Source organism: Flavobacterium plantiphilum (genome assembly GCF_046000495.1).
Classification (GTDB): domain Bacteria; phylum Bacteroidota; class Bacteroidia; order Flavobacteriales; family Flavobacteriaceae; genus Flavobacterium; species Flavobacterium plantiphilum.
Map to the genome: position 1 here is coordinate 230,686 of NZ_JBELQA010000003.1, position 43,844 is coordinate 274,529.

36 protein-coding genes and 2 tRNA genes (1 of these 38 running past the window's edge) are annotated in these 43,844 nt (G+C 35.6%); 17 read left to right on the top strand and 21 right to left on the bottom strand.

What is annotated here, in order from left to right:
- The 4 genes from ABS764_RS06405 to ABS764_RS06420 all read left to right on the top strand — a co-directional run.
- On the top strand, window positions 1-66 hold the 3' end of the coding sequence (locus tag ABS764_RS06405) for an RNA polymerase sigma-70 factor (protein WP_408080971.1). It extends 534 nt beyond the left edge of the window; only the last 66 of its 600 coding nucleotides appear in the window; its start codon lies beyond the left edge, outside the window; its stop codon occupies window positions 64-66.
- A 168-nt stretch (window positions 67-234) separates the two neighbouring features.
- Window positions 235-1,416 (top strand): FecR family protein, encoded by a 1,182-nt coding sequence (locus tag ABS764_RS06410; RefSeq protein ID WP_408080972.1) that lies wholly within the window; start codon window positions 235-237, stop codon window positions 1,414-1,416.
- A gap of 89 nt (window positions 1,417-1,505) precedes the next feature.
- A complete protein-coding gene (locus tag ABS764_RS06415; RefSeq protein WP_408080973.1) occupies window positions 1,506-4,985 on the top strand; it encodes a SusC/RagA family TonB-linked outer membrane protein in 3,480 nt (1,159 codons plus the stop codon).
- 34 nt (window positions 4,986-5,019) lie between these two features.
- Window positions 5,020-6,432 carry a RagB/SusD family nutrient uptake outer membrane protein gene (locus ABS764_RS06420; protein ID WP_408080974.1) on the top strand — a complete coding sequence of 471 codons (1,413 nt, stop codon included), beginning with the start codon at window positions 5,020-5,022 and terminating at the stop codon, window positions 6,430-6,432.
- 115 nt (window positions 6,433-6,547) lie between these two features.
- Here ABS764_RS06420 and ABS764_RS06425 read toward each other — a convergent pair whose 3' ends face one another.
- Window positions 6,548-6,910: a DUF983 domain-containing protein gene (locus ABS764_RS06425; protein ID WP_408080975.1), complete on the bottom strand. Its 363-nt coding sequence runs from the start codon at window positions 6,908-6,910 to the stop codon at window positions 6,548-6,550.
- 91 nt (window positions 6,911-7,001) lie between these two features.
- On the opposite strand from ABS764_RS06425, the gene ABS764_RS06430 reads away from it, so the two are divergent.
- On the top strand, window positions 7,002-7,868 hold the full coding sequence (locus ABS764_RS06430; RefSeq protein ID WP_408080976.1) for a helix-turn-helix domain-containing protein: 867 nt from the start codon (window positions 7,002-7,004) through the stop codon (window positions 7,866-7,868).
- 367 nt (window positions 7,869-8,235) lie between these two features.
- On the opposite strand, the gene purT is transcribed toward ABS764_RS06430, so the two are convergent.
- The 4 genes from purT to ABS764_RS06450 form a co-directional block, all read right to left on the bottom strand.
- The gene (gene purT, locus ABS764_RS06435) at window positions 8,236-9,396 is read right to left on the bottom strand and encodes a formate-dependent phosphoribosylglycinamide formyltransferase (protein ID WP_408080977.1); all 1,161 of its coding nucleotides are present in this window, start codon (window positions 9,394-9,396) and stop codon (window positions 8,236-8,238) included.
- Window positions 9,397-9,556: 160 nt separating this feature from the next.
- Window positions 9,557-9,910: a HepT-like ribonuclease domain-containing protein gene (locus ABS764_RS06440; protein ID WP_408080978.1), complete on the bottom strand. Its 354-nt coding sequence runs from the start codon at window positions 9,908-9,910 to the stop codon at window positions 9,557-9,559.
- On the bottom strand, window positions 9,903-10,202 hold the full coding sequence (locus ABS764_RS06445; RefSeq protein WP_408080979.1) for a nucleotidyltransferase family protein: 300 nt from the start codon (window positions 10,200-10,202) through the stop codon (window positions 9,903-9,905). Before ABS764_RS06445 ends, ABS764_RS06440 begins: the two co-directional genes overlap by 8 nt.
- A gap of 587 nt (window positions 10,203-10,789) precedes the next feature.
- Window positions 10,790-11,878, bottom strand: coding sequence for a mandelate racemase/muconate lactonizing enzyme family protein (locus tag ABS764_RS06450; RefSeq protein ID WP_408080980.1), 1,089 nt, complete (start codon window positions 11,876-11,878; stop codon window positions 10,790-10,792).
- 131 nt (window positions 11,879-12,009) lie between these two features.
- Between ABS764_RS06450 and ABS764_RS06455 the strand changes: the two genes are divergently transcribed.
- Entirely contained in the window at window positions 12,010-12,858 is an 849-nt protein-coding gene (locus ABS764_RS06455) for an AraC family transcriptional regulator (protein WP_408080981.1), read from the top strand.
- A gap of 15 nt (window positions 12,859-12,873) precedes the next feature.
- Here the strand turns inward: ABS764_RS06455 and ABS764_RS06460 are convergent, their stop codons facing one another.
- Window positions 12,874-13,299 (bottom strand): DoxX family protein, encoded by a 426-nt coding sequence (locus tag ABS764_RS06460; RefSeq protein ID WP_408080982.1) that lies wholly within the window; start codon window positions 13,297-13,299, stop codon window positions 12,874-12,876.
- Between the two features lie 88 nt (window positions 13,300-13,387).
- Window positions 13,388-13,840, bottom strand: coding sequence for a ferritin-like domain-containing protein (locus ABS764_RS06465; RefSeq protein ID WP_408080983.1), 453 nt, complete (start codon window positions 13,838-13,840; stop codon window positions 13,388-13,390).
- A gap of 207 nt (window positions 13,841-14,047) precedes the next feature.
- Between ABS764_RS06465 and ABS764_RS06470 the strand changes: the two genes are divergently transcribed.
- The gene (locus tag ABS764_RS06470) at window positions 14,048-14,809 is read left to right on the top strand and encodes a peptidase associated/transthyretin-like domain-containing protein (RefSeq protein WP_408080984.1); all 762 of its coding nucleotides are present in this window, start codon (window positions 14,048-14,050) and stop codon (window positions 14,807-14,809) included.
- A gap of 171 nt (window positions 14,810-14,980) precedes the next feature.
- Here the strand turns inward: ABS764_RS06470 and ABS764_RS06475 are convergent, their stop codons facing one another.
- The 3 genes from ABS764_RS06475 to ABS764_RS06485 form a co-directional block, all read right to left on the bottom strand.
- Window positions 14,981-16,843 carry a rhamnogalacturonan lyase gene (locus ABS764_RS06475; protein WP_408080985.1) on the bottom strand — a complete coding sequence of 621 codons (1,863 nt, stop codon included), beginning with the start codon at window positions 16,841-16,843 and terminating at the stop codon, window positions 14,981-14,983.
- 106 nt (window positions 16,844-16,949) lie between these two features.
- Complete coding sequence (locus ABS764_RS06480) at window positions 16,950-18,140, bottom strand: pyridoxal phosphate-dependent aminotransferase (RefSeq protein ID WP_408080986.1); 1,191 nt, start codon at window positions 18,138-18,140, stop codon at window positions 16,950-16,952.
- Window positions 18,141-18,244: 104 nt separating this feature from the next.
- Complete coding sequence (locus tag ABS764_RS06485) at window positions 18,245-19,339, bottom strand: fatty acid desaturase family protein (RefSeq protein WP_408080987.1); 1,095 nt, start codon at window positions 19,337-19,339, stop codon at window positions 18,245-18,247.
- Between the two features lie 110 nt (window positions 19,340-19,449).
- On the opposite strand from ABS764_RS06485, the gene rsmG reads away from it, so the two are divergent.
- Window positions 19,450-20,079 carry a 16S rRNA (guanine(527)-N(7))-methyltransferase RsmG gene (gene rsmG / locus ABS764_RS06490; protein ID WP_408080988.1) on the top strand — a complete coding sequence of 210 codons (630 nt, stop codon included), beginning with the start codon at window positions 19,450-19,452 and terminating at the stop codon, window positions 20,077-20,079.
- A gap of 47 nt (window positions 20,080-20,126) precedes the next feature.
- Window positions 20,127-20,801 carry a DUF2490 domain-containing protein gene (locus ABS764_RS06495; RefSeq protein WP_408080989.1) on the top strand — a complete coding sequence of 225 codons (675 nt, stop codon included), beginning with the start codon at window positions 20,127-20,129 and terminating at the stop codon, window positions 20,799-20,801.
- Between the two features lie 97 nt (window positions 20,802-20,898).
- Here ABS764_RS06495 and pruA read toward each other — a convergent pair whose 3' ends face one another.
- Window positions 20,899-22,527 (bottom strand): L-glutamate gamma-semialdehyde dehydrogenase, encoded by a 1,629-nt coding sequence (gene pruA / locus ABS764_RS06500; protein ID WP_408080990.1) that lies wholly within the window; start codon window positions 22,525-22,527, stop codon window positions 20,899-20,901.
- A gap of 191 nt (window positions 22,528-22,718) precedes the next feature.
- On the opposite strand from pruA, the gene ABS764_RS06505 reads away from it, so the two are divergent.
- From ABS764_RS06505 to pdeM, 4 genes are read left to right on the top strand one after another with little or no spacing between them, the layout of a single operon-like run.
- The gene (locus tag ABS764_RS06505; protein WP_408080991.1) at window positions 22,719-23,744 is read left to right on the top strand and encodes a ligase-associated DNA damage response exonuclease; all 1,026 of its coding nucleotides are present in this window, start codon (window positions 22,719-22,721) and stop codon (window positions 23,742-23,744) included.
- Window positions 23,745-25,346, top strand: a complete 1,602-nt coding sequence (locus ABS764_RS06510) for an ATP-dependent DNA ligase (protein ID WP_408080992.1) — start codon at window positions 23,745-23,747, stop codon at window positions 25,344-25,346.
- A gap of 15 nt (window positions 25,347-25,361) precedes the next feature.
- Complete coding sequence (locus tag ABS764_RS06515; RefSeq protein WP_408080993.1) at window positions 25,362-27,821, top strand: ligase-associated DNA damage response DEXH box helicase; 2,460 nt, start codon at window positions 25,362-25,364, stop codon at window positions 27,819-27,821.
- A gap of 6 nt (window positions 27,822-27,827) precedes the next feature.
- Window positions 27,828-28,463, top strand: a complete 636-nt coding sequence (pdeM, locus tag ABS764_RS06520; RefSeq protein ID WP_408080994.1) for a ligase-associated DNA damage response endonuclease PdeM — start codon at window positions 27,828-27,830, stop codon at window positions 28,461-28,463.
- On the opposite strand, the gene apaG is transcribed toward pdeM, so the two are convergent.
- From apaG to ABS764_RS06560, 8 genes are all read right to left on the bottom strand, one after another.
- Window positions 28,460-28,846 carry a Co2+/Mg2+ efflux protein ApaG gene (apaG, locus tag ABS764_RS06525; RefSeq protein WP_073241343.1) on the bottom strand — a complete coding sequence of 129 codons (387 nt, stop codon included), beginning with the start codon at window positions 28,844-28,846 and terminating at the stop codon, window positions 28,460-28,462. The genes pdeM and apaG overlap by 4 nt on opposite strands.
- A 79-nt stretch (window positions 28,847-28,925) precedes the next feature.
- Window positions 28,926-30,182, bottom strand: a complete 1,257-nt coding sequence (locus tag ABS764_RS06530) for a type IX secretion system plug protein (protein WP_408080995.1) — start codon at window positions 30,180-30,182, stop codon at window positions 28,926-28,928.
- A 76-nt stretch (window positions 30,183-30,258) separates the two neighbouring features.
- On the bottom strand, window positions 30,259-31,023 hold the full coding sequence (locus ABS764_RS06535; protein ID WP_408080996.1) for a class I SAM-dependent methyltransferase: 765 nt from the start codon (window positions 31,021-31,023) through the stop codon (window positions 30,259-30,261).
- Window positions 31,023-31,841 carry a type I methionyl aminopeptidase gene (gene map / locus ABS764_RS06540; protein WP_408080997.1) on the bottom strand — a complete coding sequence of 273 codons (819 nt, stop codon included), beginning with the start codon at window positions 31,839-31,841 and terminating at the stop codon, window positions 31,023-31,025. Before map ends, ABS764_RS06535 begins: the two co-directional genes overlap by 1 nt.
- A 44-nt stretch (window positions 31,842-31,885) precedes the next feature.
- Window positions 31,886-33,277: a TolC family protein gene (locus tag ABS764_RS06545; protein ID WP_408080998.1), complete on the bottom strand. Its 1,392-nt coding sequence runs from the start codon at window positions 33,275-33,277 to the stop codon at window positions 31,886-31,888.
- Complete coding sequence (locus ABS764_RS06550) at window positions 33,277-34,623, bottom strand: HlyD family secretion protein (protein WP_408080999.1); 1,347 nt, start codon at window positions 34,621-34,623, stop codon at window positions 33,277-33,279. Before ABS764_RS06550 ends, ABS764_RS06545 begins: the two co-directional genes overlap by 1 nt.
- A 4-nt stretch (window positions 34,624-34,627) precedes the next feature.
- Window positions 34,628-36,286 carry a peptidase domain-containing ABC transporter gene (locus tag ABS764_RS06555; RefSeq protein WP_408081000.1) on the bottom strand — a complete coding sequence of 553 codons (1,659 nt, stop codon included), beginning with the start codon at window positions 36,284-36,286 and terminating at the stop codon, window positions 34,628-34,630.
- 8 nt (window positions 36,287-36,294) lie between these two features.
- Window positions 36,295-36,975, bottom strand: coding sequence for a TetR/AcrR family transcriptional regulator (locus tag ABS764_RS06560; protein ID WP_408081001.1), 681 nt, complete (start codon window positions 36,973-36,975; stop codon window positions 36,295-36,297).
- Window positions 36,976-37,188: 213 nt separating this feature from the next.
- Here ABS764_RS06560 and ABS764_RS06565 point away from each other — a divergent pair, with 213 nt between their 5' ends.
- The gene (locus ABS764_RS06565) at window positions 37,189-38,415 is read left to right on the top strand and encodes a DUF445 domain-containing protein (RefSeq protein ID WP_408081002.1); all 1,227 of its coding nucleotides are present in this window, start codon (window positions 37,189-37,191) and stop codon (window positions 38,413-38,415) included.
- Between the two features lie 56 nt (window positions 38,416-38,471).
- On the opposite strand, the gene gpmI is transcribed toward ABS764_RS06565, so the two are convergent.
- Window positions 38,472-39,995 (bottom strand): 2,3-bisphosphoglycerate-independent phosphoglycerate mutase, encoded by a 1,524-nt coding sequence (gpmI, locus tag ABS764_RS06570; RefSeq protein ID WP_408081003.1) that lies wholly within the window; start codon window positions 39,993-39,995, stop codon window positions 38,472-38,474.
- Between the two features lie 141 nt (window positions 39,996-40,136).
- Window positions 40,137-42,533 (bottom strand): DUF5916 domain-containing protein, encoded by a 2,397-nt coding sequence (locus ABS764_RS06575; protein ID WP_408081004.1) that lies wholly within the window; start codon window positions 42,531-42,533, stop codon window positions 40,137-40,139.
- Window positions 42,534-42,831: 298 nt separating this feature from the next.
- On the opposite strand from ABS764_RS06575, the gene ABS764_RS06580 reads away from it, so the two are divergent.
- The 3 genes from ABS764_RS06580 to ABS764_RS06590 all read left to right on the top strand — a co-directional run bounded on the left by ABS764_RS06580 (window position 42,832) and on the right by ABS764_RS06590 (window position 43,841).
- Window positions 42,832-43,446, top strand: coding sequence for a murein L,D-transpeptidase catalytic domain family protein (locus ABS764_RS06580; RefSeq protein ID WP_408081005.1), 615 nt, complete (start codon window positions 42,832-42,834; stop codon window positions 43,444-43,446).
- A 163-nt stretch (window positions 43,447-43,609) separates the two neighbouring features.
- Window positions 43,610-43,682 (top strand) — tRNA-Gly (locus ABS764_RS06585).
- An 86-nt stretch (window positions 43,683-43,768) separates the two neighbouring features.
- Window positions 43,769-43,841, top strand: a tRNA-Gly gene (locus tag ABS764_RS06590).
- Window positions 43,842-43,844: the final 3 nt, after the last annotated feature.

Below are 43,844 nucleotides of genomic sequence, written 5' to 3' on the forward strand. Positions count from 1 at the left end.
TTTTTAGAAACTCACGGTGATGTTGCACTTCTTATAAGCCTTATTTCTGCCCGTTGGTTAGAATAAATTCGTAAAAAATCCCTTCAGATTTTCTTCTTTTTCACTTTCTTTTCACTTTCTTTTTGTTTGTATTTGTTTCTTTTTGGAGGTAAATTTATTATTTTTCAAAAAAAATAATAATACCCGATAGTACTTTTCGTTTTCTCATCTGTATTATATATAAGAACGTATATTATGCAACACGATACTCATATCCAAAAAATATTAAAAAAATTCATTCTGAATCAATGTTCTGAAAAAGAGGTTGATGAAGTAGTACAGTATGTACAGGATTTAACGGATTCAACCGGACTTCCAACTGTAGAAGAAGTACTCGCAATTTTAGACGAGAAACCCATGATGACTGAACAGGACGCTATTCGCATTCAGAACACCATATTAGCAACTCCGCAAAAACAGCCAAAGACATCAAAAAACAAGTTCTATTTTATCAAATATGCTGCAGCAGCAATTTTTGTGGGACTTTTAACGATGAGCTATTTCTTTAGGGATAATATTTTCAACAAGCCGGACTCTGCTATTCCGGTAGTGATAAAACAGCAGCAAAAAAGCCTGGAACCCGGTACGGATAAAGCAACACTTACACTGGCTAACGGTTCTCAGATTGCTTTAGTAAACGGAACATCACTTCAAACCCAGAATGCTAAAAGTAATGGTGCCGGAATCGTTTATGAAGCTGATGAAAAAAACACAGCTGAAGTAGTCTATAATTATGTGACTATTCCCAGAGGAGGAAAGTTCTTTATTAAATTATCCGACGGTACCCAGGTCTGGCTGAATTCGGAAACTAAATTAAAATTTCCGGTAGCATTTATTGAGGGACAAACAAGAGAAGTAGAATTAGTGTACGGGGAAGCTTATTTTGCCGTATCGCCTGCTGTAAAACATAAAGGAGCTCATTTTAAAGTATTAAGTAACAAACAGCAGGTTGATGTAATAGGTACCGAATTTAACATCAAAGCGTATAAAGACGATGCTCATAGTTATACCACTCTAGTCGAGGGGAAAGTAGCGGTAAATATTGGAAACAAAAAACTAAAATTAACGCCCAATCAACAATTAAGTTTAAATACGATAACAAACAATCCGGTTGTAAAAAACATAGAGGTCTACAGTGAAATATCATGGAAAGAAGGGGTTTTTACTTTCGAAAAAATAACTCTTAAAGATATGGTGAAGGTATTATCGCGCTGGTATGATGTCGATTTTATATTTAAAAATAAAGCAATTGAAAATGAAATTTTTGATGGTGTTTTAAGAAAAACCCAAACATTAGATGAAATTCTGAAGAGTATTAAATATTTTAAAATTATTAAAAACTATGAAATAAAAGACAAACAAGTAATTCTGGAATAAACCACAAAGTAAAGCTTTCACGTTAGGCTTTCTTTATTCCGCCCATTTAATCTGTTAATCCATTGTATAACCAAGCAAACCAGAAAATTATGAAAATTAAAGTATTGAATGTTTTTGATCTCGGCAGAGAAAAGCTGATTAAAACTGTTATGAGAGCATTTATTTTTTTATGGTGTACCAATGTTTTTTGTCTGAATGTACACAGCACATTTGCACAAGTAAATGTAACCATAGATAAAGACCAGTCTGTAACCATTTATGAGGTTTTTAAAATTATAAAACAACAGACGGATTTAAACTTTATCTATCCCAGAAAAGTTTTTAAAGACATGCCGGAGGTAGCACTGAAAAAAGGCAAAATTGCAGTATCTACATTATTAGGGCAATGTCTTTCAGTTAATAATCTCCATTTTGAACTTACTGATGATCATACCATTTTAATTAAAGAAAAGCCTGTAACTACAAATAATTATGTACAGCAACAAGTAATAAGCGGGAAGGTTACTGATAATTCAGGCCAGCCTGTACCCGGAGTAAATATCGTTGAAAAAGGAACTAAAAACGGAATTCAAACGGATTTTGATGGTAATTTTTCAATAAAAGTAAAAAGCAGTAAAGCCATATTGGTTGTTTCTTATATTGGTTTTAAAACAAAAGAAATTCAAACAAACGGAGAAACTAATCTGGTAATTAAATTAGAAGAAGATTCTGCAACCTTAGAAGAAGTAGTAGTGGTTGGTTACGGTTCCGTGAAGAAAAAAGATTTGACCGGATCAGTGGTTTCTGTTGGTTCCGATAAACTGGAAGGAAGGTCTAATAGTAATGTGCTGCAATCGCTGGCGGGACAGGCAACAGGAGTGCAAATTACACAATCTCAGGGTGCACCCGGTATGGCTCCTACGGTTAAAGTTCGTGGTGCTTCTTCAATCAACGCAGGAACTACACCGCTTTATGTAATTGATGGGATTCCGCTGGAAGATAATACCACAAATTCAACGGATACCGGAATTAGTTCAGGGAGTAATTTGAGTTTTAACCGAAATCCACTGAACTTTATTAATCCAAACGACATTGAATCAATTGATATCTTAAAAGATGCCTCTTCTGCGGCTATTTATGGTTCCAGAGGAGCTAATGGTGTGGTAATTATTACTACTAAACAGGGAAAAGCGGGAAAAACTAAAATTGATGCCACTTTTGAAACCGGTTTTTCACATGTAAACCGTAAAACCGACATGATGAATGCTTCAGAGTTTATTGCTTTTAATACTGCCGCCAGAAATAATTCATGGGCTACTATTGTTGCAGCAAACCCCACTGCGGTAAGAGGGAATAATACTCTTGTTCCAGTAGAATTCTCTGATCCGGAATGGATTGCCCGTATTGGCAACGGAACTGACTGGCAGGATGTGGCTTTCAGAACCGCACATAACAAAAACTTTCAACTCTCGGCATCCGGTGGTAGTGAGAAAACACAATTTATGGTGTCACTGGGTTATTTAGATTCAGAAGGGGTAGTGGACAGGAATACCTATGACCGAATCAATTTGAGATCTAATATTAAACATAAGTTCAATGATAAGGTGCGTATGGGAGTAAATATAGGACTGAGTCGCGCCAATGAAGCTCCTTACGGAACCGGAGGGAAAAGTGATGTAGTGAGTCTGGCTTTGCAAAGTAATCCTTTTTTTCCATTGTATGTTGAAACAGGAAGTCTTGGTTTTAAAGATCCAGCTTCTATTTGGAATACTTTTACAAAATATGGCTTCCAGCTCTGGCATCCGTATGCTTTGACAAGAGAAGCAACAGCTAAAAAAGTGACTAATATAGCAACCGTTACTTCTTATCTGGAGTGGGATATTATAAAAGATTTAACGATTAAAACTTCTGCAAGTTCTAATATTGAAAATACCGTTCATAATTTTTACTGGAATGCAGGACAAAACTGGGGATATTCCGGATGGGTTCCGGCGCAGGCTGATTTTAAAACCTTACAATCCAACAACTGGATTTCAGAAACTACATTAACGTATAATAAAACCTTCAATGAAGATCATAATTTAAATATACTGGCGGGTTATTCTGCTCAGGAACAGACTACTGATCTGAGTAGTATGACTGCCGGAAACTTTCCTAATGATTTAGTCCATACTTTAAATGCAGGAGTTGTCAATGCAGGTAACACTTTTTCTGAAGAATGGTCGCTGGTATCTTATCTGGCTCGTGCCAATTATTCTTACAAAGGAAAATATCTGGCTTCGGCAGCTATCAGAGCGGATGGTTCGTCCCGTTTTGGTAATAATAACAGATGGGGATATTTTCCATCAGGGTCGCTGGCATGGCGTGTTTCTGAAGAAGATTTCCTTAAAGAGGTTTCCTGGATTAGTAACCTGAAAGCCAGATTGAGTTATGGAGCTACCGGTAACAACCAGATTCCAAATTACGGATCAATCGGGGTGTTGGGGTACAGTCCGTATGTGAGCTCAGGTACTGTAAATCAGGGGATTTATACCACTAATTTTGCTGATAAAAATCTGAAATGGGAAAAAACAGGTCAGACTAATTTTGGAATTGATTTTAGTGTTTTTAATGGGCGTGTAAAATTTACCGGAGATATTTATTATTCGAAAACAAAAGATTTATTGCTGAATGTTCCTATTCCTATTCTTTCAGGATTCTCAACCACTTTAACAAACATCGGAGAACTGGAGAACAGAGGATTTGAATTAAATCTCAGTACACAAAATATTGACAGTGAGTTTAAATGGAGTACTGATCTTAATATTTTTGCAAATCGCAATAAAGTATTGAAACTGGGGGTTAATGACGCTCCAATAGATATTAATGTAAGTAGTATGACTTCGCGTACAGCTGTAGGAAAACCTATTGGAATGTATTATGGGTATGTTATTGATGGTGTTATCATGTCACAGGCTGAATTAGACAATAATGCTTATCCCGTATGGCCGGGAAGTGAAGCGGGTGATCCAAGAGTAAGAGATGTTAACAATGATGGTGAAATTGATTCTAATGACCGTACCTATCTTGGAAACAATCAGGCTGATTTTCAATGGGGTCTGACTAATAATTTTTCTTATGCAGGATTTGAGCTTTCCGTTTTATTAAGAGGTTCTCAGGGAGGTGAAATTCTTAATCATAATGCCCGTTATTTGAAATCAGGAGTAGGAGGCGGTAACCGAAATATGTATTCCGTTGTGAATAATTACTGGAAATCGGAAGCAGAACCGGGTAACGGAATGATTCCTAAACCACGTATGCTGCCAACAACTGTTCGTGATTTTGGATCCAGTTATTGGGTGGAAGACGGTTCCTTTGTTCGTATTCAGAATATTCGTCTAGGATATAATCTGCCTAAAACTTTTGTGGAAAAAATGAAACTGAGTAATGTAAAATTATATCTGAATATGGAAAATGTACATGTGTTCTCTGATTATTTAGGTTTTGATCCTGAAGGCAGTACGTATCAGTCCGGTGTCATGGTAGGTTTTGATTACGGAGCATATCCAAATCCGTTTACAGCTACTGCGGGAATAAATATTAGTTTCTAAAAAAAACGATACAAATCATTAAAACATAAGAAAAATGAAAAAGATACTATATATAACACTTTTTTGCAACCTATTCCTGTTAGGATGCAGTGGCGACTTTTTAGACAAAGCTCCTATTTCAAATGCTAATGAAGTAGAATTTTATAAATCTCAAGAGGATATTCAAACGGCATTATGGTCAGCTTATAATTCACTTTATACATTATACGGTCCTGAGAGTCTGCCATCTTTTTATGGGGAGCTAATGTCTGATAACGCCTATAGTGACAATGCCGCCGGAAGAATTCAGGATTATGAAGGCTTTGAATTGCATACCATGGCGATTGATAATGAATTGGTTTTTAATTTCTGGAACAATTACTACAAAGCTATTTATATTGTAAATAACATCATTGTCAGTGCCGAAAAGCTGGATTTTACTACTAAGGAGGCATTAATTGGTGAAGCTAAGTTTTTACGTGCCTTGTATTACTTTGATATGGTTCGTGCCTGGGGAGACGTGCCTCTGGTTACCACTCCTTTAAGTGTGGCTGATTCATATGCTCAGGGACGTACGCCTAAAGAGCAGGTTTATGCACAGATTATTGAAGATCTTGAATTTGCTGCCGCAAAATTACCGGTGAAAACCAGTCAGCGTTTTGTAGGTGCTGCCAGTCAGGAAGCAGCAAATACACTTTTGGGGAAAGTGTATTTAACTATGGGAAATAAACCCAAAGCGACTGAGGCGTTAATGAAAGTATATGGCAGGTTCAATCTGGTTCCTTATGCTGATTTATGGAATTTAACTAAAAAAAACGGGGCATCGTCTATTTTTGAAATTCAATACAAAGGCGGTATTTCTAATCCGTACAGTTTATACTGGGCAATGTTCACTCCGGTTGATAACCGTGTTGTTACGTCCTGGGGTGGCGGATTCAATCAGATTACCGATGATTTGTGGAATGCTTATGAAGCTGGAGATCCCAGACGTGATATTTCTATCCAAAATGGCTATCAGACAGCCAGCGGAGCAACTGTAGATGTAAAATTTCCAATCAAATGGAAAGATACTGCAGCCCCGGTGAGCGGTTTAAGAGAGGCTTCGGATAATAATTTTATGATTCTCAGATATGCTGATGTGCTGTTAATGCTTACAGAAGCAACTTCTGATCCTAAATATCTGAATGAAGTTCGTAACCGTGTAGGTTTAGCAGCTTATGGTACTGCGGGTTATCCGGCTCAGTACAATACAATCGAACTGGCATTAGAACATGAAAGACAGGTAGAATTTGCATCCGAATTTCATCGTTGGTTTGATTTAATCAGAACCGGAAGAGCGATTACAGTGATTGAAAACAGCAGTAAAAATATAACTATTGAAACAGCAGATGATTTGCTGTTACCGGTTCCGTTTTTAGTAATTAATCAGAATCCTGATGTAATTACTCAAAACGAGGCTTATAAATAAAAAGAAAACTTAATTGGTGGTTAGTTTAGTTTGTTTGGACCGCTTCCTTATCTCTCCGATAAGGAAGTGGTCTTTTTTATTCCAGAGTTTATAGGGACAATAGGTGTTGCTTTGCTTAATTCGAATAATTTTTAAACATATAAATCCATAACAAGCGGGATAGCCGAATGTTTAAAGGTGCTAAAGCGACTATAACTGCCATGATAACAGGAATAATTCTCAGGTCGAAGGTTTCTTTAAAAAAGAAACTGGCAATCACATAAGTCGTAATTCCCTGAGCTACCGTCAGCCCGTAACTCACATACATGGCACCAAAAAAATAACCTGGTTCTTTTTTGAATTTATAATGACAATGTGGGCAGTATTCATTCATTTTTGGAAAACCAAACCGGAAAAAAATACTTTTTTCTTTAAAAATTTTCCCCTGATGACAATGCGGACAATCATTTTTCAGAATATGGATAAGTGTATTTGACATAATTTCTGTTTTTTTACAAAGGTATTTATTAGCTATCTGCCGGCTATTTTCTATATTCGCTTATTGTAGCACAAAAAAGACATTTGTCAGAATGAAAAAATATCCCGTTTATAGTATCGAACAGTTCAACTGCAATTCAGTTAGCACTGATTTGTATATTAATACGTTTAAAAATCATTTGGTCAGCCATAGTTTTATAGAGAAACCGCACCGCCATAATTTTTATCTGTTGGTTTTTTTTACCAATGGTTCCGGAATGCACGAAGTCGATTTTGATCGCTTTGATATTCGTCCGGGTAGTGTTTTTGTGTTGCAGCCTGGGCAAATGCACCATTGGATTTTGTCTGAAGATATAGAAGGTTTTATTGTTTTCTATACGGCTGAAATGTATAATTTATATTTTGGTAATAAAAAAATCGAGGATTATCCTTTTTATTTTTCGGTACAAAATAGTCCTGAAATTGTTTTAGAGGAAGCAGAAATCAATCAGGTTTTGTCTTATTTTGAAAACTTAATTGCCGAAAGTCAAAGCAATCAGTTATTGAAGCGGGATAAGATTATGAATCTCTTGGACAGTATTCACATTGAGTTGGCACGGAAGTACAGTCAGATTCATGTTCATGAAGCGCATTCTTATAATGTGAAAATTAAAAATCTGGAACAACTTTTAGAGCAAAAATTCAAAGAAGAAAAATCGGCGGCTTATTACGCATCGGAGCTTCATATTACGCTGAAACATCTGAATCGAATTTGTAATGAAATCCTAAAAAAAACAACCACCGAAGTAATTGTGGACCGGGTGGTGCTGGAAGCCAAACGCATGCTGCTCGACAAAAACTGGACAGTCAATGAAATAGCAACCGAGTTGGGCTATGACGATTATTCTTATTTTAGTCGCTTGTTTAAAAAACACACGAGTGTAACACCCACCGCTTTCCGATTATTGAAAAAAGATTAGGAGTTATTTTTTTTAATATAGATTTTTAACCGCAAATTACTTTTATTTAACGAATTCATTGTCCTTAGCTTCCGCAGTCGAGCGTCAAATGTTTGAAGAATGCGTAAAAAGAAAAGTTGTTTGAGCGCAGCGAGTTCTTTTCTTTTAGCATTTGAAAACTAATTTGACCGACGAGGAAGTGTAAGACTTGATTTTTTTGTTTCTTTTTTGATCAAGCAAAAAAGAAAATTGGTAAACCATAATTTTACTTTTATTAAAAACGCCATTGGTAATGTTTTTTAGGTAATGCAATGAAATAAAAAATGTATCGAGAACCGTTATAGATGAGATATTGGATTAGTTAATTTTGATTAAGCAAAAAAGAAAATTACTTTACATTCACTAAACTCGCCGCTTTTACGGCCTTTTCTACAACTTCTTCAATTGGTGTTTCTAAAGTATCATTTACTAATGCAACTCCCATTCTTCTGTAAGTTCTTGTACTTGGTTTACCAAAAATCCTGAAATCAGTTTTAGGCAATGCAGCAATTTTTTCAATTCCGCTATAAGTTGGATTGGTATTGTTTTCAGAAGCTAAAATAACCGCACTCGCTCCGGATTTTTCTAAGCTAATTTCGAAAATAGGTAAACTTAAAATAGCACGTAAATGCAATTCAAATTCATTAAAATTTTGTGTTCCTGCTAATGTTACCATGCCGGTATCGTGTGGGCGGGGAGACAATTCAGAGAAATAAACGCCATCATCGGCAATGAAAAATTCGACTCCAAAAAGTCCTGCACCGCCTAAGGCTTCTGTAACTTTTTCGGCCATGTCCTGCGCTTCGTATAAGTCCTTATCGGAAATTCGGGCAGGTTGCCAGCTTTCCTGATAATCGCCACGTTCCTGACGGTGACCAATTGGCGCACAGAATAAAGTACGATTGTTGTTTTGGGTTACTGTCAATAAAGTAATCTCCGAATTGAATTTCACAAAAGCTTCCACAATTACTTCCACCACATCACCACGCGAACCTGCTACAGCATATTCCCATGCTTTTTCAATATCAGCTTCGGTTTTTATCGTAGATTGTCCTTTTCCTGACGAAGACATTAATGGTTTTACTACACAAGGAACGCCTACTTCAAGAACGCCTTTTCGTAATTCCTCGGCTGTTGTAGCGTAACGGTATTCGGCAGTTTTTAATCCTAATTCTTTAGAAGCTAAGTCACGAATGGCTTTGCGATTCATTGTAAAGTTGGCCGCCTTAGCCGATGGAACAACGGTAATGCCTTGTTTTTCGTAATCGTAAAAACGCTCGGTTCTGATGGCTTCGATTTCAGGAACAATGAAGTCAGGATTGTGTTTGGCTACAATCTTATCTAAAGCGTCGCCGTCTAACATGTTAATCACTTCAAAATCATGAGCCACTTGCATAGCAGGAGCATTTTCATAGCTGTCAACCGCAATAACGGTTTGCCCGATGCGTTGTGCAGCGATTACAAATTCTTTACCAAGTTCGCCTGAGCCGAGAAGAAGGATTTTTGCCATTTTTATGATTTTATTGCGAAAACAAAAATAGTTTAAAATTTGGAGTATTGCGACTTCAAATTTTAAACTGTTTATAGCAATGGCTAGTAGTTTTAAATCTAAAATAGTAGGATTAATGAGTTAGTTTGGTACTGGAGGAGTTGTCTGCTAGATTAGCAGCCTATTTTTCGCCTTGTTTGATTAACGCATCAACTTCGCCTTTTAATTTTGGAAGATGGTTTGTAAGTATTGACCAAATATTCTCGTCCGAAATATTGTCATAAGCGTGAATGACTTGGTTTCTCAATCCAATAATTGCTTTTGCATTACTAATTTTTTCAGTAAACAAATTGTCACGAGTGATTATTCTGTTTACGGCTTCACCAATGATCTCAAGATTTCTTTCAATAGCTCTTTTAAGCATTAAGTTTTTTTTGTATTTGAAAAAATCTTTTTGTTCTTCTTGAAAAAAGCTATCTATTTCATCAATACAGAGTTTGATATCATAAAGCCATTTAAGAATTCTTTCATCCATAAATTAGCTCTTTAGATTTGTTTATTGAGTTGATTAAGATTGGGTTTCTTAGCGTTTGCTCTTCAACTAAGTCAACTTCACGTCCAAATAATTTTTCCAAATTATTTTTAAAATCCATGTAATTATCAAAATACCTAGACAGCTCAATAGATTTAAATTTTACAAGTAAATCAATATCACTTTTTTTATTGAAGTTTGAATTCAAAGCTGAACCAAATAGATACATCTTTTCCACATTGTGCATTGCACAAAGCTTTTTTAAATCTTCCATATTTCGGTCAACTATTCCCATATAACAAATTTAGATAAAAAAGTTCTATTTTATGCGAAGTTCAAACTATTTATAGCAACGACTAGTAGCTCTAAAGTATAAAGGAGTCGCTTTAAAAACGCTCGGTTTTGTGTTTTGTCGGTAAGTAGGTACTCGTTGAAAACGAGCACCAGTCTGAGGGTTGAAGAATTGAAACTTTGTTGCTCTGACTTTTACCACAAACTTGTCATTCTGACGAAGGAAGGATCTCATCAAGTTTCTCCTCTTTGTGGGCACGGAAAACATTTCCGCGCTATCGGGGCAACGTTAGTAACTTTTTAAGTATAAAAGAGTCGCGTTACAAACGCTTGGTTTTGGTTTTCATGAGTAAGTAGGTACTCGTTGCAAACGAGCACCAGTCTGAGGGTTGAAGAATTGAAACTTTGTTGCTCTGACTTTTACCACAAACTTGTCATTCTGATGAAGGAAGGATCTCATCAAGTTTCTCCTCTTTGTGGGCACAGAAAACATTTCCGCGCTATCGGGGTTACTGAAAATTTTAAACTGTTAATAGCAAGAAACCCTGTCAGAGTTCAAAACTCTGACAGGGTTGTATGAAAAAAACGTTTTTACAACTTAATTTCAGTCATTCGGTCATCGATAAAACGAAACCCCCAGCCCGGTAAATCATGTGGTTTTGCAAAACCATCCTGAATAACCATAGGATTGTCAATTAATGGATCGACCCAGTCAAAAGATTCCACGCCCACGCCATTTGAAATGGTACACAACAACGGAACGTCGTAATCTTTGTAATAATGCGGAAGCACAGGCAGGTGGAAACTTTTAGCCAAAGCCGCACTTTCACGCCAGGCTTCGACACCACCAATTCTCAAAATATCGGGTTGCCAAATGTCTAAGGCATTTCTGGTTGCTAATTCTCTAAGCGGCAAAGTGTCAAATTCTCTTTCTCCCATAGCCAGTGAAATTCCGGTTTGGTTTTTCAGGATTTCGTAACCCTGAAAATTTTGGTGATGGATGGGTTCTTCAAACCAGTTGATGTTTAAATCTCTTGCTTCTCTTGCTAATTTCATAGCCGATGGCAAATCCATTCCCTGATTAGCGTCCATCATGATATCTACTTTGTTGCCCACGGCTTCACGCACTAAACGCAAACGCTCGACATCGGTGCTCACTTTTGGAGAACCTACTTTTATTTTTACCGCTTTAAAACCACGGTCGGCATAATTGGTTACTTCTTCAATCAATTCGTCAATAGAATAGGAAATCCAGCCGCCACTTCCGTAAATGGAAACTTTTTCTTTGTATGTGCCTAAGATTTTATGGATGGGTTGTCCCAAAGTTTTTCCCCAGGCATCCCACATCGCAATATTAATTGTGGCTTGTGCCCAACGCAAAATTCCCTGATTACCAAAATATTCGGCTAAATCATCCAGTTTTTGATAAACAGCTCCCGTTTCATTGGCATTATAACCTTTTATAACCGGAATAATATCTTTTAAAGCACCTACAATGGCATTGGGAGAATATTGAAAAGACAATAAATAGGATTCTCCAATGATGCCGTTTTCTAATTGAATTCTCATCACAATAAAGGAGATTTCAGTTAGCGTATGGGTAGCATCGGCAATTGGTTTTTTAAGCGTGGAAGTCGCTTTGTATAGTTTTACGTCTCTAATGGCGATCGATGAGTTCATGCTGTAATGATTTTAGTATCTGCAATATTACAAATCTTAAATAAACACTATTTGCATTATAAAAGCAATTTCAGACACTATATTGATGCAAAATAGTGTTATTTTTACCGTTTTACATCCGTTTAGAGTCTATGAAAGCAGAATACCGAAGAATTAGTCCGTCGCCGGGGAGTTCGTTCAGAACCAGTATTTTTGAAGGAAAAGAATTTATCGCTTCCTGGCATTTTCATCCGCAGTATGAACTGACTTATATTTTGGGTAGCAGTGGGATTCGCTATGTGGGGGATAATATGGCTAATTTTGAATACGGCGATTTGGTTTTAGTGGGTTCTAATTTGCCGCATTGCTGGAAAACGGTTGGTGAACAAAAGGAAGAAGTACGCTGTGTTATTATCCAATGGGATGAAGATTTGCTGAGCGGTTGGTTAGAAAAAGAAGAGTTTCAATACATCAGGCAAATGATGCAACTGGCCTCGCGTGGAATTCATTTCCCTAAAGATCATGCGCTGTTGGTCGAAAAAAAAATGTTGGAATTAATCGATTTGCCTCCTTTTGAGCGGCTTTTGTCTTTTTTACAAATATTACAAGAATTGACAAAGGCTCATCATAATTGTTTGGCTGGAGAAGGCTTTACGACCAATTTGACGGTGAAGGAAAGCGAGCGTGTCAATTTGATTTACAATTATGTTAAAGAATATTACAATCAGCAGATTACCTTAGAGGATATTGCTCAAAAAATAGCGATGAATAAGGATTCTTTTTGTCGCTTTTTCAGGAAAACCTTTCGCAAGTCTTTTTTTGAATTTATCAATGAGTACAAAATTAGTTTGGCGACTAAAATGTTGATCAATACGGATTTAACCGCATCGGAAATAGGGTATCAGGTAGGCTATAATAATCTGAGTTTTTTTAATCGTCAGTTTCAGAAATTTGTCCAAATGTCACCTTCCAGATATCGAAAAATGTACAGGACGATATAAGCTGCATAGCTGCTCTTATGGTTTCTTATTTCTGTTAATTATATAGTATAACGCATTGGTAGACCAGAGTGCCCATACAATTAATACGGGCTGAAACAGCAAACGTATGAATCGTTTTTGATTAGTGTCGAGACCAAAAGCACTAATGCCATTGGTATACTGTGATATATTTCCCGGAAATACCAACACATAAAATACGGCTAAAGCAATTCCGATTTGAATACGATATTTAGACAGAAAAATCATTGCCAGACCCAGAGCAATCTCTACAACCCCCGAAAAAACTACTACAAAATCTATAAAAGCTGGATCTCTGGGCAGCCACATGGGTACCTGTGCGGTAAATTCCTGACGTTGAAAAGTGAGATGACCTACACCGGCCAGTACCATAAGAGAGCCTAGCAGTATTCTGAAAATATTTTGCAATAAAGAAGTTTTCATGTCTAAATTTTAAAAAGTGAAAGATGGTCTGTTTTTATAAAAAATAACCCCAGAAAGTCCTGAGGTTATTGTATTTGTAGAGTGCTAATTAGGAGTTTAATTTTAACTTCATTAAAACAGCTCTGATACTATTGAGTTGTTTGCTGATGAGTGCTACCTGATTAGGACTAAGATGTTCATTTTCTAAAGCCATTTCGTATTTTTCGACAGCCGCTTCTTCACCGGTAATGCAGGCATTTATAATTGCTTCGGTATCATTACTTGTAAATGTTGATTTAATGTCAATCCATGCACGGTGTATAGCACCTAATGGTCCGCCTCCTGCAGTATCTGTTGTTTTTCCTAATCTGTTGATTTCATCCTGAAGTTCAACAATGAACAAAGCACGTTCGCGGGCATAATTTGTAAAATTCGATTTAATCAGTGGTTCTTCTGCATGTTCCGCAGCATTGGTATATCCTAGTTTACCATCTTCCAAAATGGCAATTAGTCCGTCTAATGTGCTTACTATTTCTGTTCTGTTTTCATCTGTATTTGTCATGATATTGATTTTTAATGATTTATATATTACAAAGATGGGGATAGTAAGTCTTTTTAATCTTATACTATTTCGGGACGTTTTTATAAAATTTCAGAATTGCGAATGCTAATGTGTTTTCTCACTGAAAAATTTACCAACTTTTTAACAATGAGGTATGTAGCTTTTGTAATACTTTTATAGGAGAGAAATAATTTTATTTTCCTGCCTATGAAAGGATTTTTACCATTACTGCTGTTTTTTTTATTTCAATGGAGTTTTGGACAATCTGTTGAAGGGAAACTAATTCATGGAAAAATAGTGGCAAATTCCGGAAATATTGATGGAGTCACGATTGTGAATATCGTTAATGAAAAAGCTACTGTAAGCGACAGTAATGGTGAATTTTATATTTTGGCAAAAGTCGAAGATTTATTAGTTTTTTCTTCTTCTAATTTAGAAATCCATCGTAAGCTTATTGAAGAAGAAGATTTGAAATCAGAATTTTTAACCATCAAAATGTTTGATAAAATCAATCAGCTTGATGAAGTGGTAGTTAACAAACATCCGGAAATAAATGCCGTTTCGATGGGAATTATTCCTAAAAAAGTAAAACATTTTACTCAGATGGAAAGAAAATTGTACACGGCAGGTGATTTTAAACCCATACACTTACTGGGACTTTTGGGTGGAGGTTTAGAACTTGACCCAATTATAAATGCTATAAATGGTCGGACTAAATCAATTAAGCATATGATTGAAATCGAAAAAAAATCTAGTTTGTTAAATCAAATAGAATATCTTTTTGATGAAGAATATTATACAAAAAAGTTACGTATTCCTAAAGAGCACATCAAAGGATTTCAATATTATTGCGTGGAGGATGAAAAAAACAGTAGTATTTTGAAATCGGAAAATAAAACGAATATTGAGTTTTTGATGGCCCGGTTAGCAATAGAATACAATGACATAATTCTTTGTGAAGCAGAATAGAAATTATCTAGTTTGGATTGGGATTTGCGTGAGGGATAGTAGTGGAAATCCTTTATGTTTTTCTTTTAAAAACATAAAGATTGCAGCGAATAGCCCGACCCTTTAGGGACACGCCACAAAAAAGCCCCAAGTTTTACCTGAGGCTTTGTCTTTCATCGTTTTATTAGAAAATTATTTAGTTGTTTTTGGCACAACTACATTGGGTTTTGTTTGCGGCGCCATATCTGTACCTAAATAGAAACCAGGGTGAGGTGGCTGATTGTAAGATGAATTTTGCCAGGCTATCGCTACTCTGTATTGGGTGTCGTGCATCAATGTATATAATTTATGATCAGTAGGGATGTTAGTAGTATAAATTCTAATAGCAGTATTATCCTCTTTGCGTAAAATTACTTCTTCACGCCAGTCTCCAAAAAGATCCGCGCTTAAACAAGGTGTTGCTTTTGTTCCGTTGTTTGATTTGTAACCTATAGCAGTTAGTAAATTATCGCTTTTAGCATTGGTATAATCCCATTTGTCAATTCTGTTAGAGTTTAATAATTCTCTGCTTAAATCACCGTCCCACCAGATGGCAAAATTCATCGAAGGTTTAGCAGTTCCTATTTCGTTTCCTTTGCAATTGTATAAATTGCCTACTGAACCCCAGTATTCATAGCCTTTATGGCGAGGGTCAATATCAGCAGCCAGACCACGACCTACATCGATTCCCTGACCATTTACACCCCATAATGGTTCTCCTGTTTTGGCATCTCTGAATTCAAGTCCGTATTGACCGTAACTTCTGGGACTTTCATGACATTGCCATACTTCCTGACCGGGACGATCGGGATCCATATCAGTCATGTGCAGAGAATCCCCATGCCCCAGACCATTGGAATATAATGTTGTTCCGTCATCATCAATCGCATTACTGCCATTACAGACTTCGTCTTTCCCGTCTCCGTCAACATCACCCACAGTCATCTGATGGTTTCCCTGTCCGCGGGCAGCTTTGTTTTCAGCATCGTCACTGTCATAAATCCACCGTTTTGTAAGTTGGTTGTCTCTCCAGTCCCATGCCACACGAACAAGTCTGGTGTAATAACCACGACCCATAACCAGACTAGGTTTTTCTCCATCCAGATAAGCAACAGCAGCAATAAAACGATCAACGCGATTGCCATGATCATCACCCCAGCCAATACCGTTTCCGCCACGGGCAGGTAAATAATCAGTAGTTGCCATTGCTTTACCAGTTAATCCATTAAAAACCGTTAAGAACTCAGGGCCTGATAAGATAAATCCGTTTTCATTTCTATAATCTGCAGTAGCTGATCCTATTACTGTTCCAGTTCCGTCGATAGTTCCATCGGCAGTTTTACAGGCCATTTCAGCTTTGCCATCAGAATCTAAATCATATACCATAAATTGGGTATAATGTGCTCCGGCACGAATATTTTTTCCTAAATCAATTCTCCAGAGCAAAGTTCCGTCCAGACGATAGCAATCAATAAATACATTTCCGGTATAGCCTTTGTGCGAGTTGTCATGCGCATTGGAAGGATCCCATTTTACAAAAATTTCATATTGTCCGTCTCCATCCACATCGCCCACACTGCAATCATTCACGTTGTAAGTGTAAGCACGTCCGTCAGGACTGGTTCCGCCAGCGGGAATTTGCATCGGTATATCTAAATAGGGATTAGCCCATACACTAACTTTTTCTGAAGCAGCTTCTTCTTTACCATCCACAATCGCACGAATGTAATAGTTGCCATCTGTGGTTGTTTCGTGAGTGAAATTGGTTTTTGTAGTAAAAGGACTTTCGCTCACTTTTTTACCATTGCAGTACAAATTGTAACTCACGTTAGTAGGTTCGGTTCCCAGCATTCGCCAGTTAATATAGACCTGATTGGGGTTTACACGCGTGGCAACAAGACCTCGATTTAGTTTTTCTACTATTCGTTGCGCCTGCATTGGTGAACTAATTCCGAAAATTAATAAGAGCAGAATGACTGATTTTCTAAGAAAATCTGAAGTAAATTTTTTATTCATAATTGGTTTATAGGGTTGGTTGATTTGGCTGCAATTGCTACAAAATTAGTGCCAAAAAAAGCCCCAAGTTTCCTTGAGGCTGATTATATGAAAATCTAACTTTAGACTATCCAGCCAAAGCGTCTTTGATTCTTTTTAATGCTTCTTTCAACAATTCGTCGCTGGTAGCATAAGAGAAACGAATACAGTCCGGGTTTCCAAAAGCATCACCGGTTACTGTTGCTACATTAGCTTCTGCTAAAAGATACATCGAAACATCGTTAGCATCTTTGATTTCAGTTCCTTTTAAAGTTTTTCCGAAGAAAGAAGAAACGTCAGGGAATACATAGAAAGCTCCTTCCGGAACGTTGATTTTAATTCCTGGGATTTCTTTCAACAATCCAACAACTAAATCTCTACGGCTGTGGAAAGCCTGAACCATGTGGTTTAATACTGATGGATCAGCATCAACAGCAGTAATAGTAGCACGTTGTGCCACAGAATTTGCTCCTGAAGTTACTTGTCCTTGAATTTTAGTACAGGCTTTAGCAATAAATTCCGGTGCTCCAATGTATCCAATTCTGTATCCGGTCATAGCAAAAGCTTTTGCAACTCCGTTTACAGTGATGGTTCTGTCAAACATTCCCGGAACAGATGCAATACTGCAAAAAGTTCCTGAGAAATTGATGTGCTCATAGATTTCGTCAGCAACCACATAAACGTTTGGATATTTTTCTAAAACTTTAGCTAAAGCTGTTAATTCTTCTCTGTTGTAAACAGATCCAGAAGGGTTACAAGGAGAAGAGAACCACATCATTTTAGTTTTTGGTGTGATAGCCGCTTCTAATTGTTCCGGTGTGATTTTGAAATCAGTTTCTACAGAAGTTGGTACTTCTACAGGAACTCCACCTGATAATTTTACAATTTCGAAGTAAGAAACCCAGTAAGGTGCTGGTAAGATTACTTCGTCACCGTCGTTTAACATTACCTGTGCAATGTTGTATAAAGATTGTTTAGCTCCTGTAGAAACTACAATATTTGCAGGTTTGTAGTCTAAGTCATTGTCTCTCTTGAATTTTCTGCAGATAGCATCTTTCAATTCAGCATATCCGTCAACCGGTGAATAGGTGCTGTAGTTTTCGTCAATCGCTTTTTTAGCGGCTTCTTTAATGAAGTCAGGCGTGTTAAAGTCAGGTTCTCCTAAACTTAAACTGATGATGTCTTTACCCTGCGCTTTTAATTCTCTGGCCAAAGCCGCCATTGCTAATGTTTGTGATGTAGCAAGATTGTTAATTCTGTCTGAAAGTGGATTACTCATTAATAAAGTGTTGATAGCCCTGAATTTTTTTATTGGAAACAGGGTGGTTAATTATTTGTTTTAATTAATTATTGTTCAAAAGTACCAGGTACTTCATTTATTTTTTAAGCCATTTCTGGTTTCATTCCTAATTCTTTTAAATGCCTGAAATGTGCAATAATTGCATCTCGCATGGTTTTGTATTCATAATAAGGCAGGTTGCATTCCTGTGCGGTTTCACGAACAATTTTTGCAATTTTGCCATAATGAATGTGACTGATATTTGGAAAAATATGATGTTCTATCTGATGATTTAGACCTCCGGTGTACCAGTTTACTAATCGGTTTTTAGGAGCAAAATTAGTTGTGGTAAATAATTGGTGAATAGCCCAGGTGTTTTCCATTTCGCCTAATTCATTTGGTGAAGGATTTTCAGTTTCTTCTACTACGTGAGCCAATTGGAAAACAATACTTAAAATTAATCCTGCAGTATAATGCATGATAAAGAATCCAATTAATACTTTCCACCAGACAATTCCAATTACGATTGGTAAAACAATCCAGATAGCAACATAAATAATCTTAGTGATGATTAAAGTAGTCCATAAAATTTTAGGACTTTTAGGTTCACCATAAGATAATTTTCTTTTCAGATAGTTTCTCATTTGCTTAAAATCGGTTGTAATTGCCCAATTAAAAGTCAATAATCCGTATAGAAAAACAGAATAATAATGTTGAAAACGATGAAAACGATGCCATTTAGCACTTTTAGTAAAACGAATGATTCTTCCTGCGTCTAAGTCTTCATCATGCCCGGGAATATTGGTATAGGTGTGGTGCAGTACATTATGTTGTACCTGCCAGTTGTAGACATTTCCGGCTAACACATAAATGGTTCCGCCCATAATTTTGTTGACCCAGTTTTTATTCGAATAAGAACCATGATTGCCATCATGCATGACATTCATACCTAGTCCGGCCATCCCAATTCCCATAACAATAGTTAAAAGCAGGTGTGCCCAAAAAGGCATATTAAGGGTAAGAATTAAAAAATAAGGGACAAGGAAAACGGTAAAAAGTATAATCGCTTTTAAATGGAGTTTCCAATTACCTGCTTTTGAAATGTTATTTTCTTTGAAGTAATTGTTTACCCGCAAGTTAAGCGTTCTAAAAAACTTTAGTTTGTCTTGCTTAGCAAATGTAGGTGCGGTTGTATTCATATAATTCAAAAATAGCGTTCAAAGATAATTATTTATAAATTTTAACTCTGCAAAATTGAGTTAAATATTTCAAACTTAAAAATAGTACTTTTGTTAAAAAAAATAAAACGATGGACGAAATATTGCGCTATTTTCCGGATTTGACCGATATTCAAAAAGAACAATTTCAAAAACTGGATTTTTTATACCACGATTGGAATGAAAAAATAAATGTAATCTCCCGAAAAGATATTGATTCCTTATATACTAAACACGTGCTGCATTCTTTAGGAATTGCTAAAATCATGAAATTTGAACCTGGCAGTTATGTTCTGGATGTGGGAACCGGTGGCGGATTTCCGGGAATTCCATTGGCTATTCTGTTTCCCGATACCCGTTTTTACCTGATTGATGTAATTGCTAAAAAAATAAAAGTAGTTCAGGGAGTGGCTGATGCTTTGGGACTTAAAAATGTAAAAGCAGAACAAATTCGTGCCGAAAATGTAAAAGGTGATTTTGATTTTATCGTGAGTCGTGCTGTAACTAATATGCCGGATTTTGTCTCCTGGGTAAAAACCAAAATCAAGAAGCAACAGAAGCACGAATTAAAAAATGGAATTCTGTACTTAAAAGGGGGAGATTTATCTGAAGAATTAAAAGATTTTCCAAAAGCCACACAATACGATTTAGCAGATCATTTTAAAGATGAATTTTTTGAAACAAAGAAAGTGGTGCATTTACCGTTGAAGTTTGTGGTTTAAAATTTGTGAACAAAATAACTTTTTAACTTTTAAATTTCAGAATTATAATGGTAAACAAATTACGATCAGGTTTTTTTTTGTTAGTATTACTTGTCGTTGCTAATGTAAACGCACAAAAAACGGATACAGGAAACTGGTTTCTGTATTTTGGAAATCAAAAAATTAATAATCGCTGGAACTGGCATAACGAAGTGCAATACCGTAATTATAATTTTGCCGGAGATTTGGAACAATTATTATTGCGAACAGGTATTGGCTATAATTTATCCGAAAACAATAATAATCTGTTGTTGGGATATGCTTATATTCATTCCGAGCCTTATGTGGCAGGAACGGATGATAAACTGGAAACCGATGAGCATCGCATTTTTCAACAGTTTATCACAAAACAACAATTTGGCAGAATCAATATTCAGCATCGTTATAGGATTGAAGAACGATTTGTAAAAGATGATTTCAAATTGCGATTGCGTTATTTCCTTTCTTTGAATATTCCTATTAATAAAAAAGAGATGGAGAAAAACGCTGTTTATGCTTCTGCATACAATGAAATCTTCCTGAATACAGAGCAGAATCATTTTGATCGAAATCGATTGTATGGCGGAATTGGTTATTGCTTTAGCAAAAATATAAAAGTAGAGGCGGGCATCATGTCGCAAATGTTAGCAAACAACAGTAGAGCACAATTTCAAATTATGATTTTTAATAGTTTGCCTTTTTAGATTTCTACAGAATAAAAAAATAAAAACTACCCGAATTCAACTAATTTGAATTTGGGTAGTTTTTTTTAATCTAAAATCTGATTTCTAAAATCTGAATCTATTCTCCTAAAAACGGATATCTGTAATCTTCAGGAGAGACAAAAACTTCTTTAATTGTTCTTGGCGAAACCCAACGCAGTAAGTTTAAAACAGAACCTGCTTTATCATTCGTTCCCGATGCTCGGGCACCCCCAAAAGGTTGTTGACCCACAACGGCTCCCGTAGGTTTGTCATTGATATATAAATTTCCTGATGCGTTTTGTAGTTTTACAGTTGCTTCCTCGATTGCATAACGATCCTGACTAAAAATAGCTCCTGTAAGTGCATAATCAGATGTTTCGTCGATAAGTTTTAAAGTATCTGCCCAATCAGAATCTTCATAAATATAAATAGTTAAGACAGGACCAAATAATTCGGTTTCCATCGTAACGTATTTCGGATTTGTGGTCAGAATAACGGTTGGCTCAATAAAATAACCAACAGATTTATCATAATTCCCTCCGATGATAATTTCGGCATCGGCATCATTTTTAGCTCTGTCAATATACCCGGCTAATTTATCAAAAGAGCCTTCATGAATAACAGCGGTGATAAAATTCCCAAAATCTTCAGGAGACCCCATTTTTAGAGATTTAATATCCGTTGTAAGTTGGTCTTTAATAGCTGGCCATAAACTTTTTGGGACATAAACTCTGGATGCTGCGGAACATTTTTGCCCTTGGAATTCAAATGCACCACGTACCATTCCGGTAACAGCTTGTTTTACATTGGCACTTGGATGCACCATAATAAAATCTTTTCCGCCTGTTTCACCTACAATTCTTGGATAGGTTTTGTAATGATGAACATTAGCGCCAATTTTTGCCCAAAGATCTTTAAACACATGAGTAGAACCGGTAAAATGCAATCCTGCAAAATCTCGGCTGGCTAAAATGGTATCGGTAATCATGGCAGCATCTCCAAAAACAACATTGATAACCCCATCAGGAAGTCCTGCTTCTTTGAAAACTTCGATAATAATTTTTGCCGAAAAAACCTGACTGTCACTCGGTTTCCAGACTACCACATTTCCCATCATAGCAGCACTTGCAGGCAAATTAGCAGCAATAGCCGTAAAGTTAAAAGGGGTGATGGCATAAATAAAACCTTCCAGCGGGCGGTATTCGAGTCTGTTCCAGATAGCAGAGTCAGAAGTAGGTTGATCTGCATAAATTTGTGTCATAAATTCGACATTGAAACGTAGAAAATCGATTAATTCACAGGAAGCATCAATTTCTGCCTGATGAATATTTTTAGACTGACCAATCATCGTTGCGGCATTAATTCGGGCTCTGTAAGGTCCGGCAATTAATTCGGCTGCTTTCAGGAAAATAGCGGCACGTTGTTCCCAGGCCATGTTAGCCCAGGCTGTTCTTGATGTTAAAGCATTTGCAATAGCGCTTTCAATATGTTTTTTTTCGGCAAGATGATAACTACCTACTATATGTTTGTGATCGTGCGGAGGAGTAATATTTTGAGTGTTTCCGGTTCTGATTTCTTCTTTTCCAATGTATAGCGGAACGTCAATTTTAGCATTCCACATTTTTTTGTAAGCAGATAAAACGGCTTCTTTTTCGGGAGAATCAGGAGCATATCCTTTTACGGGTTCGTTGACAGCTTTGGGTACTTTGAAAAATCCTTTTAGCATATTGTACTATTTAAATTATAAATTATTGATTTTATCAAAAATACAAAGCTTATTTTTATTTCTCTCCCAATACAATATTAAAATGTTGGAATTTAATAAATTAATCGAATGAAATTATAAGGTACTTAAGCTGGTTAAGAATTAAATTTGGTACCGATGGAAAAATTGTTTTTCTGTAAAAAACGACTATTATGAAAATTCCACTTTTAGCTTTTAATGATAAAGGAATTTATTGTCAACAGGCCGATGTATATCTCGATCCCTGGCGACCGGTAAAAAATGCCATCATTACACACGGACATTCTGATCATGCACGCTGGGGGCATCAAAATTATATTACACATCATACTAATGTTCCTGTTATTAAGCATCGTTTGGGCGAAATAAATGTAACTGGAAAAGAGTGGGGAGAAACATTTGTCATCAATAACGTGAAATTTTCACTGCACCCGGCCGGGCATATTATAGGAAGCTCACAAATTCGAGTGGAACATAAAGGAGAAGTCTGGGTTTTTACAGGAGATTATAAAACGGAAGATGACGGAATTGCTGTTCCTTATGAAGTTGTAAAATGCCACACTTTTATCACCGAATGCACTTTTGGGCTGCCGGCATTCAACTGGACTCCGCAAGTCGAAGTGATTACTGAAATCAATAATTGGTGGGCAGAAAATAAAGCTGAGGGAAAAACATCTGTTCTTTTTGGGTATTCTTTAGGGAAAGCACAACGGCTTTTGAAATATTTAGATACTGATATCGGTAAAATCTACACGCACGGAGCAATTGAAAACATGACGAATGTTTTGCGTCCGATGGTGGATTTTCCACCTACAACATTAATAACCCGTGAAACCAAAAAAGAAGATTTTGCAGGAAATATTGTTCTGGCTCCGCCAAGTGCTCACGGAAGTGTATGGATTAGAAAAATGACGCCTTTTGTGACGGGTTCTGCAAGCGGCTGGATGGCTTTTCGCGGAGCCAGACGCAGACGGGCTATTGACAAAGGTTTTGTATTAAGCGACCATTGTGACTGGTTTTCTTTATTGGACAGCATCAAAGCGACCGGTGCTGAGAAAATAATATGTACGCACGGTTACACCGATATTTTTTCGAAATATCTAAGAGAACTGGGTTATGATGCCCGAACAGAGAAAACACAATATGAAGGAGAAAGCGAAGAAACGGAAAAAGATGTGGAAACGGAAAAAGAACTTTAGATGAAAAATTTTGCCCAACTTATCAAAACCCTTGACAGTTCTAATAAAACCAATGTAAAAGTAGATGCACTGACAGCCTATTTTAAAAATGCATCTCCGGAAGATAAGGTGTGGACCATTGCAATTTTGTCTCATCGGCGTCCGCCCAGACCTGTGAACACGACTTTATTGCGTACCTGGGCAAACGAACTGGCGAATATTCCGTTATGGCTTTTTGAGGAAAGTTATCATATTGTGGGCGATCTGGCAGAAACTATCGCTTTGATTATTCCCACCACAAAAGAACATTCGGATAAAAGTCTGACCGAATTTCTACAGGAAATCATTGCATTAAAAAAGAAATCAGATGCAGAAAAAAAAGAATATTTACACCGGAATTGGCTGGCTTTGAATTATTATGAGCGCTTTGTTTTTACCAAATTAATTACCGGAAGTTTGCGAATTGGCGTAAGCCAAAAATTAATGACCAGAGCTTTGTCCCGTGCAGAAAATGTTGATGAAGATGCTCTGGCTTATAAATTAATGGGGAATTGGGATCCCAATGCAATCACTTTTCAGGAATTGATTCTGGATGAAAAAAGCAGCGATTATTTGTCAAAACCTTATCCGTTTTATCTTGCCTATCCCATTGAAGATAACATAGGAAGTCTGGGAAATCCTGAAGACTGGTCGATAGAACATAAATGGGACGGGATCCGGTCGCAAACTATTATTCGGGAAAATGAAATGTATGTATGGTCAAGAGGTGAGGAGTTAGTCACAGATAAATATCCGGAGTTTCAGTCTTTTATTGGAATAATCCCAAACGGAACTGTTATTGATGCTGAAATTTTAGCATTTCCGGAAGGAGAAATAGGGACTTTTAATGAGTTGCAAACCCGTATTGGTCGTAAAACCGTAAGTAAAACACTGTTGCAAAAAGTACCTGTAATTCTAAAAGCCTACGATATTTTAGAATGGGAAGGACAGGATATTCGAAATTTGCCTTATTCAGAAAGACGATTATTACTGGAACAACTGTATGATGTTGTAAAAGATAAGCTGCCTAATTTTCAACTCTCACAAAGAGTTTTGTTTGATTACTGGAAAGAGGTAACTACCGAAAGAATGCGGGCTCGCGAAATGAAAAGTGAAGGTTTGATGCTGAAACGAAACGACTCTTCGTATCAGGTAGGAAGGAAAAAAGGAGACTGGTGGAAATGGAAAGTAGAACCTTTGGTAATTGATGCGGTTTTGACCTATGCCATGCGGGGGCATGGTCGTCGTTCGAATCTTTTTACGGATTATACTTTCGCCCTTTGGCAAAATAATGAACAAGGCGAAAAAGAATTAGTAACTTTTGCAAAAGCATATTCCGGTTTAACCGATGCTGAATTTCGAAAAGTAGATAATTTTATAAAGAATAATACGTTGGAACGATTTGGTCCTGTCCGGAGTGTTACGCCACAATTGGTTTTCGAAATTGGATTTGAAGGGATTGCACTTTCAAAAAGGCATAAAAGTGGCGTTGCAACGCGTTTTCCAAGAATCTTAAGATGGCGGCATGACAAAAAAATTGAAGACGCAAATTCCATTGAAGATTTAAAAAATATGATTCCTTAAAGTGAAAACTTCCTCATGAACAGAGAAGAACTATATATTATTGCAGAGAATTGGTTTAAAAAACAGGGTTGGAAGGCTTTTCCTTTTCAGACTCAAACCTGGACTGCCTTTTTACAGGGAAAAAATGGTTTACTGAACGCTCCTACAGGAAGCGGAAAAACCTATGCCTTATGGTTTCCGATAGTTCTGGATTACATAAAAAAGAATCCCAATTATAAAACCAGGCACAAACCCGGATTAAAAGCTGTTTGGATTACGCCATTACGGGCACTTTCTGTTGAAATTAAACAAGCTGCTGACCGCATTGTTGAAGATTTGGATTTGCCACTGACAGTTGGGATTCGATCCGGAGATACTTCGCAAAGCGAAAGAACAAAGCAAAGTAAAAAAATGCCCGATTTGTTAATTACAACGCCCGAAAGTTTGCAATTGCTTTTGGCATCCAAAGAATTTTCCAGAACTTTTGCCAATTGTTCTGCTATTGTAGTTGATGAATGGCATGAATTGTTAGGAACAAAACGCGGTGTTCAAATGGAATTGGCGTTGTCCCGTCTAAAAACGGTTGCAGCCGGAATGCGAATCTGGGGAATTTCTGCAACCATAGGGAATCTGGAATTAGCGCAACAGGTGTTATTGGGGCCTGATTCAAAAGCGTATCAGAATTCGGTTTTGATAAAGGCTCATATTAACAAAAAAATAAAAGTGCTTTCGATATTACCTGAAAAAATGGACAGTTATCCGTGGCGCGGACACATGGGGCTACATTTGATTGATGAGGTGGCGAAGATCATCAGAAATAGCAAAACGACTTTAATTTTTACTAATGTGCGTTCTGCCTGTGAAATATGGTTTCAGGCTATTCTGGAAAAATATCCGGAATTTGCCGGCGAAATGGCCATGCATCACGGAAGTATCAGCAGAGAAACCCGCTTGTGGGTCGAAAATGCGATTAGAAATGAAGAACTAAAAGTTGTGGTTTGTACTTCGAGTCTGGATTTAGGGGTCGATTTTGCGCCTGTTGAAACAATTATTCAGATAGGAGGGCCAAAAGGAGTGGCGCGTTTTTTGCAAAGAGCAGGACGAAGCGGACACCAGCCCGGAAAAGAAAGTGTAATCTATTTTCTTGCTACCCATGCTATCGAATTAATTGAAGCTTCGGCTCTGAAAAAAGCAGTGGATAAAACTATTGTAGAAGAGAGAATTCCATATTTAAATAGTTGGGATGTACTGGTGCAATACCTGAATACCTTAGCGGTTTCGGATGGTTTTTTTCCGGACATTATTTTTGAAGAAGTAAAAAAGACTTTTTGTTATCAGAATATTACCAAAGAAAACTGGAACTGGATACTGAATTTTATTACCAATGGAAGTCAGAGTCTTCATATTTATGATGAATTTAAAAAGGTAGAGATTGAAGAAGATGGACGTTTCAAAATCAATAACCGGTTTATTGCTATGCACCATCGGATGCAAATTGGAACAATTGTGGGAGATTCGGCATTGCATGTGAAGTTTCTGAGCGGTGGTTACATTGGTTCTATTGAAGAATGGTTTGCGTCTAAATTGCAACCGGGAGATGTTTTTACTTTTGCCGGAAAAAAACTGGAATTATTCCGAATTAAAAATATGCAGGTACTGGTACGAAAAGCAGATCTTAAAAAGGCATCACGAACGGTTAGCTGGATGGGAGGAAGAATGGCGTTGTCAGTACAAATGAGTGAATTATTGCGGGAGGAATTATATGCTGCCAATACCGCTAAACTCACGCCGGAACTCAAAGCTTTAAAACCCATTTTTGAAAGGCAACGTAAGGAAAGTATTGTTCCTGATGCCGATGAATTTTTAATAGAAACGTTTAAAACCAGAGAAGGATTTCATGCCGTGTTTTACCCTTTTGAAGGAAGATTTGTGCATGAAGCTTTGGCGAGTATGCTGGCATACCGGATTAGTCTGTTGTTTTCCATAACCTTCTCTTTAGCATATAATGATTATGGTTTCGAATTGTTATCGGATCAGGAAATTGATATGGAAGCAGTTTTTGATAATAATTTATTTTCCACAGCATATGTGCATCAGGATTTACAAAAAAGTCTGAATTCAACCGAAATGGCAAGAAGAAAATTCAGAGATATTGCAGTAATTGCCGGATTAGTTTTTACCGGAATGCCCGGAAGACCAGTTAAAACCAAACATTTACAAAGTGGTTCGCAGTTATTGTTTGAAGTGTTCCGGGATTATGAACCGGATAATTTGTTGCTTCAGCAGGCTTTTACCGAAACTTTTGAACATCAGCTGGAAGAAGGGCGTTTGATCCAGGCTTTAGAAAGAATCAACCAGCAAAAGATTGTATGGAAACAATGTAAAAAGCCAACACCCTTTAGCTTTCCGATAATTACAGACCGGCTACGGGAAAAATTATCCAGCGAAACGCTACTGGAAAGAATTAAAAAAATGACAGCCAGTTATATGAAATAATTGTTTATGAAGATAATAATTAATAATCAGGAATTTATTTTGCATCCATCAGGTGCTGTTTTTTGGAAAGAGAAAAAAATACTTTTGATTTCAGATGTGCATTTTGGCAAAGTAGCACACTTTAGAAAATACGGAATTGGGATTCCTAAAGATGCAAGTCAGGAAAATTTCACACGTTTAAATTCTGTCTTAGCATTGTTTGATATCCAAATAATCGTTTTTCTGGGTGATTTATTTCATAGCAAAATCAACAATGAATGGGCGTTATTTGCAGCTTGGAAAAAAAAGCTCTCTCAACGAGTCATCCTGATTGAGGGTAATCATGATATCATAGGCAAGCATCATTATTCTGATTTGGATATCGAAATTTATAATGAGTTGGTAATTGATGATTTTCTGTTAACACACCATCCTACAGAAAGTGAAGCGTTTTTTAATTTTTGCGGGCACATCCATCCGGGAGTTAAATTAAGAGGTTTGGGCAGGCAATTTTTAAATGTATCTTGTTTTTTTAGAAAACAGAAGCAACTAATCTTTCCGGCATTTGGAGAATTTACAGGGAATTGTTATTTAATGCCCACAGAAAATGATATTGTTTATGCAATAACAAAAGATGAGGTAATTGAAGTAAGCAGTAATTAATTAAGCGCAAATGGAGCGCACAGTCTGAAAGTAGGGATGATTACCTTAAAAGTTTTGGTATTGGTAAAATTTATCATGTTGAAATGTCCTTTCATAGCTCCATAAGGAGAGGAAAGTAAACAACCTGAACTGTAAGTATGATTTTCACCCGGTTTTAAAACAGGTTTTTTACCAATGATTCCTTCACCATCTACCACTTCAATATTGTTCAGAGAATCAAAAATTTCCCAATGACGGGAGGTAAGTTGTACAGAATCTTTACTGTGGTTTTCAATCGTGATATGGTAACTAAAGGCAAAATGAATCTTGTAGTTTTTGAAGTAAGTGCCTTCAAAACTAGTCAAAACGGTTATTTTTATGCCTCTTGTTATCTGAGAAACCATAGTAAAATATTAAATCTATGTTTAATAAGGACAAAATTACAAAATTTTCATTTCGTATTCCTCATTTTTAAAACTTTTTTTAATTAATGATGTTCAGGGAGTTAGCAGTACCCTTGCCGATGATTCTGTCATACCGCCCGGTATTCTCTTTGTAGTATACTAAAACAGTGTATTCATTCTCTGTTTGATAGAAATTTCCGTCTATCGCATTTTCATTATCAATGACACCTTTATTGTCTGCAATTACATAATTATAGTTTGTAAACCCTTGTTTAATCAGAATTGCTTTTTCATAAATTCCCTTTTTCTCATTATAATCCATCTTATTTTCTGGCGATAAACTATAGTTATTAAACATTCCGCTCACATAAATTCCTTTGTCCAGTCTGTATGCAGGTGCTGAAAGACTAAAATAAACCCAGGCATAATCAGCTTCAATATCATTGTTTGTTGCATTTGTGTTTTTTATCACAAAATTTCCATTGATATCCTGGAATAAGGTGTAAGGGAAATTTCTTCGGGCATTATTAGTATAAAGTAAGCAATTGTAAATATCAGTACTGGCATCTACCCGGGCCACATTATTGTTAGCCACTCTAATATCTTTATTTTCAAAATACAAGAATTCGTTTCCTGCCCAAAACTGGGTTTCAATATCATATTTGTATATTAAATCATTTCCAATAGTATATTGCGGTTTGATGTTTTTTATTTCAGTATTGAAATTTCCATTTTGAATTAAAACTACGTTTATATTTTTCAGAGGATTTTGAAAAATAAGATTTTGTGATTTTATGGCAAAATCTAAATTGTGCTTGTATTCGACAACACTAATGTTCCGGGCTCTTTTTATTTGTAAAGGGACTGATGCAATATCTTCATAAATCCTGAATTTTCTGGAGAAAATAACTTCTTTGTCATCATTTAGAATTTTAAGAATATAATTTCCGCTTAAACGCAATTGTAGCGTAAACTGATTAGGGATGCTTAAATTGTAATGTGAATAAAGTTGTAAGGTATTAAAAGAATTGGAATAATTTTGAATTCTTTGGTTGTCAAATCCCCGTAAGTATTCGTTTTTAGGAATGTTGGAAGGAATCCAATTGTAGTCACAATGAATGATTTCATAATAATAGTTAGCTTCATTACCAAAAAGATCATCAAATTGAAATTCGAATGAACTACCTAATTCAAAAACCGGAACTACATTCTCATTGTTCTTTACAAAAGTAACGGTTTTAATATTATATGGCGGAGTCATTTCTTTTTGAACCTGAGCCGTAGCTAAAGTAAAAAGGAAAATAAAAAAAGTTCCTAAAATAAAAGATTTAGACATAATTTTAATTGCTATGGTGTAAATATAACAAATTAAGCCATAATTTATTATCTAAGCGGAGTAGTCTTTTATAGTTTTATTTGAAACAAACAGGTATTATTTCTCCTTTAGCCAGACAATATTTTTCTACTAATTCAGAACTGATTTTACTGGTATAATCTTCTTCAATAACAGTAAAACCAATACTTCTCAATTTGTCAAAATAATCCCTGCCATAAATGCGTACATGATCGTATTGACCAAAAATTTTAGCACGTTCTTTTTGATCGGTAATTGAGTCGTCAGCAAATGTAACTTCACGATTTAAATCTTGCGGGATTTGTAAAATAGCCATTCCGCCTGGTTTTAAAACCCGATACAATTCCTGCATGGCTTTAGTGTCATCAGGAATATGTTCTAAAACATGATTGCAAAGGATTACATCATATTGATTGTCTTCAAATGGTAGATTGCAAATGTCAGCTTTTACATCTGCCAGAGGTGAAAATAAATCAGTTGTAGTATAATCCAGGTTTTTCTGGTTTCGAAATCGTTTATAAAAAGCCTGTTCCGGTGCAAAGTGGAGTACTTTTTTAGGAGCTGTAAAAAAATCAGTTTGTTCATTCAGATACAACCAAAGCAAACGATGTCTTTCCAGTGAAAGTGTGCTCGGTGAAAGAACATTATTGCGTTGTTTTTCATAACCGTAAGGCAACATCGATTTGAAACTTTTTCCGTCAATAGGATCTGTAAAATTATTTCCTTTTAACGAATAAGCAATAACAGGACGGGCCACATAACTCAGGCGAATTAATAATGGACGGGGAATGGTATTAAGGACGAGTTTGAAAAGTTTTTTCATTATAATACCAATGGAATTTTTCTAAACTCATCTTCTTCATTGCTTTCAATTCCTAAAGCTTTATAAATATATGCAAATGTAGAAAGCAATTCCGGTTTTCCATCTATCAAAGCGACGTCATGTTCAAAATGAGCCGAAGGTTTTCCATCGGCAGTAAGAATTGTCCAGCCGTCTTTTAGTTGTTTGATGTTACGTGTTCCCTGATTAATCATCGGTTCCAGTGCAACTACCATTCCTTCTACAAAAAGTTTTCCGCGTCCTTTTTTACCATAATTCGGCATTTCCGGATCTTCGTGCATTTTTTGTCCAAGACCGTGGCCTACTAATTCACGAACTACTCCGTAGCCGTGGCCTTCAGTGTATTTCTGGATTGCATTTCCCACATCTTCAACACGGTTTCCGGCTTTAAACTCACGGATTCCCACATACAGGGACTCCTTAGTTACCTGCAATAATTTTTTAGTTTCCGGAGCTACTTCACCCACTTCAAAAGTGTAGGCATGATCACCGTGAAAACCATTTTTATAGGCACCACAATCAATAGAAATAATATCACCGCTTACCAGAGGAGTATTGTTAGGAATTCCGTGTACTACCTGAGCATTTGGACTCATGCAAAGCGAGTTTGGAAAACCGTACAACCCCAGAAAACTAGGCACAGCTCCGTGGTCACGAATGAATTCTTCAGCCAGTTTGTCAAGATGCAGAGTAGTTACCCCTTCTTTTACTTCAGAAGCCAGCATTCCTAATGTTTTTGATACGATTAAGGCACTTTCGCGCATTAATTCTATTTCTTCACGTGATTTTACTATAATCATAATTTCGGATTTTCAGTCCGCAAAAGTACAATTTTAAAAATTATTTAATCCGGATTCGCCATAATTTTAAAAAGTTCGGAGTTTGAAATATAAAACCGGTTGGATAAACTTATCTGAGCGAGTTTAGCACTAACCAGATTATTTTCGCGGGTGTTGATTAAAAACAAGGAACTTTCCCCAAAAGTAAACAACCGTTCCTCTGAGTCCAGCATGGTTTTATTATCCTGAGCTAATCTTTTGATAATTTCCAATTGTCTGTTAAGCGATTGAATTTCTGTTTTTTGTGCCTGAATTTTATTTGAAAGTTGTTGTCTTTCCACATCTATAATATATTCAGCTTCCTGAATTTTATATTTGGTTAATTTTAATTTACCGCGTTCTTTTCTTAAAAATAAAGGAAAAGAAAAATCAACACCTACTTTGTAATTTTCTCTGTCAAAATCTTTAAGATAATTAGCATCAGACAGATAAGAATAGCCTAAATTGATTTTAGGCAGTAAATCATTAGCATTTAATTTGCGCTCTATATTTAAAATGTCAATTTTACTTTGTAGGGCATTGATTTTTGGATGATTATCTAATGTATTTGACTCTGTAAGTAAACTGTTGGTTTTTAGAGTTTCCTGAATTGTACTTTCCAGTTGCGTTTCAGGGATTAATTCATCTGAAATTTCCATAGGAACAGCATTATCCAGCCACAGATAATTGGATAATTCCAGTTTAGCTTTAGCCAGTTTCAGATTGGAATCTTCCAGACTTAAAAGCCTGTTTTTAACGGTAATTCCCGCTTCAATACTATCAATTGCAGGTTTGTCTCCCTGTTCAATTAAGGCCTGAATTCCTTTATACCTTGATTTTGCGTTCTGAATATAATTTTGATATAATTGTACTTCTTCATAGTTTTTTTTCCAGTTAAAATAAGCTAATGAAGCATCATATAACACAGCAATGGCCTGTAGTTTGACCTCTGCCTCGCTTAATCTTATTTGAGTCTTTGCCTTACTTAAGTCAGCCATTCTTTTGTTAATCCACAAACCTTGTCCCACAGGAATACTTATTCCCAGAGAAGCTAATCCATCTACAGGAGTTGTATGTTCCGGATTTAAATAATAACCTTCGTTGTTTTCAAATCCCGCTTTGATTTCAATTCCATACCAAGTTGGAATTTTAAAACTGCTGTTCAGAAGGGAGTAATATTCTTTGTCTTTAAACTGTTTTTTAGCATAATCTACCTCGATTTTTGGATCAAAAGCTCCTCTTGCCATCATCAAGTCGGCTTGCGCTTTGTTGAGTGTCAGCCGGGCATTTTTGACCAGAGGATGGTATTTTTTTACATACCCCAGAAATTCATTATAACTCAGTTCTTTAGGAACTGAGTCCTGTGCAATAAGCGATGTTAAAGGGAAAAATACGAATATGTAGAAAAGTTTTTTCATTATTTCTTTTCTTTGTTTGTTGGTGTTTCTTGTTTATAATAATTAGGCGGGAATCCATTTAAAATTCGCCAGATTTCGAACCAGATAGGAACTGTATCTAATAAAGCCAGCGTTTGAGCGCCAGAGCCAATACTTAATTCTTTAGGCCATTTGGCTTCTTCTTTGTCAGGAGCAATCAGGACTCTGTATTTTCCGTTAGGACTGATGAAATTTTCTATGGCCACAATTGTTCCTCCAAAAGTACCATAAGAAATATCAGGCCATCCGGTAAAGACAATAGTCGGCCATCCATCAAACCAAACCCGCACTTTTTCACCTTTATGAATTAAAGGAAGATCTATAGGGTCTACATACGTTTCAACAGCAATTTCATAAGCGGCAGGCATAATGGTTGCTATAGCAGTTCCTTCTTTAACAGTTTCGCCTATTCCTGATTGTAACGCTCTGTTGATATAACCACTTTGAGCTGCCCGGATATAATACATTTTGTTACGGATGCTGTAATTAGCATGTTGGTTTTCCAATTTGTTTACCTGAGCTTTTGCATCATATTGATTACTCAAAGCAGTAAATTTATCACTTTGAGATTTAGAAACCTTCTCAGAATATTCTGCTTTGATTCTGCTTATTTCAACTTTTGCATTAATTAAATCATTTTTACTGGTTAATAGTTTATTTTCCTGATTAATGATTTTAGCTTCTGTTTCCTGAAGTTTCAGTTTTTTTTCTTCTACATCAGTCAAGGGTTTTAATCCTTCACTATTTAGTTTTATAGCACGATTGAATTGGGTGGTAGCAATTTTAAGCTGTGTATGTGCGGCAACTAAATCAATGCTGTCACTTTTAATTTTAAGATGTGCCTGTTTGATTTTATTGTGTGCCTGCTCCAGTTTCAGATTTTTTTCAGCTTCAATTGCTGTTAACTGATTCTCTAAGCTGACTACTTTAGATTCATAAGAGTTAACAGCACTTTTTTTAGCTTCTACCTGGTTTTTAGTGTTTTGAACTAAATTAGGATCCATGTAATCTTCTTTTATCTCTGAGATAAATAAGATTGTATCTCCTTTTCGAACAAAATCTCCTTCTTGCACATACCATTTTTCAATACGTCCGGAAATAACGCTTTGTATAGACTGCGGACGTTGATTGGGTTTTAATGTTGTTACCGCACCAGATCCCGAAATGTTTTGGGTCCAGGGTAAAAACAACATTGCAATTCCAATTATCGAAATACCAACGATAATCTTATTCAGAATTTTATAATGCACTTTGCTTTCAAGCGTTCTAACCGTTTTAAACTGCGCTAAGGATTGTTTAGGCTTGTTGTTATTTGAAATATTCAGCATTTTTTTATTTTTTTAAGTCTGCCATTATTTTACCGTCTTCCATTGTAATGATGCGATTGCTCTTTGTTTTCCAATATGGATTTTTAGAAGAAACAATTATTGTCCAGTTATGCTCTTTTGCGGTTAAAAAATCAATAATTTCATTTGCAACATTTTCATCCATAGTATCAGTTGGATCTTCATAAAAAAGGATTTTAGGCTTGTTGATGATACTTCTGGCTAATAAAATCTTTTGTACATTAGACGAGGTCAGTTGTCTCGCTTCAGGAAAAATAATGGTTTCCAGTCCTTCCGGCAATGATTTAATCAAACTATTAAGTTGTAATCCAGAAATAGCCCATTTTAAATTTTCCTGACTTACAGATTTGTTGTTAAAGGTAATGTTATCTAAAATACTTCCTTCAAAAGGGGTTTCTCCATAAATGATGGATCCTATCTGTGAACGATATTGTTTGAGGTTGATTTTCTTAAATGTATCATCGTTTATGTAAAAAGAACCGGCACTATGTTGCAACAATCCGGATAACACACGAATTAATGTGGTTTTTCCCGAGCCGTTTTTTCCGTCCAGAAATATGCGTTCACCCTGATCAATTTTTAAATTAATCATGCTCAGGGTTTTTTGTTTTGAATCCGGAAATCTAAACATCAGATTTTCAGTTTCTAAACTGATATTAGTATAACAGTTGTCAAACGTATCGGTTGTTTCTTCTTCAAGCTCCATATCGGCAACCTGACCTATTTTTTCGACAGCAGTTAATACATCATAGAAAGTTTCTAATCCCAGAATGATTTTTTCTACAGAATTTATCACTAATAAAATAATGATTTCGGCAGCAACAAACTGGCCAATATTCATTTGTTGAGATAGTACTAAATAACCTCCAACAGATAGTAAAGTTGCTGTAATCAGAACTTTAAAGCCAATTAACTGGATAAATTGTTTTTTAATAACATCAAAATGTTTTTCACGGTAGTCAATATAATGAGAAACAATAGAATCATTTTTTTGTAGCGCATAGTTGTAATTCAGGTCATTTCTGAAACTAAAATTATTACGGGCAATTTCCTGTAACCAGCCTGCAACTTTATATTTGAACTTTGATTCTTTCAAGCTTGTTTCCATTCCTGATTTATAAGAAAATTTAAATATAAAATACAATAAAAAGAACAACAGGATTCCAAAAATAATGAAAAACGGATGGTATAAAGATAAGAGGATAAGACCAAAAGCGATTTGCAGTAAAGCAGCTGAAAAGTCAATTAACAATTTAGAAGTTCCTTTCTGAATGGTTAATGTATCAAAAAATCGATTGGCAATTTCCGGCGGATAAGAATTGTAAAGTGCTTCAAATTTTATTTTAGGCAATCTGCTTGCAAATTCAAACGATGCCCGGATAAATATTTTCTGTTGTAGATTTTCAGTAATACGAAGCTGCATTAAGGATAAAATCCCTACAAGCGCGACCCCAATAATTACTATAATGATTAAAACTATCCAGGAAACACTGGCATGCCCCGATTGTATAAAATTAATAATTGCCTGAATACCTAAAGGCAAAGACAAACTGATTAATCCGGCAAAGATGGCATAGAAAAAAATCTGTGCTACATCTTTTTTATCCAATTGAAGTAAATTGTAAAATCGTTTTAATGGTGTCATAATAGGAATTATATTTTATTTTTTAATATTCGGTTTGCCAGATCAAAGTAAAATGAAGTTACGCTTGTTGATTCATTACAGTCTGTTATAGTGTTTAAATGATCATTCAGAAAATGCTGGTGTAAGCTTCCTTCTACTATTGTTGATGCCAGACTTTTTGGGTAAGGATAATCAGGATTAGCTTCCTGAATAATGCTGGCTAACTGATTGATTATTTTTTTATAAACAAAAAAATAGCCGTCTTTATTTTCTTCATCGACATCTTTAGTATAAAGTGTTTTATTGAATTCAGCTATGATAATTTTATTTAAAACAGATTCGTTAATATGTTTGGTACTATCGTCATCTTCAATTTTTTCTGTTATTACGGTGATAGCTTTAGCTAATTTTTCATCTGGGTTCCGGATGTTGTTGGTAGCAAAGATAAGTTTGTATTCCATCCATCCCCAATACCATGCGGATAAATAAATAGCCAGTTTGTGTTTGTTTTCAAAATAACGGTAAACAGAACTTTCATTAGACCTGATTCTTTCTCCAAGTTTTTTAAAAGTAAAGTGTTCTAATCCAATTTCATCAATCAATAAGATGCTGTTTTGGATTATTTTCTTTCCCAACTCGGAAGTTTCAGGGTCTTTAAGGTATAGTTTTTCGTTAACTATTATTTTGAAATTATCCAACAGATTATTCATTGACAATTTTTTTTATACAAATTTAATAGTGTTACTTTTAATTTTGGGATTTTAACATTTAATTATATCAAAAAGCAGCTAATTCTAATGTTATTCTAATGTTGGAAAAATTTCATAGCGTTTTTGTAACTCAATGATTGATAATTTGATTTGAAAAAGAAAAGTGTCTGGAAAGAAATTAGTAAATTAGAGATTGTAAAAAATTAAAATAGAATGGATAACAATCATATTAAGAAAGAAGATTTAATTAAAATGAAGAGTATTGCTCTTTGTGTTCTGGGGGCAGCTGTGATTTGTTTTTTCTTAGGATTTTATTATAAAATAGGCTGGTTAAAAGCTTTTAGTGAAGCAGCAATGGTGGGCGGAATTGCCGACTGGTTTGCTGTTGTGGCTTTGTTTAAACACCCTTTAGGAATTCCGATTCCGCATACTGCTTTAATACCTGATAATAAAGATGCTATAGGGCGGAACTTGGGGACTTTTGTTTCAGACGAATTTTTAATTAAGGAAAAACTCGAAGTTAAACTGGACGAATTTGATTTTGCAGCAAAAGCAACTAATTGGTTGAAAGAGGAGAAAAACGCTGCCATTATTTCCTCATTAGTCGTAGAGAATGTGATTCCCGGAGTTTTAAAAACAATAGATGATACAAATGTAAAAGAGTTCATTCAGCAACAATTTCACATTAAATTGAAGCAATTGAATTTTGGTGAGTGGATTGCAATAGGTTTGGAATCTTTGTCAAAAGATGATAAACAAGCCCAATTGATAAGCAATGTACTTAGTATTCTGTCAGCGGAATTAGAAGCAAACAGAATGGAAATCCGGGAAAAAGTTAAAAATGCTACGCCCTGGTATACGCTGGGTGTTGCTGATAAAAAAATTGCCGATGGCGTTTTTAAAGGACTTTATGAATTTCTCGATATGGCAAAACAACCGGAAAGTTCTATTCGGAAAAAAATTAATTTGTATGTTCTTAATTTTATTGAAGAGTTAAAAAAATCTCCAGAAATGCAGCAAAAAATCACTACTGTAATTCTTGAATTTACTCAGAAGGATGAAGTTCAGGAATACATAGGTTCGATTTGGCAGGAATTAAAAAATACTGTTCTTACTGATTTAGAGAAAGGAGAGGGTTCTGAAATTAAATTAAATTTAACCAGTATGATTCGGAATTTTGGTTCGAATATTCAAAATGATGTAGTGATGACTACTAAGATTAATAACTTTATAAAGATTGATTTGTTGTGTGTTTTGATTCGAAATAAAAAAGCTATTGGAGATTTAATTGCAACTTCTGTACAAAGCTGGGATAAAAAAGAAATAGCTGATAAATTAGAGTTAGAGGTTGGAAAAGACCTTCAGTTTATCCGGATAAACGGAACCGTTGTAGGTGGGATTGTAGGTCTTATAATTTATTTTGCGGAGCAATTACTATAACAAAAAAGCTGTTTCAGATTTTTGAAACAGCTTTTTTTTGAATTATTTTACTGAAATTATTTCACCAATAAAGAATGACTGGACATAACAGCAGGTTGTACTACTTTCATTAAGTCTAAAATGGTTGGTGCAATATCACCTAATACTCCGTCATGAACCTTAATTTGGTCATTATCAACTAATATAAAAGGTACAGGATTAGTTGTGTGTGCTGTATTAGGACTTCCGTCAGGATTAATCATGGTTTCACAGTTACCGTGGTCAGCAATTACAAGTGTAGAGTATCCATTTGCAAGGGCAGTAGTGATAACTTTTTCGACACATTTATCTACGGCTTCGCAGGCTTGAATTGCTGCTTCCATAATTCCGGTATGTCCTACCATGTCTCCATTGGCAAAATTAAGACAAACAAAATCTACCTCTCCTTTCTCCAGTTCAGGACAAAGTGCATCGGCTAATTCATAAGCACTCATTTCCGGTTTCAAATCATAAGTGGCAACTTTAGGTGAATTTCTAAGGATGCGGGATTCTCCTATAAAAGGAGTTTCTCTTCCTCCGGAGAAAAAGAAAGTTACGTGTGGATATTTTTCTGTCTCAGCAATACGAATTTGTTTTTTACCCGCTTTTTCTAAAACCTCACCTAATGTTTCCGTGATATTATCTTTATTGTAAACTACTTTGACATTTTGATACGTTTCATCATAATTGGTTAATGTAACATAGTACAAATTCAATTTATGCATGTTTTGTTCGTGGAAATCCTGTTGCGACAGCGCTTCGGTCAATTCGCGGCCTCTGTCTGTCCTGAAATTAAAGAATATCACCACGTCATCTTCCTGAATGGTTGCTAACGCCTGATCTTTTTCGTTAACAATAACAACAGGTTTGATAAATTCATCAGTTATATCGTTTTGGTAGCTTGCCGAAATTGCAGCTACAGGGTCAATTGCTCTTGCACCTTCACCATTTACAACCAGATCATAGGCAAGTTTTACTCTTTCCCAGCGTTTATCACGATCCATTGCATAATAACGACCAATCACTGAGGCAATTTTTACAGGTGTATCAGCAATATAATTTTCTAAATCCTGAATATATTGTTTTCCTGATTTAGGATCCACGTCTCTTCCGTCAGTAAAAGCGTGAACATACACCTGATTTAATCCGTAATCCTGACTAGCGTCTATTAATCCACGTAAGTGAGAAGTATGTGAGTGAACACCTCCATCGGAAACTAATCCTAAGAAATGAACTTTTTTATTGTTATCTTTTGCGTATTGAAAAGCATCTTTTAATACCTGTTCCTGAGCCAGAGTTTTATTGGCTACGGCCAAATTAATTTTAGCTAAATCCTGATAAACAATCCTTCCGGCACCAAGATTCATGTGTCCTACCTCGCTGTTTCCCATTTGTCCTTCCGGTAAACCTACATGTAAACCATCAGTTCTAAGTTGTGCGCTGGGATATTTTTTATAAAGATTGTTTATAAAAGGAACATTTGCATTATCAATTGCAGATACTTTAGGGTCAGGTGATTTTCCCCAACCATCTAAAATCATTAAGATTACTTTTTTGCTCATTAGTTTTTAATTTTCAACAAAGATAAATTTTTTCTAAAATCTTCTCTACGAATTAAACGACTATTATCTGTTTATAAATTATGCAACGATAAAAATGAAGATTTTGTTGTGAAACGCTTTCTTTGTTGAAATAAATGTATGCTAGAATTTGTTTTTTATACTATTGTAATCCAAAAAGTAACGCAGGCTTACTGAAAAAATATTTGTCATATTAGCATTAAAAATGGTTTTAATGTTTCTGTTTAAATTTCTTTCCACAGTATTTGTTTCTTCCTGCGCATAGTTCCTGTACAATACCGTCAACTGACTTCCAGGAGCAAACCACCAGGAATAAGATAAATCGATGTTCCAAGAATTAAAATTCCTGTTTTTATTACTGTCAAAGCCATTATTTGGTGCTAAATAACCGTTTTTTTGTAAACTGAAGAACTCTTTATTGTCAGAATAAGACCAGTAATAGCGCGCAATGAGGTTGATAGTCATTTTGTTGTTGATGGAATACTTTCCGCCAAAATCATTTTGAAGTGTTTCTGTATTTCTTCTGGCCAGAATAATATTTGAACCATCTGTAGCTACCCAGCCAATATCATTATCTTCATGATTGTAGTCTAAATGATAAGATAAAGAGAATTTGTCGTTAAAACGGTATTTGGGTCCGGCATAAATTCCATAAGTAAATCTTCCTTTTTCATAATATTTTGTTCCTGATAAGGTAACATCAATCGTTAAATTATTGTTTCTGTTAGATTCTACACCCATATAACTGTAGATTCTTTTGGGTATGTAGACGTAGCTGCCTGTATGCCTGGCTTCATAGAAATCAAAATTCTCAAATGGAGTTATAAAAACGGCAGTTTCAAAATAATGATTGTTTAATGTTGTGGCTTTGACTAATGTTTTGTACCAGAATTCCTGTAGTTTTCCTGTAGTATTTTGTATCTCTGCATTGACTTCCTGTTCAATAGCAAAGGTGTTAAAAAATCGGGTTGGGTTTAGTATTCTGTAACTCGCATTGGCGTAAGCGTTATGATAATTAGTGTAAAAAATAATTCCTAAGTCATTTACATCATAATCTTCAGAAATGTATTTTCCGGTTAGAATGTACCTGTATTTGCCACTTGTCTTTGCAAATGTAAGATAGGTTTTAAAACCGTTGTAATCCTGAATGTCATTAATAGTACTGTATTTGAAATCTCCTGAAAGATTATAAGAGTTTGCTTTTGTGTTTAAATCGAATATTAATCCGGTAACATTTCCATCTCTGAAACTGCCGTTTCTGGAAGTATTTGTATTAATAAGTGAAATAGAGGAATTTTTCCTGAACCGCTGATCGAATACTAAAATGTTGTAATTTGTCAGTGGCTCAATCACTTCTTTTCTGGACTTGTTAGTAGCTGTGTTTTTTATTGTTGCAAATGTTTTTTCGGTGACGGCATTTAAAAAACCAATTCCCAAACCATTTTTAGTTCTTCCGGATATTTTAACAGCATTTATTAAATCTACACTGGCAGGATAATTAGTTATTTCTTCATTTTCATTTAAAAATGGATTTTGTGTTGGACTTCCGCCAATTCTTCGGGAATAAAACAGATTTCCTATATTGAATAAGTTAGTTCCTTCGGTAAAAAAAGGCCTGTTTTCATTGAGTTGTTGTTCGAATGGTTCTAGATTCAGGATAGCATTATCAAATTTAGTTTGTCCAAAATCCGGAACCAGAATGGCGTCTAAAGTAAAAGCATCATTAATTCCGTATTTTATATCCAGTCCCGCTTTAAAGGTTTTGTCATTATTCGTGTTGTCTTTCTGGTAATAAGCAGATGTGTAAGGAATCAGAAAAAGGCGGGTGGGCGGATGTATGTTTTCAATTCCTTCCACTTCTCCCGATTGTGTCAGGACGGCACTAATTTTAGTATTAATGTGATTCCAGGTAAATTTCTGGTTTCTTCGCTTAATTTCCCGCATAAAATTAATGCCCCATTTTTGTTTTTTGTTTTTTGGAAAACGTATAGCGGCATAGGGAATTTTCATTTCCACTGTCCAGCCCGAAGGGGTTATTTTTACATTACTTTGCCAAATAGCATCCCAGCTAAAATCCTCATTGCTTTCGGTAGCCAGGCAGTCCATTTGCGTTCCGGAAGCACTTACATAAAATCGATAATCCTGTTGTCCGTCATTAAAACCATTAATGTAAACTGCAAAATGATCAGCTACACCAAAAACATCTCTTTCTGTTAGTTCCCGTTGAATTTTATCCGCTTCATTGTCATTTAAAATAGCTGAAATATAGATAGCTTCATTGTCATACAGAATTTTTACCTCTGTTTTTTTTTCTTTTTCGATAGGCTTTCCGTTATCCGGAAAAAACATAATAAATTGTGAGGCTGTTTCAGTATTGTTTTTCCAGTCCTGCTCGTCAGGTTTTCCGTCTATTGCAATGCTCCCTTCTTTGGATTTTGCTAAAATGGTTTTCTTTTGAGCATAAATACTAAGGTTTAGCAGCGTGAAAAAGCAATATGTTAATAAACGGAAAGGCTTCATGTATGGATAAGATGTAAGGCAAAAGTAATAAAATAAGGTTAAATTAACAATTCTTTAACAGCTGGTTTTGTGCTTAAATAGCTACTAATAAGTTAAAATCCTCTTATAGTGACTGTTTTGATTTTTTTTAGAGTTAATTTTTTTTACTTTTGGCGTCAATTTATTCCGTATAATTAAATAATAATCAATGATTTACAAGAAGCTTACAATCTCTTTTATTTTTGTTTTTTTATTAATGTCTACAAATGTGTTTTTTTCCAGATCAAACACAAATTCCAAAATTTTAAAAACTAATGTATTGAAGGTCAATACAGAATTGTCAAATGTTGACGAAATCTATAATGACTTAAATTCTGCAAATTTTAGCTTGCCTAATTTAGAAAGCTTTAAAGAAGCTTTGGTGGGTTTTAATAAGCTAAAAGATCAGGGAAAAGTTACTAAGAATATAATTACGCTGATTGATTTTAGCCTGTCAGCAAATACTAAAAGACTATGGGTGATTGATTTAGATACCCGTACGATTTTGTTGCATTCTCTTGTAGCCCACGGCAGAAATACAGGTCAGGAGTATGCCAATAGTTTTTCTAATGCAGCAGAATCTTATAAAAGCAGTTTAGGTTTTTATCTCACTGCCGAAGTATATAACGGTAAACATGGTAAATCCTTAAGGTTAGACGGAATTGAGAAAGGTATAAACGACAATGCCAGAAACCGTGCGGTTGTGGTTCACGGAGCTAATTATGTTTCGAATTCTTTTATTCAAAACAATAAAAGGTTGGGAAGAAGTCTTGGATGTCCGGCTGTACCGGTAGAAGTTACTAATAAGTTGATAGAGACTATTCAAAATAAAACCTGTTTGTTTATTTACTATCCGTCAAAATCGTATAAGCAGTTATCGCGTTTGGTGTCTTAAATAATGATAATGGTTTTGCCCGTAATATAAAAACTAAAAAAAGTACTGAGGTAACAATTTAGTTTTAAAAATGTTAGGGTTTAAATGAGTTTTTAAATAAAAATTATGCTCAAAAAATTTGTTTTAAACTTAACTTATTCTTTATATTTGCAGCATAATTAATGCGAAAGTAGCTCAGTTGGTAGAGCTCCAGCCTTCCAAGCTGGTTGTCGCGAGTTCGAGCCTCGTCTTTCGCTCTTAAAAACCAAAACCTTAAAAGTTTTGGTTTTTTTAAAATAAAATTTGGAGGTGTCTTTATAATTTGTATATTTGCACCCGTTATGCGAAAGTAGCTCAGTTGGTAGAGCTCCAGCCTTCCAAGCTGGTTGTCGCGAGTTCGAGCCTCGTCTTTCGCTCTT

Coding starts and splice junctions, on each gene's coding strand:
- ABS764_RS06410 (WP_408080972.1), top strand. CDS start 235: ATGCAACACGATACTCATATCCAAAAAATATTAAAAAAATTCATTCTG.
- ABS764_RS06415 (WP_408080973.1), top strand. CDS start 1,506: ATGAAAATTAAAGTATTGAATGTTTTTGATCTCGGCAGAGAAAAGCTG.
- ABS764_RS06420 (WP_408080974.1), top strand. CDS start 5,020: ATGAAAAAGATACTATATATAACACTTTTTTGCAACCTATTCCTGTTA.
- ABS764_RS06425 (WP_408080975.1), bottom strand. CDS start 6,910: ATGTCAAATACACTTATCCATATTCTGAAAAATGATTGTCCGCATTGT.
- ABS764_RS06430 (WP_408080976.1), top strand. CDS start 7,002: ATGAAAAAATATCCCGTTTATAGTATCGAACAGTTCAACTGCAATTCA.
- purT (WP_408080977.1), bottom strand. CDS start 9,396: ATGGCAAAAATCCTTCTTCTCGGCTCAGGCGAACTTGGTAAAGAATTT.
- ABS764_RS06440 (WP_408080978.1), bottom strand. CDS start 9,910: ATGGATGAAAGAATTCTTAAATGGCTTTATGATATCAAACTCTGTATT.
- ABS764_RS06445 (WP_408080979.1), bottom strand. CDS start 10,202: ATGGGAATAGTTGACCGAAATATGGAAGATTTAAAAAAGCTTTGTGCA.
- ABS764_RS06450 (WP_408080980.1), bottom strand. CDS start 11,878: ATGAACTCATCGATCGCCATTAGAGACGTAAAACTATACAAAGCGACT.
- ABS764_RS06455 (WP_408080981.1), top strand. CDS start 12,010: ATGAAAGCAGAATACCGAAGAATTAGTCCGTCGCCGGGGAGTTCGTTC.
- ABS764_RS06460 (WP_408080982.1), bottom strand. CDS start 13,299: ATGAAAACTTCTTTATTGCAAAATATTTTCAGAATACTGCTAGGCTCT.
- ABS764_RS06465 (WP_408080983.1), bottom strand. CDS start 13,840: ATGACAAATACAGATGAAAACAGAACAGAAATAGTAAGCACATTAGAC.
- ABS764_RS06470 (WP_408080984.1), top strand. CDS start 14,048: ATGAAAGGATTTTTACCATTACTGCTGTTTTTTTTATTTCAATGGAGT.
- ABS764_RS06475 (WP_408080985.1), bottom strand. CDS start 16,843: ATGAATAAAAAATTTACTTCAGATTTTCTTAGAAAATCAGTCATTCTG.
- ABS764_RS06480 (WP_408080986.1), bottom strand. CDS start 18,140: ATGAGTAATCCACTTTCAGACAGAATTAACAATCTTGCTACATCACAA.
- ABS764_RS06485 (WP_408080987.1), bottom strand. CDS start 19,339: ATGAATACAACCGCACCTACATTTGCTAAGCAAGACAAACTAAAGTTT.
- rsmG (WP_408080988.1), top strand. CDS start 19,450: ATGGACGAAATATTGCGCTATTTTCCGGATTTGACCGATATTCAAAAA.
- ABS764_RS06495 (WP_408080989.1), top strand. CDS start 20,127: ATGGTAAACAAATTACGATCAGGTTTTTTTTTGTTAGTATTACTTGTC.
- pruA (WP_408080990.1), bottom strand. CDS start 22,527: ATGCTAAAAGGATTTTTCAAAGTACCCAAAGCTGTCAACGAACCCGTA.
- ABS764_RS06505 (WP_408080991.1), top strand. CDS start 22,719: ATGAAAATTCCACTTTTAGCTTTTAATGATAAAGGAATTTATTGTCAA.
- ABS764_RS06510 (WP_408080992.1), top strand. CDS start 23,745: ATGAAAAATTTTGCCCAACTTATCAAAACCCTTGACAGTTCTAATAAA.
- ABS764_RS06515 (WP_408080993.1), top strand. CDS start 25,362: ATGAACAGAGAAGAACTATATATTATTGCAGAGAATTGGTTTAAAAAA.
- pdeM (WP_408080994.1), top strand. CDS start 27,828: ATGAAGATAATAATTAATAATCAGGAATTTATTTTGCATCCATCAGGT.
- apaG (WP_073241343.1), bottom strand. CDS start 28,846: ATGGTTTCTCAGATAACAAGAGGCATAAAAATAACCGTTTTGACTAGT.
- ABS764_RS06530 (WP_408080995.1), bottom strand. CDS start 30,182: ATGTCTAAATCTTTTATTTTAGGAACTTTTTTTATTTTCCTTTTTACT.
- ABS764_RS06535 (WP_408080996.1), bottom strand. CDS start 31,023: ATGAAAAAACTTTTCAAACTCGTCCTTAATACCATTCCCCGTCCATTA.
- map (WP_408080997.1), bottom strand. CDS start 31,841: ATGATTATAGTAAAATCACGTGAAGAAATAGAATTAATGCGCGAAAGT.
- ABS764_RS06545 (WP_408080998.1), bottom strand. CDS start 33,277: ATGAAAAAACTTTTCTACATATTCGTATTTTTCCCTTTAACATCGCTT.
- ABS764_RS06550 (WP_408080999.1), bottom strand. CDS start 34,623: ATGCTGAATATTTCAAATAACAACAAGCCTAAACAATCCTTAGCGCAG.
- ABS764_RS06555 (WP_408081000.1), bottom strand. CDS start 36,286: ATGACACCATTAAAACGATTTTACAATTTACTTCAATTGGATAAAAAA.
- ABS764_RS06560 (WP_408081001.1), bottom strand. CDS start 36,975: ATGAATAATCTGTTGGATAATTTCAAAATAATAGTTAACGAAAAACTA.
- ABS764_RS06565 (WP_408081002.1), top strand. CDS start 37,189: ATGGATAACAATCATATTAAGAAAGAAGATTTAATTAAAATGAAGAGT.
- gpmI (WP_408081003.1), bottom strand. CDS start 39,995: ATGAGCAAAAAAGTAATCTTAATGATTTTAGATGGTTGGGGAAAATCA.
- ABS764_RS06575 (WP_408081004.1), bottom strand. CDS start 42,533: ATGAAGCCTTTCCGTTTATTAACATATTGCTTTTTCACGCTGCTAAAC.